This window comes from Cribrihabitans neustonicus (assembly GCF_048820895.1).
GTDB classification, from domain to species: domain Bacteria; phylum Pseudomonadota; class Alphaproteobacteria; order Rhodobacterales; family Rhodobacteraceae; genus Cribrihabitans_A; species Cribrihabitans_A neustonicus.
Genome location: NZ_JBMERQ010000006.1, coordinates 112,194 through 169,864, shown reverse-complemented (window position 1 = coordinate 169,864; position 57,671 = coordinate 112,194). Strand labels below are relative to the sequence as shown.

Genomic DNA, 57,671 nt, shown 5'->3' with positions numbered 1-57,671 from the left:
AGCTGTCGCGCTGGACACGCTGATGCTGCGCACCCAGGCGCTGCAGGTGGCGGGCAGCGCCGCACTGGACGCTGCGGGGGCGCTGGAAACCGCACGCCTCTCGACCCAGATCACTCCGCCCGAGGGCGAGGACAAAGTTGCGCTGCCGGCCGGCGGCGGGGAGACCACCATCACCGGGGCCGATCTGGAGCTGGTTAAAAGTGCCGGGGGCAGCTGGCGGCTCGATGGCCTGCTGAGCGGGCTGAGCAATCCGGAGGCGCAGGTGGCGGAGGCCGAAATCACCGGCCGCGGCACCCTGGACCAAAGCGAAGGCCTGGCACTGGAAGGCCGTCTGACGGCCTCCCTCACAGGGTTCGAACCGCGCGATTCGGCGCTGGCGGCCGCCACCGGCAACGAAATCCGCTTTGACGGGCTGGTCTCCACCACCGGCGCCGAGGCGGTAAGGATCAGCGGCATGCAACTCAGCGGCACCGGCTACCGGGCGGGCGGCGATATCGCGCTGGAGGGGCTTGAGGAAGGGCTGCGGCTCTCGGGCGCCTTGACTGCGAGTCTCAGCGACCTCGCGCGGTTCTCGCAGCTGGCCGGGCGGCCGCTCGGCGGCACCGCGGAGGCCGAGGTGAAAGGCTTCTTCACGCCGCTCTCCGGTGCCTTCGACGCAGAGCTTGCGATGCAGGCGGAGGACCTCTCGGCGGGGATCGCGCAGGCGGACGAATTGCTGAAGGGCACCACCACGCTTTCCTTGAGCGCCGCCCGCGGGGAGACCGGCCTGATCATCCGCCGCTTTCAGCTGGACGGCGAGGCCCTGGAGGCTGCGGCCACTGGCACGCTCAGCAGCACGGATGGCGACATCACCGCCAGCGCTGCACTCAAGCGGCTGGAGGTGTTCCTGCCGCAGGCGCCGGGGCGGCTGGCGCTGGAGACCAGTCTGACCCGCAAGGGCGACCAGTTCAGCGGCGATGCGGTGCTGACCGGGCCGCATTCCTCGCGCGCCGAGCTGGACGGCATGGTAACGCTGGCCGGCGATGCGGATTTCACCTTTGAAGCCGCGTTTGAGGAGCTGGAGCGCTTCGTGCCGCAGCTTGCGGGACGGCTGACCGCCGAAGGCACCGCCGCGCGCCGGGCGGGCGAGTGGCAGTTCACCGCCGCCACCGAAGGCCCGGCCGGCCTGGACGCCGAAGCCGAAGGCAATTTCTCCGAAGCCGACGGCAGTGTCGCGCTGTCCTTTGACGCGGAGATCGCCCGGCTGCAGCAGCTGATGCCGGACTTGCCCGGCCGCTTAAGCGGCAAGGGCACGGCCAGCCGCGCGGACGGGATCTGGCGGTTCAATGCAGATGCCACGGGGCCTGCCGGGATCGACGCCCGGCTGGCCGGCTCCTGGAATGAGGCCGAGGCGGTTGCCGATGCCACCGCCAAGGGGCAGCTGCGGCTGGAGGGGATCAATCCGTTCATCTCCCCCAACCTGCTGGCAGGGCCTGCGAATTTCGACCTCGCGCTGAAAGGCCCGCCCGCGCTGGGCTCGCTGAGCGGCACGCTTTCCACCCGGAACGCAAGCCTCGCCATACCAGCCGCGGCGCAGCGGCTGGAGGATATTGACGCCACGGTATCGCTCGGGGGCAGCGCCGCGCAGGTGCAGCTTGCGGCGCGGTCGCGGGCGGGCGGCGCCATCCGCATCAGCGGCCCGGTGGCCCTGCAACCGCCGTTCGACGGCAATCTCGCGATTGCGATCGACAATGTGGTGCTGACTGACAACCTCTCCTACGAATCGCTTCTGAACGGGCGGCTAACGCTTTCCGGCGCACTGGCGAACAACCGCAGCCTGTCGGGCCGGATCGACGTGGGCGAGACCAACATCAACCTCAACACCGCGGGCGGCTCGGTCTCGGCCGCGCCGATTCCGCCGATCCGCCACGTGGGCGCGCCGGCCGAAGTGCGCCGCACGCTGGCCCGGGCCGGGCTGAGCGGCAATGGCGCCGGCGCGGGCGGCACCTCCCGCACCGCGCTCGACGTGACGATCAGCGCGCCGCGGCGGATCTTTGCCCGCGGCCGTGGCCTGCGCGCCGAGCTCGGCGGCGAGATCCGCCTGCGCGGCACCGCGGCCAACCCGGCGCCCGCGGGCCAGATCGAGCTGATCCGCGGCACCTTCGACATCCTCGGCAAGCGGCTGGAGCTGGACGAGGGGCGGCTGACGCTGCTTGGCGATCTGCGGCCCTACATCGCTTTCCGCTCCACCGCCGCCACCGAAGAGGGCACGGCAACGCTGGAGATCTCCGGCCGCGTCGACTCACCAGAAATCAAAGTGACTGCCGAGCCGCCCCGGCCCAGCGAGGAGGCGCTGGCGCTTCTGCTGTTCGGGGATGACCTGGAGAACATCTCGCCCCTCGCCCTGGCGCGGATCGCCGGCACCGCCTATACGCTCAGCGGCCGTGGCGGCGGCACCCAGGCGCAGGTGCGCGATGCCACCGGCGCCGATGCGGTGGACATCGGGGTGGACAACCTCGGCGCCGGGCAGCTGGGGCTGGGCGGATACGTGGCGGAGAACGCCTATACCGATTTCAACGTCAACACCCGCGGCGACAGCGAGTTGAGCATCAACCTCGACGTGACCGGAAACGTGACGGTGAAGGGTACGGTCGACAGCGAAGGGGAAACCGGTATCGGCCTGTTCTTCAAACGCGACTACTGAGGGGACGGCGCGGGGTCATCCGGTCCCGCGCCCTGTACGCCGTCAGTCCGCGTGACGCGTCTCCGCCGCGGCCAGCGCCACCCTGGCAGCGCCGCTCACACCCGCGGCGTCATCGGTGATAAGCCACAGCGGGATGTCGGCACACAGCCCTGCGAGCGGCTCGCCCGGTGCGGAATAGCCTGCAAGAAAGGCCTCCCGCGCGGGCGTGTTCAGCACCCCGCGCGCCACGCTGCCCGCAAAGAACAGCCCCTGCCCCGGCATGTAGGCGGCGGTCAGCTCGCGGGCCAGCAAGCCGAACATATGCGCCCATTCAGTCATCGTGCGGGCAGCGGGTGCCTTCGGGTCGGCCAGGTACTCCGCGCCGATTCCCGCCGCGCTGCTGGCGGCCGCACCGGTCAGCGCCTGGTGGAACCGCACCAGCCCGCGGCCGGAAAACAGCATCTCAATGCTTTGGAACTCCTCCGGCGCGCGCTCCAGCAACGTGGCCAGCCGGTCCCGCACCGAGGAAGGCAGGCTCGCGTGCCCAATCTCCGCCGCCGCGGTGGTGCCCGCGAGCGAAAGCGCGGCGTTGAAACCGGTGGCGGCACCCGCCACCAGCGCCTGGCGGCCGCGTTCTCTCCCCGGGCGCAGGCAGGAAAGCTGCCCCGGCATCAGAACCGGCACCGCGTGGCCAAGCGCCGCGAGGTCGTTAATGATCCGGGCATGCCCCGCGTCCGGCAGCCCCAGCGCCGCGGCGACACTCTCGCAGCTGCCCTGCCAGTTGCGGTTGGTGAGCCGGAAGGCGCCGTCCTGCACCGGCCCCGCCACCGCGAGGCAGACACCGGCGAGCGGCGGCAGGCCCGGCTGGGCGCAATAGGCTTGCAGCACGTCCTCCAGGCTGTTGAAACTGTCGTTTGAGAAGCTTTGCAGCGCAGTCACGCCGATGCCGGGTGCGGCCAGCGCCAGCCGGGTGCGGCTGCCGCCTACGTCTCCGGCCAGAACGGTCAGCTCAGCCGTCATCCGCCGCGGTCCTTTCCGAAATCCGAATTTGAAAAAACAGTGCAGCATCTCCGCTGCAATTGCAATTGAGCCGGCGGGCCCCGCTTGCGGCGGCGCGCGGCAGGCGGCACTGTGGCGGCAGGATGAGGCGCAAGGCCGGGGCGGAGAATTTGGAGCAGGCAGCACTTGGGCGGCGGCTGGCCGCCGGGATCACACGCAGGGTGCATGGCGCCGCGCGCGCTGCCCGGCTGCGCGCGGCACTGAGGCATCTGCAGGGGCCGGCCCGGTGCTTTGCGGCCCCGCAAGAGATAGTGCTGATCGCGCTGGTGCGGGACGGGGCCTATTACCTCGACGTGTTCCTGGAGCATTACCGTCGGCTTGGCGTCTCGGGCTTTGTCTTTGTCGACAACGGCTCGTCCGATGGCACCCTGGCGCGCCTCCGGCAGGAGCCGGACGTGGCGGTCTGGCAGGCAAAGCTGCCGTGGCTCGCCTATGAGAACGATCTGCGCGCCTTTGCCGCCGGCCGCTACGGCGCCGGTCGCTGGTGCCTCTTTGCCGATCTGGATGAACTTTTCGAATTTGACGGTGCCAAGGACCTTCCTTCCCTCATCCGGCAGCTGGAGGCGGAGGGCCACACCGCCATGATGGCGCAGATGCTGGAGATGTTTCCGCGCGGGCCGCTCGCCGAGGCAAGCGGGCTGAGCTACCGCGACGCCGTTGCTGCCTTCCGCTATGCGGACATCAGCGCGGTGCGGCGGCTGCCGTATACATCCGAAGCCAGCGGCTTTGCCTATTTTCTGCGCCAGAACCAGCTGCCGCCGGCAGCCCCGGACCTCCTGTTCGGCGGCGTCCGCGGCAAGGTCTTTGGCGAAAACTGCTGCCTCAGCAAGCACCCCCTGGTGTTCAACGCCCCGGACGTGCAGGCGGCGGTGCATCCGCATGCCTCGGCCGGGGTGCAGGTCTCGGACCGGGTGGCGCTGATCCGGCACTACAAGTTTGCGGGCGAAAGCCTCGCGCGGGATCTGCGGACCCGGGCCGAGGCGGTTTCCGAGCATGGTGAGGACCGGGTGCGGATTGCGGCGATGCAGACGCAGCCGGAGTTGAGCCTGTGGTCGGAAGCGGCGCTGGAGAATGCGGATATCGCGGAGCTGCAGCGGCGCGGCTTCCTGCAGGGGCCGGGCGCGGCAGCTGCGGCATCCCTTGCAGGGAGGGCACTGAGTTGAGCGGCAGGGGACTGAACGGGACTGGGCTCACCGCCAGCGCCCTGCCCGCCGGGGCTGGTCCGGCTGATGATACCGCGCCTGCGGATCTCGGCGCGGTGGTGATTGGACGCAACGAGGGCGAGCGGCTTGCCCGCTGCCTGGCTTCGCTGCAGGGCCAGGTGGCGCAGCTCGTTTATGTGGACAGCGGCTCTACCGACGGCTCGGTGGAGATGGCGCGGCAGATGGGGGCCGGGGTGGTGGAGCTGGACATGGCCCGCCCCTTCACCGCCGCCCGCGCCCGCAACGCAGGCCTCGCGGCGCTGCGCGGGGACCTGGACCTGGTGCAATTCGTCGATGGCGACTGCGAGGTGGACGCTGCCTGGCTGCCCGCCGCGACCCGGTTTCTCGCCGCGAACCCCGGGGTTGCCGCGGTTTGCGGGCGGCGGCGCGAGCGGTTCCCCGAGGCCTCGGTGTACAACCGGCTGTGCGACGCGGAATGGGACACGCCTGCGGGCGAGACGGCGTCCTGCGGCGGCGATGTGCTGATGCGGGCCGGGGCGCTGCGGGCCGCAGGCGGCTATCGCGAGGGCCTGATTGCGGGTGAAGAGCCGGAGCTGTGCCTGCGGCTGCGCCGGGCGGGCTGGCGGATCTGGCGGCTGGAGGCGGAGATGACGCGGCATGACGCGGCGATGCGGCGCTTTGGGCAGTGGTGGCAGCGCAGCCGCCGCGCGGGCCACGCCTTTGCCGAGGGCGCGGCGCTGCACGGCAAGGCTCCCGAGCGCCACTGGGTAACCGAGACACGCCGCGCGCTGCTGTGGGGGGCGGTTCTGCCGGGCGTGCTGCTGCTGGCGGCGCTGCTGTTCGGGCCGTGGGCGCTGGCGGGGCTGCTGATTTACCCGGCACAGGTTCTGAGGCTGCTGCCGCGCCTGGGAGCAGAGCGCGCTGTGTTCCTGGTGCTTGGCAAATTCGCCGAAGCCGCCGGGGTGGTGGAATTCCACTGGCACCGCTTCCGCGGTGCCTCCAGCGGTCTGATGGAGTACAAGTAGCGCTGCCGGGGCGCGATCGGGCTTCCGGCAGTGAAGCTCCGGGGAAGCGTCAGCCGGGAAATCCCTCTCAGCGGCTGCGCAGCCGCCAGGCCCGGCGGATCTGGGCGGGGAGGATGGCCAGGCATTTGGCATAGCGCGGCATCAGCCGGGACGGGCTGGAGAGAGCGCGCCACAGCCATTCCATCGCCACCGCCCGCACCCAGGCGGGCGCGCGCTTCTGGTGGCCGCCAAGGAAGTCGAGACCTGCGCCCACCGACACAAACCCCGTCTGCGGCGCCAGCTTGCGGCCGCGCTGTGCCAGCATTTCCTGTTTCGGGGCGCCCAGTGCCAGGAAGCACAGGCCGATGCCGCGCTTATCGAGGTCTCGCAGGATGGCCTCCGCCTCAGCGCCCCAAGGGTCAAAGCGGCCCGGGGGCGCGTGGCACCAGGCCACGTCCAGCCCCGGCACCTCGGCGCATAGCACGCCGCGGGCGTCCGACAGAGCCGTTTCCGTGCTGCCCACGAGAGCCACCGGCACCCCGGCCTCGGCGGCCCAGCGGCAGAGCGGCAGCACCAGGTCCGAGCCCGGCATCAGCTCCACCGGACGGCGCGCGAGGCGCGAGAGCCACACGATGGGGCGGCCGTCCGCCACCACCAGGTCCTGCGCCTGGTAGGCCGAGAGGAAGGCATCCGACTGGCCGAGCTTTACCAGGTGGTCGAGGTTCACCGTCGCCAGCGCAAAGCCGCGGCGGGCGGCGAAGCGGGCCTGAACCTCTGCCTTCAGCGCTTTCCGCGTGGGGATGTTCACGCCGACACGGCGGCCGCCGAACTCGAAAAACATCTCTTCCGCCTCCCCTGCGCTGCAGGCATTCCCATAACGCGGTACCAGCGCCGCGGCCAGCCGTGCCAGCGCCCGGCCCTTCCCCCGCCCGGCCGGCGTGGCAAACTTGCCGGCTGTTTACCGGCTTATGCGATTGCGCGCGACAGTGCTGCCTGCGAAAGATAAACTTTGCTTTAACACCGCAAGTCACGGGGGACAGACGGGATTGCCCAACGCTTTGGCGTATCTGATGCTGCTGGCCTGGCCGCTGGTGAGCCTGGTGCTGTTCCGGCGCCTCTCCCTGGAGCGCGCGCTCCTGTGGACGATCATCGCGGGCTACCTGCTCCTGCCGCCGCTCGCGGAGTTCGACCTGCCGCTGGTGCCGGACATGGACAAGTTCGCCATTCCTTCGGTGATGGCCTTCTTGCTCTGTATCTTCATGGTGAGAAAGCCGGTGCCGCTCTGGCCGCGGCACCCGGCGGTTCGCGTGCTGATGCTGCTCTTCATCTTTGGCGTGGTGCCAACGGTGCTCACCAATGGCGAACCGATCCTGTTCCGGGTCGTCGCCAATTCCGATCCGATCCTCTTCCTCACCGATCAGCTGCCGGGGCTGAGGTGGCGCGACCTCGGTTCGGTCATCATCAACCAGATGATCGTGCTGATGCCCTTCCTGCTGGCGCGGCGTTATCTCTCAACCCCCGAGGCCCAGCGCGAGCTCCTGCTGGCGCTGATGATCGCGGGGCTCGCCTATACGCTGCCGTCGCTCCTGGAGATCCGGCTGAGCCCGCAGATGAACGTCTGGGTCTACGGCTTTTTCCAGCACGATTTCAGCCAGATGATGCGCCAGGGCGGCTTCCGGCCCATCGTGTTCCTGCCGCATGCGCTGTGGCTGGCGTTTTTCATGGTGTCCTCGCTCCTGGCGGCCACGGCGCTGGCGCGGGCGGCAGCGGGGCGCGCGCGGCTGCGGCTGGGCCTGGCCGCATTTTATCTCTTTGCCGTGCTGGTCTTGTGCAAGAGCCTGGCGTCGCTCGCATATGCGCTGGCTTTCACGCCGGTCGTGGCGCTCGCGCCGCTCAGGTGGCAGCTGCGCGCGGCGCTGCTTTTGGCGGTGATCGCGGTGGTCTATCCGATGCTGCGCAACACCGGGCTGGTGCCGACCGAGGCGCTGGTGGCGCAGGCCGAGACAATCAGTGCCGAGCGCGCGCATTCGCTGAACTACCGCTTCGAGAACGAGGCGCAACTTCTGGCGCGGGCGGCGGAGAAACCGTGGTTCGGCTGGGGCGGCTGGGGGCGCAACCTGGTGCGCCACGCGGAGACCGGGCAGATCCTGTCGGTTCCGGACGGGCGCTGGATCATCGTCTTCGGCACCTTCGGCTGGCTGGGCTACATTGCCGAGATGGGGCTTCTGGCAGCGCCGCTGGTGCTGCTGGCATGGGCCGCACGCCGGGTGCCGCGGGCGGAGTTCTCTCCTTTCGCCGCGCCAATTGCGCTGATCCTGGCGGCGACGCTGGTCGATATGCTTCTGAACGCGACGCTGATCCCGATTACTTGGTTATGCGCCGGCTCGGCTCTGGGCTATGCGGAGCGGCTGCTTTATCCCGGCCTGTTCGAGCCCCGGCCCGCCCTGTTCGGAGGCCGCCAGGCGCTGGCGCCCGCAAAGCCGGAGCGGGCGGTAAGGAGCCTTTTGTGATGTGCCGTAATGTTACCTACTTTGCGGCCAAATTCGGCACATTGCATCCACAGGACGGCCGCATATCTTGCCGAAAGTGCAACGCGGACGCGCGAAGAGTGATTGGTGAACGGCCGCTGGGGGTTTGATGAGCGAGCAGAGTGAAGATCCGGCCCGCCGGGGCCGCCGCGGCGCGGCTAGAGGCGCTGGAGACATTGCAATTGTCGGTCTCGCGGCCGATGTGCCGGGCGCAAGCTCGGCCGGGGCGTTTTGGAGCAACCTGCGCGGCGGCATCGAATCGATCGAGCATCTGGACCGCGACGCGCTGCTGGCCGCGGGCGAACGGCCCGATGTGCTGAGCGACCCGAACTACGTGCCTGCCACTGCACGCATGCAGGGGTTTGCCGACTTCGATGCCGAGTTCTTCGGCTTCAGCCCCAAGGAAGCCGCCATCCTCGACCCGCAGCACCGCAAGTTCCTGGAGGCCGCCTGGCGTGCGATGGAGAACGCGGGCCACCCGCCCGAGAGCATTAAGGGCCCCATCGGCGTCTATGCGGGCTGCGGCATGGGCAGCTATTTCTATTTCAACATCTGCTCCAACCCGGCCCTGGTCGACGACGTGGGCATGTTCCTGCTGCGCCATACCGGCAACGACAAGGACTTCCTTTCGACCCGGGTGAGCCATGTCTTCGGTCTCACCGGGCCGTCGGTCAGCATCCAGACCGCCTGCTCCACCTCACTTGTCGCGGTGCATTATGCCTGCAAGGCCCTGCGCGAAGGCGAATGCGATATGGCGCTCGCGGGCGGCGTCACCATCGAACTGCCGCAGGGGCGCGGCTATCTCTACAAGGAAAACGAGATCCTCTCGCCCGACGGCCACTGCCACGCCTTCGACCACCGGGCGCAAGGGACTGTATTCGGCTCCGGCGCCGGCGCGGTGGCGCTGAGGCGGCTGGAGGATGCGGTGGCCGATGGCGACCATATCTGGGCGGTCATCAAGGGCTCCGCAGTGAACAACGATGGCAGCGACAAGGCAGGCTACCTCGCGCCCTCGGTCAGCGGCCAGTCGAAAGCGGTGCAGCAGGCTCTGGAGGCCGCAGGCACCCCGGCGGAGAGCATCGGATATGTCGAATGCCACGGCACCGGCACCTATTTGGGCGACCCAATCGAGGTGACCGCGCTTACAGACGCCTACCGCGCCACGACGCAGGCCGCGGGCTTCTGCCGCATCGGCTCGGTCAAGACCAACATCGGGCATCTGGATACCGCCGCCGGGGTGGCGGGGCTGGTGAAGACCGCGCTGGCGCTGCACCACAGGGAAATCCCGCCCTCGCTCGGCTATGAGGCGCCGAACCCGGCGATTGATTTCGAGACTTCGCCGTTCCGGGTGAACGCCACGCTCACGCCTTGGGATGCGGGCACGGCCCCGCGCCGCGCGGGCGTCAACGCGCTTGGTGTCGGCGGCACCAATGCGCATGTGATCCTTGAGGAAGCGCCCGCGCGGCTGCCCTCGCAGGAAAGCGACTTCCCGTTCCAGATCCTGTGCCTGTCAGGCCACAGCAGGGCGGCGCTCGACGGCAACACAAAGGCGCTCGCCGAGTGGCTGCGCGCAAATCCCGAGGCGGACCTGGCCGATGTGGCCTTCACCCTCAAGGAAGGCCGCCGCAGCTTTGCCAAGCGCCGGGTGCTGGTGGCGGAAACTCCTGAACAGGCTGCGCAGATACTGGAAGAAGGCGATCCGCGGCAGGTCTTCACCCATGAGGTGCTGGGCGATGCGCCGGAGGTGGTCTTCATGTTCCCCGGCGGCGGCGCGCAATACGCGGGCATGGCGCGCGATCTCTACGAGACCGAGCCGGTATTCGCCGAGTGGATGGACCGCGGGCTGGAGCATCTGCAAAAGAGCCTCGACTATGACATCCGCGCTGTCTGGCTGCCGGAACCGGGCGGGGAAGCGGCGGCAGAGGCGCGGCTCAAGCAGCCCTCGGTCCAGCTGCCGCTGATCATGATCGTGGAATTTGCGCTGGCGCAGCTGTGGATGAGCTGGGGCGTGAAGCCCGCCGCGCTGGTGGGCCATTCCATGGGGGAGAACACCGCCGCCTGCCTCGCGGGTGTGATGGCCTTCGAGGACTGCATCGACCTGGTGCTCCTGCGCGGGCGGCTGTTTGACAGCGTGCCTGCTGGCGGCATGCTCTCGGTGGCGCTGCCTGCCGCTGAGGTGGAGACGCTGCTGGGCGATGACCTCGACATTGCCAGTGTCAACGCGCCGGAGCTGACGGCTCTGTCCGGTCCCCAGGAGGCGCTGGAACGGCTGGCGGCGGAGCTCGCCGCGCGCGGGGTGGAGCATCAGCGCATCGCCATCGACATCGCCGCGCATTCACGGATGCTGGACGGCATCCTGGACGACTACCGCGCCTTTCTTGCCGGGCTTGAGCTGCGGGCGCCGGGGCTGCCGGTGATTTCCAACCGCTCCGGCGCGCCCCTGACGGCAGAAGAGGCGGCAAGCCCGGATTACTGGACCGCGCAGCTCCGTCACCGGGTGCTGTTCGGGTCCTGTATCGAAACACTTGCAGAAGTCCCCGGCCGGGTGTTCCTGGAGGTCGGCCCCGGCAAGGCGCTGAGTGCGCTGGCGCAGATGGCGCCCGCTGTGCAGCCCGGCCAGGTGCTGAGCTCGCTGCGGCATCCGGACCACCAGATGATGGACGATGTGCATTTCTTCGGCGTGATCGGGCGGCTCTGGGCCTGCGGGGTCACTGCCGACTGGGATCAGGTCTGGGGCGGCGCGCGGCGGCACCGGCTGGTGCTGCCGGGCTATGCCTTCCAGCGCAGCCGCTATTATATCGAGCCGGGCAAGGCAGCGGCGGAGACCTCCCCTGCTCCCGTCCGGCAAGAGCGGCTGGAGGACTGGGGCTACCGCCCGGTTTGGCGGCCACGGCTGGCGGACTGCCCGCCCGATGCGGCGGCGGAGCTGGGCGCGGCGCCGCTCACCTGGCTGATCTTTGAGGATGACGCAGGCCACGCCGGCCGCGCCTCGGACCGGCTGGAGGCAGCGGGACACCGGGTGGCCCGGGTGCGCCCGGGCGATACCTACGCACGGATATCACCCGGCTCCTACGTGCTGCCGCCGGAGCAGGGCCGGCCCGCCTATGCGGCGCTCCTGGCCGATCTGGCGGAGGACGGGATGCTGCCGGACCGGATCGGGCATTTCTGGCTGGTGACCGAAGACGAGCGCTTCCGCCCCGGCAGCTCCTTCTTCGACCGGAACCTGGAGTTGGGCTATCACGCGCTTCTGGCGCTGGCGCAGGAGATTGGCAGCGCCGGGTTGCCCGGGCCGGTGCATGTCACCCTGTTCACCTCCGGCGCGGCGCAGGTCCGGGACGAGCCGCTGCCCTATCCGGAAAAGGCGATGGCTGCGGTGCTGTCGCAGGTGATTCCCCGCGAGCTGCCGGATCTCACCTGCGCCGCAGTGGATATCGAGCTGCCGCAGGCGGAGTCGGGGCTTTTACCCTTTTTAAGAAAATCGCAACCAGAAGACATCACTACCCGGCTGCTGGAAGAACTGCTCGCTGAACCTGCCTGCACTGCCGCCGCCTGGCGCGGCGGCAAGCGGTTCGAGCTGGACTGGCGCAAGCGGGAATTAATTGCGCCTAAAGGCGATGCGCTGCCGTTCCGCGCGGGCGGCCACTACCTGATTACCGGCGGCTATGGCGGCATCGGGCTGACCATCGCGGAGCACCTGATGCGGGCGCATGGCGCGAAGGTCACGCTCATCGCGCGCGGCGGTCTGCCGCCGCGAGAAGAATGGGAGCGCGTCCTTCAGAACCACGCCCCCGCCAGCCGCAAAGCCCGGCGCATCCGGGCGGTTCAGGCGCTGGAATCCTCGGGCCGCGGCGCGGTACTGCCGCTGGCGGCGGACGTCTGCAACAGCGGCGATCTGGCCGCCGCGAAGCGGGCGGCAGAGGCGCAATTCGGCCCCGTCACCGGCGTGATCCACGCCGCGGGCGTGATTGCCGACGGGCCTTTGCTGGCGAAGACCGAAGCCGAGGTGGCGCAGGTTTTTGCGCCCAAAGTCAGCGGCTTGCGAGCCCTGGAGAAGGTCTTCCCGGACGGCAGCCTGGAATTAATGGTGCTGTTTTCCTCGACATCCGCGGTGACTTGCCCTGCGGGACAGGCGGACTATGCCGCGGCCAATGAATTCCTCAACGCCTATGCCAAGCACCGGACCGGCGGGCGCACCCGGGTGGTTGCGGTGGACTGGGGCGTCTGGGCCGATACCGGCATGGCGGCGGAGGCCGCCGGGGGCCGCGGGAGCGCCGCTTCCCTGCCCGCACCGGAGCCATGCGCGCAGCCGCTTTTGCGCCAGCGTGGTTTCGATCTGGCGGGCAACCGGATCTACACGCCGCGCTTCGATCCGCGCGCGGACTGGCTGCTGGACGAGCACCGCACGCAGCACGGCACCGCCGTGATGCCGGGCACCGGATACGTCGAACTCGCCGCCGAGGCGCTGGCCGATTTGGGGGTGGAAGCGCCGTTTGAAATCCGCGACCTCTACTTCCTGAAACCTATGGTTGCGGAAGGCGGCGCGCCGCTGGAGACGGTGCTTAGGCTGGAAGCTGTCGAAAATGATTATGAACTTTCCGTTTACAGCAAATTACCGGATGGTTACGCTTTCAACTGTCAGGCTATGCTGGCCACCGCGGCGGTGGCAGAATGCCCCGCTGCACTAAACCTAAGCGAAATCAACTCTCGCTGCACGAATGTGGCAGCACCCGAGGCTGGCCGCCTGCGTTCTCCTCAAGAAGATCACCTGAGCTTCGGGCCGCGCTGGCATGTGCTGCAGCGCTGCGCGCTGGGGGATGGCGAGGGGCTGGCGGCGCTCTCTCTGCCGCCAGCCGCCGCTGGGGACGGTGCGGTTCTGCATCCCGGGCTGCTGGATCTGGCCACCGGCTGGGCGATGGAGCTGATCCCGGATTATGACCGCAGCGCCCTGTGGGTGCCGGTTTCCTACGATGGCATCCGCGTTTTTGCACCGCTGGGCGAGGATATCCGCAGCCACGTGCGGCTGGCGGAGGCCACGGAAGGTGCAGCCCGGTTTGATGTCACCCTGACAGCGCCCGACGGTACGGTTCTGGTTGAGATCACCGGCTTTGCCATGCAGCGGCTGGCGGGTGGTTTCAAAGGCGGCCAGGGTACGCGCACCGCGGATGCCAGCGCCGCTGATCTGCGGCTGGAGCCAGCCGGTCAATCCAAGCCGCTCTCGCCCGGGGAGCGTCGTTTGCAGGCTAATATCGCAAACGGCATCCGCGCGGCAGAGGGCGGCGCGGCTCTGGAGCGCGCTCTGGCGGCAGGGCTCCCGCAGGTTGTGGTCTCTTCGCTGGATCTGCCGGCGCTGATCTCCCAGGCGGCAGAGCGCAGCGAAGAAGAGACTGGTGCGCAGACCTTCGAACGCCCGCAGCTCGACACCACCTATGTCGCGCCGCGCAATGCGGTGGAGGAAGAGCTGACGCAGCTCTTTGCCTCGCTCCTGGGAGTGGACCAGGCGGGGGTGGAGGACAGTTTCTTTGACCTCGGCGGCCATTCGCTGATCGCGGTGCGGCTGTTTGCCCAGATCAAGCGCAGCTTCGGGGTGGATTTCCCGCTGTCGCTGCTGTTCGAGGCACCGAGCGCCGCCGCCCTGGCCGAGCGGATTATCGCACGAACCGGTCGCGGTGCTGCGGCGGATGAAGCGGTGGCCGCGGCTGCTCAGGAGGCGCCGCAGTACACGCATCTTGTGCAGCTGCACCCGGGCGGCGGCACCGGGCGGCGGCCGTTCTTCCTGGTGGCGGGGATGTTCGGCAACGTGCTGAACCTGCGCCACCTGGCGCTGCTGGTGGGCAGGGACCGCCCCGTCTATGGCCTGCAAGCGAAAGGGCTGACTGGCGGCGACGCACCGCATGACCGCATCGACAACGCGGCGCAAAGCTGCCTGGAGGAGATCCGCCAGGTACAGCCCGAAGGCCCCTATCTGCTGGGCGGCTTCTCCGGCGGCGGCATCACCGCCTATGAGATGGCGCAGCAGCTCAAGGCCGCCGGTCAGGAGACCGCGGCGCTGATCCTGCTCGACACCCCGATGCCCGTCCGTCCGGAACTCTCCCGGCGCGACAAGGCACTCATCAAGCTGGCCGAACTGCGCCGCAAGGGCGTGGGCTATCTCGGGGAATGGGCGCAAGACCGCATCGCCTGGGAGATTGCCAAGCGCCGGACGGACCCGGCCGGCACCGGCGCCCCTGCAAGCTTCAACAACCGCGGGGTGGAACTCGCTTTCCGCGCGGCAGTGGAGGCCTATCAGCTCAAGCCCTGGAACGGCCCGGTGACCCTGTTCCGCCCTCCGCTGGACCGGCACTGGCAGGTTTCGAACGGGCAATGGGTGAACCGCGCGCGGGAGTATGTCTGTGACGACAACGGCTGGCGCCGCTGGGCGCCCGAGGTGGAAGTGGCCGAGGTCCCGGGCGATCACGACAGCATGGTCCTGGTGCCGAACGTGAGCGTGCTGGCCGCGGGGGTGAAGGCGCGGCTGGACGCGGCCGATGCGGCGCTGCGGGCGAAGCGGCCCGGCATGGTGCGGGCGGCGGAGTGAGCAGCATGACGGCGGAGCGCATCCTCACCATCATCCTTAACTTCCGCACACCGGAGATGACCCTGCAAGCGGCCGAAGCCGCTCTGCGGGAGATGGCGGAACTGCCGGGCGAGGTGCTGGTGATCGACAACGGCTCGGGCGACGGGTCGATGGAGACCTTGCGCGCCGGGGCGGAGGCGCGCGGCTGGCTCGGCACCGGCCGGTTCCGGCTGATGCAGGCGGCACATAATGGCGGCTTTGGCGCGGGCATGAACCTCGGGATGCGGGCGGGGCTGTCGGACGGAACACAGCCCGGGTTCTACTACCTTTTGAACTCCGATGCCTTCGTGCAGCCGGGCGCGATCCGCATCCTGCGCGACTTCCTGCGCGACCGGCCCGGCGCGGGGCTTGCGGGGTCTTTCGTGCGCGGCACCGACGGGGTGCCGCACCGCACCGCCTTCCGCTTCCCCTCCATCGCGGGCGAGTTCGAAGCCAGCGCCCGCACCGGGATCTTCACCCGGCTCCTCGCCCACAGGGTGGTGGCGATGGAGATGCCGCAGGCAGAGCTGCAGGTGGACTGGACCGCAGGCGCCAGCCTGATGATCCGCCGCGAGGTGATCGAGGCTGTGGGCGGCTTCGACGAATCCTTCTTCCTCTATTTCGAGGAAACCGACCTCTGCCGCCGCGCCGCCCGCGCGGGCTGGCGCACCCATTACGTTCCGGAAAGCGAGGTTGCGCATGTGGGCTCGGCCTCCACCGGCATGAAGGGCTGGGCGCGCACGCCCGGCTACTGGTTCGACTCGCGGCTGCATTACTTCGTGAAGACCCACGGCCGCGCTTACGCCGCAGCGGCAACGCTGGCGCAGATTGCCGGCGGGCTGATCTACCGGCTGCGGCGGCTGGTGGAGAAGAAGCCGCAGGCCGATCCGCCGCACTTCCTGCGCGACCTCTGCCTGCACAGTTTGCGGGCGGTGTTTGCCCACCGCAAGCGGGAGACGCTCACTGACTTCCCCATAGCAAAGGAGCAGAAATGACCCGGTTTTCCTCTGTCCTCATCGGCAATGAATCCCTGCTGATCGCATGCGCAGAAGCACTGTTGGCGCGCGGTCACGGGGTCCGCGCCGTTGTCTCGCAGGATGCGGCGATCCGGGATTGGGCGGCAGCAAAGGATCTTGCGCTGCTGGCGCAGGCGGCGGAAATCCCTGCGGGCTTTGACTGGCTGTTGTCCATCGCCAACCTCGCGGTACTGCCCGACGAGGTGCTGGCGCGCGCAGGCAGGGGCGCGGTCAACTTCCACGACGGGCCGCTGCCGCGCTATGCCGGGCTCAACACGCCGAACTGGGCTCTGATCGAGGGCGCGCGGGAGTATGGCATCACCTGGCATCTGATCGAAGGCGGCGTCGATGAAGGCGGCATCCTGGCCAGCCGCCAGTTCGAGGTGGCGGAAGACGAGACCGCGCTCAGCCTGAACTCGAAATGCTACGCGGCGGCAGCGGAGAGTTTCGGCGCGGTTCTGGATCAGCTGGAAAGCGGCGCGCTGGAGCGGCAGCCGCAGGACCTGAGCAAACGGCGCTGTTACCGCAAGACGCTGCGGCCCGCGGCGGGGGGAATGCTGGACTTCTCCCGCCCGGCGGCGGAGCTTGCCCGGCTCGTGCGGGCGCTGGATTTCGGCGGTTACTGGAATCCGCTCTGCGCTGCAAAGCTGCGGATCGGCGGTGACGTTGTGCTTACGGGCACCGCCCGCGCGGTGGAGGGCCACGGCGCGCCGGGGACTATACTGGCCGTGGAGCGCGATACGCTCACCGTCGCGGCGGCGGATGGCGCGCTGTCTCTGTCGCGGCTGACCACACCGGCCGGTCTGCCGGTGGTGGCGGAGGCCCTCTGCAAGGCCGGCGATAGGGTTCCCGTTCTGGAACAGGCAGAAGCTGAGGAGATCACCGCAAGGCTTGCTGCTGCCCAGCGCGGCGAGGGGTATTGGCGCAAGGCGCTCGCCGCAATGCAGCCCGCGCAGGTGCCGCTTTCTGCGGCAACCGGGGAAACCGGCTTTGCCAGCCGGACTATCGTTCTGCCCGCGGGGCTCGGCCCTGCGCACACAATAGCCGGGGTGCTGGCCTGGGCTCTGCTCGGCAGCGGCGCGGAGGCGGCGGATGTGGCGCTGGCAGCGGAGGGCATGGAGGCGCTGCCGGGGCTGGTTTCGGGCTGGGTGCCTCTGCAAGCGCGCCGCGGCGACGGCGTGGCGGGGCTGGTTGCGCGCGCAGCGGAAGGGCTGGAAAAGGCCCGCGCCTATGGCGGCTTTGCCGAGGATCTGGTGGCCCGCGCGCCGGAGATCACAGCACTGAAGATGCCGGAGATTGGTTTGCGGCTTGAGCAGAACACGCCGCTTGCGGGCTGCGCGGCAACGCTGTGCCTTACGGGGGAGGCGCTGACGCTGGTCACCGACAAGGCCCGGCTCTCCGAATTCGCCGCGGGATTGCTGGCGCACCGGCTGGAATTGCTGCTGGCCGCCCTCGCGGACAACCCGGACCAGCCGGTGGCCGCCCTGCCCCTTCTGCCGGAGGGGGAGCGGCACCTGCTGCTGGAGACGTGGAACGACACCGCCACGGAGTATGCGGAGGACCTGACCATCCACGCGGCCTTCGAGGCGCGCGCGCGGGAGGCACCGGATGCAGTGGCGCTGGTATTCGAGGACCGGAGCTTTACCTGCGCCGAGGTCGACGCCCGCGCCAACGCTGTGGCGCAGCGGCTGCAGGAGATGGGCATCGGACGCGGCACCCGCGTGGGGCTTTGCCTGCGGCGCTCCCCCGAGATGGTCTTTGCCGCGCTTGGCATCCTCAAGGCAGGCGGCGCCTATGTGCCGATGGATCCGGCCTACCCGGCGCAGCGGCTGGCGCATTTCCTCGGCGACAGCGGCGCGCAGGTGGTCGTCACCAGCGCAGCACTCGCGGCGGGCCTGCCGCCCTCGGACGCGGCGGTGCTGGAGGTGGAGAGCCTCGCCTTCGATGCGCCGGCTCAGCCGGAAGACAGCGGCGCGGGCGGGCAGGATCTGGCCTATGTGATCTACACCTCCGGCTCCACCGGCCAGCCCAAGGGGGTGATGGTGCGCCATGCCAATGTGGCGAATTTCTTTGCCGGCATGGATGCGCGCATCCCCCACGGCGAAGGCGATGCCTGGCTGGCCGTGACCAGCCTCAGCTTCGACATCTCGGTGCTGGAGCTGTTCTGGACCCTTACCCGCGGCCTCAGACTGGTCCTGTCGAGCGACGAAAGCCGGCTGGAACTCTCCAACGGGCCGATCGCGCTGAGCGGCCGGGGGATGGACTTCAACCTGTTCTACTGGGGCAATGATGACGGGCCCGGGCCGCAGAAATACCATCTGCTGCTGGAGGGCGCGAAGTTTGCCGACGCAAACGGCTTCAACGCGGTCTGGACGCCGGAACGGCACTTTCACGCCTTCGGCGGCCCCTACCCCAACCCGGCGGTAACCGGCGCCGCTGTCGCCGCGGTGACACAAAACATCGGCGTGCGCGCGGGCTCCTGCGTGGCGCCCCTGCACCACGCCGCCCGCATCGCCGAAGAATGGGCGGTGATCGACAATCTGACGGCCGGGCGGGCGGGGATCGGATTTGCCTCGGGCTGGCAGCCGGACGACTTCATCCTGCGCCCGGAGAATACGCCGCCCGCCAACAAGCCCGCACTGTTCGAGGCGGTCGAGACCGTGCGCAGGCTGTGGCGCGGCGAGGAAGTGGCCTTCCCGCGGCAGGACGGCAGCACCCATGCGGTGATCACCCAGCCGCGGCCGGTTTCAAAAGAGCTGCCGGTCTGGGTCACCACCGCGGGCAACCCGGAAACCTGGCGCGAAGCTGGGGCAATCGGGGCCAATGTGCTGACGCACCTGCTGGGCCAGAGCATAGAAGAGGTGGCGGGCAAGATCCGCATCTACCACGGCGCCCTGTGCGAGGCAGGCCATGATCCGGCGGACTTCAAGGTGACGCTGATGCTGCATAGCTTCCTCGCCGAAACCCGCGAGGAGGCCCGCCGCATCGCGCGGGAGCCGATGAAGGACTATCTGCGCGCCGCTGCCGGGCTCATCAAGCAATACGCATGGGCCTTCCCCGCCTTCAAGAAGCCTATAGGGGTGAAGAACGCCTTCGAGATGGATCTGGGGATGCTTTCCGCGGATGAGCTGGAAGCGATTCTCGACTTCGCCTTTGAGCGGTACTTCGAGGATTCCGGCCTGTTCGGCACAGTCGGGGACGCGCTGTTGCGGGTGGAGGAGCTGAAGCGCATTGGTGTTGATGAGATCGCCTGCCTGATCGACTACGGTATTGCGCCCGATGTGGTGCTGGAGGGGCTGAAGCCGCTGGCCGAGGTGGTGCGCCAGTCGAATGCGCCGCAGGCTCTGGCGGCAGAAGACTTCTCGCTCGCGGCGCAGATCGTCCGGCACGGGGTGACGCATCTGCAATGCACGCCCTCGATGGCGCGGATGATCGCAGCAGACCGGGACGCGGCGGCGTGCCTCGGGCGGCTTTCTCACCTGCTTCTGGGCGGGGAGGCGCTGCCGGGCGATCTGGCTGAAGCCCTGAAAAAGGCGTCCGGCGCCGCAATCCACAACATGTACGGGCCGACCGAGACTACGATCTGGTCCACGGTGGAGACTTTGGCGGCCACGCCCGCAGGGACAGCGCCAATTGGCCGCCCCGTCGCGAATACCTTCGCCTACGTGCTGGATGACGCAGGCAACCTCCTGCCCGCTGGCGCCGCCGGGGAGCTGTGCATCGGCGGCGCCGGGGTGACGGCGGGCTATTGGCAGCGCCCGGAGCTCACGGCGGAGCGTTTCCCCGATGACCCCTTCCGCGGCGGGCGCATGTACCGCACCGGCGACCTGGCGCGCTGGGACGCGGACGGGCGGTTGCACTACCTGGGCCGCAGCGATCACCAGGTGAAGATCCGCGGCCAGCGCATCGAACTAGGCGAGATCGAGGCCGCTCTGGCGGCCTGCCCCGGCATTACCGGTGCCGTGGTGGTGCCGCGCAAGGTGAGCGGAAATGAGCGGCTTGCGGCCTACGTGACCGCGGATGCGCCGGTCAGCGAGGCGGACTTGCGGCAGGCGCTGGCGGCACAGCTCCCGGAGGCGATGGTGCCGTCCCATGTCGTAACGCTCGAGCGTTTCCCGCTGACCCCGAACAAGAAGATCGACCGCAAAGCGCTGCCCGATCCGCAGCCCGTTCCTGCGGCGGCATCCGGGCCCGCCGCCCGCCCGACAGGCGGCGCCCAGGCGCGGATCGCCACGGTCTGGAGCCGAATCCTCGGCGTCAGCGGCATCGGCGCGCAGGACAACTTTTTTGCCCTCGGCGGCCATTCGCTCCTGGCGGTTCAAGCCCACCGGGAGCTGCGCGCGGAACTGGGTGCAGCGCATTTGTCGATTACCGACATCTTCCGCTTCCCCACACTCGCCGGACTGGCGGCGCATATCGAAGGGCTTGCAGGTGCCCCGGCAAATGCGGAACAACGGCCCACGGCGGCGGCAGAGGCGGCTTCAGAACCTGACCGCGCCGGAGTAATGTCGAAACGGCGGGCGATGCGGGCCAGCCGCAGGACGCGGACGGCGTGAGCGGACCGGATAACAGGGACGGAATGACGGGAACGGAATGACGGGGAGCGATCTTCTGACACGGCGGCTGGAGCTGGTGCGGCCGCTCCTGGGCCCGGGCGTGGCACTGGCGGGCGCCGATCCGCTGGCCGATCCGCCGCCCCCCTTTGCCGAGGAGGCCGCCGGCCTCTCTCCCCGGGCGGTGGAGAAACGGCGGAACGAGTTTGCCGCCGGCCGCGCGGCCGCGCATCGGGCGATGCGCGCGCTTGGCCGTTCCCCTGCGCCGGTGCTGGTGGGCGAAGACCGCGCGCCGGTCTGGCCCAAGGGGCTCGCCGGGTCGATCAGCCACACCCGCAGCTGCGCGATGGCGGTGCTGGCGGAGGCGGGCACGGTGCAGGGCCTTGGCCTTGATGTGGAAGAAGATCTGCCCCTGAAGAACGATCTTCTGCCCGCGATCTGCTCGGCCCGCGAACAAGCCTGGCTGCGGCGGCAGGCAGAGCCGGGGCGCATGGCCAAGCTGATCTTCTCGGCGAAGGAGGCGGCCTACAAATGCCAGTACGCGTTGAGCTGCGCCTATTACGGGTTTGACGGCATGGAGCTGGAAATCGACCCCGCTGCAAGCGCCTACCGGGCGATTTTCACCGCACCCCGTCCGCCGTTCGCACAGGGCGAGGCGATCGACGGGCGCTTTGTCATCGGAGAGGGGCTGATCGTCGCTACCGCGGACCTCAGGGGGCGGCGATGATGGGACGGCGGGGTTTTCTGGCGCTGGCCGCGATGCTGCCCCTTGCAAGCGCCGTGGGGGCGGCGGATGTGCCGGTGCCCCCGCTTGCACCGCCGGAGGGGCCGCTCAAGGTCTTTCACCTCGGCCACTCGCTGGTGGGGCCGGACATGCCGCACATGCTGGCGCAGCTCGCCCCCGAAGGCCACAGCTACAACAGCCAGCTCGGCTCGGGCACGCCGCTCCGGGCGCATTGGGAGCCGGAGGAGGAGATCCTGCATTTCGAAAGCGCCAACCGTCCCCCCGCCTACCGCGACGCGCGCGAAGCGGTTGGCTCGGGCGGCTATGATGCGGTGGTGCTGACGGAAATGGTCGAGCTGCGGGATGCCCTCCGCTATTTCAGCGGCGCAAAGTACTTCCGCAAATGGGCCGGACTGGCGCGGCAGGCGTCTCCGGATACCCGAATCTACCTCTACGAAACCTGGCATAGGCTGGATGACCCGGCGGGCTGGGAGGCGCGCATTGCGGACGATCTGGAGCCCCTGTGGCTGGGCCGCCTCGCAGGCTCGGACAGCCGCCGCAACCCGCGCCGCCCGGCCTATCTGATCCCCGGCGGGCAGGTGCTGGCTGCGGTGGCCCGCGCCGCGGAGGCGGGCCGGATCGGCGGGCTGGACAGCCGGGAAGACTTGTTTGCCCGCACGCCAGAAGGCGCGCCGGACACGATCCATATCAATGATCTTGGCGCCTATGTGGTGGCGCTGACGCATTACGCGGTGTTGTATCAGCGGTCTCCGGTTGGGTTGCCGCACAGGCTTACCCGCGCCGACGGCAGCCCGGCCGAGGCCTTCTCTGCCGCCGCGGCGGCCGCGGTGCAGCGCATCGTCTGGGACACGGTCCGGGCCCTGCCCCGCACCGGCATCGCCCGACCGGAGGCTGCGGGATGAGCCTGGGCGCGCTGCTCACGTCGGTGGTGATGGTTGGCCATTCGCTGATCGGGCCGGATAACCCGCAGATGCTGGAGCAGTTCCTGGACAGCCGCGGCGAAGCCACTGTGGAGGCGCAGATCATCAATGGCGCGCCGCTCAGCTACAACTGGGAGCACTCTGCCAGTGCCGAGGGGGTCGATGCCCGCGAACGGCTGACGCGCCCCGCCGACGTGGTGATTCTGACCGAGGCGGTGCCGCTCGCCAACCATCTCCGTTGGAGCGATACCGAAGGCGCGCTGACCCGCTTCTACGAGCGCGCCCGCAGCGCCAACCCCGAGGTTCGGGTCTACTTCCAGGAGACCTGGCACAGCCTCGACAGCGGCACCGGGGCGGAGGTGCCCTACGATGATGGCGCAGGCACCCCCTGGCGGCAGCGGCTGGCCGAAGACCACGCACGCTGGAAAGGCGTGGTGGACAGCGTCAACGCCACGACCGGCGGCAATATCCGCCTTCTGCCCGCAGGCCAGGCCATGGCGCGGCTGGCGGATGCAATCGGGGACGGCACGGTGCCGGAGCTGGACAGTATCCGCGATGTCTTCGCCGATGACATCCATCCCAATGCACTTGGCTTCTATTTCCTGTCTCTGGTTCAATATGCGGTGCTGACAGGCGAGAACCCGGCGGGGCTGCCGCATCAGCTCAGCAACCGCTGGGGCAAACGCTATCCCGCGCCCTCCCCGGCGCTCGCAGCACGTCTTCAGGAGATCGCCGGAGCCTCGGCCAAAGCAGAACCCCGCCCGGTTCATGCCGAAACCCCGGCCGCCCGCACAGCGCAGGCGGGCGCTCTGCCGCCCGACCCGCCGTCCCTGCCGCGGGAGCCGGGACTTGCCCCGCTCGACGCCGACCTCCTGCCCGAGGCCCCCCCGGCTCCGGAGGCACCGCCGCGCCAGCCGGTGGCGATCAACCTCGCGGCCATTGCCGACTGGAGCACCCAGGCCCCTTTCCTCAACCATTTCAAGACCGCCCGCCCCTGGATCGGCCACCTTCCCCGCCGCTGGGGCGGCACCGGCCACGCGGAACTCGCCGAGGCCGGCTATCTCGACGCGGACGGCTGGCCCACCGCGATCCCGCCCGAGCTGGGCTCGATCGGCACGGTAATCCTGACCGACCTGCCGGAGGCGGCGGTCACGCTGGCGGGGCGTTACGTGCTGCGGTTTGAGGGCGGCGGCATCGTCGAGGTCTCCGGCCGCGCGCAGAACATCCGCTATGGCGAAAACGAGGTCCGGTTCGACTTCACCCCCGGCCCGGGCCCGGTCGAAATCCGCATTCAGCGCACCGGGGGCACGGGCGGCGGGGGCACGGGCGGCGGGGGGTATGTCCGCAACATCACCGTGGTGAAAGAGGAGCACCTCGCGGCATTTGAGCGGGGCGCACTGTTCAACCCGCTGTGGCTGGAGCGGCTGGAGGGCTTCGCAGCGCTGCGTTTCATGGACTGGATGGCAACCAACAACTCGGACCAGACCGGATGGGAAGACCGGCCGCGGGTCTCTGACTACACCTGGGCGCGGAAGGGCGTGCCGGCCGAGGTTATGGTGGCGCTGGCGAATGAGCTGCAGGCGGATGCCTGGTTCAATATGCCCCACATGGCCGACGACACCTATGTGCGCAGGTTCGCGGAGCTGGCAGCGGAAGGGCTCGAAGCCGGGCGGCGGTCTTACGTGGAATATTCCAACGAAGTCTGGAACTGGCAGTTCCAGCAGGCCGCCTGGGCCGATGCGCAGGCCCGCGCCCGCTGGGGCGGCGGTGACGGGCTGTGGATGCAGTTCTACGGCGGCCGCGCCGCCGAGGTGGCGCAGATCTGGGCCAGCGTGTTTGAGGCGGGCAGCGGGCGGCTGGTGCGGGTGATCTCCTCTCAGACCGGCTGGCCCGGCCTGGAGGAACAGGTGCTGGAGGCGCCGCTCTGGGTCGCTGAAGAGGCCGGGCGCAAGCCGCCTGCGGAGTTCTTCGACGCTTATGCGGTGACCGGCTACTTCGGCGGCATCCTCGGCACAGAGGAAAACGCCCCCCTGACCCGCGCCTGGATTGCGGAAAGCCGCGCGCAGGCGGAAGCGGTCGCCGCCGGTCAGGGCCTGCGCGGCACGGCGCTGGAGCAGTTCGTCAATGCGCATCAATATGATGCCGCCGTGGCGATGGCCGCCAGCGAGCTGCGCGACGGACTGGCGACGGGCGCGGAAGGCGGCACTTTGCAGGATTTGCTCCGCCGGTTGCTTCCCTACCACGCTGAGGTGGCAAAACAGCATGGCCTCGACCTCATCATGTATGAGGGCGGCAGCCATATCGTGGGCATCGGGCCCATGGTGGAGGATGAGGTGCTCACCGGGTTCTTCACCCACCTCAACTACACTCAGGAGATGGGGGCGCTCTACCGCGCGCTGCTGGCGGGCTGGGCGGAGCTGGGCGGGCAGCTGTTCACTGCCTATGCCGATGTGGGCGCGCCGGGCAAATGGGGCAGCTGGGGCGGCCTGCGGACGCTTTCCGACCAGAACCCGCGCTGGGACGCGCTGGAGGCGGTAAAATGAGCCCGGACGCTACAGCGGCGGAGGCCCCTCCCGCGGTCTCGGTGCTGATCCCGGCCTGCAACGAGGAAGCCTGCATCAATGGCTGCCTTGATGCGCTGTTTGCTTCCGATCCGCTTCCCGGCGGCGCCACGGGCGAGGTGCTGGTGCTGGCAAATGGCTGCACGGACGCGACCGCCGACGTCTCCCGCGCCGTGAAGCCGCCCGCGGGCTGGCGGCTGCGGGTGCTGGAGCAGGCAGACAGCGGCAAGCCCAATGCGCTGAATGCCGGCGACCAGGCGGCGCGCGGCAGGGTGCTTGTCTACCTGGACGCGGATGTGCGGGTGGAACCGGCGCTAATCCCTCTGATTGCCGCGGCGCTGGCCGGGACAGCTCCGCGCTATGCCAGCGGCAGGCCCGTGGTGGCGCCTGCACAAAGCGCGCTGACCCGGGCCTACGCGCGGGCCTGGCGCCGTCTGCCCTTCTTCGCCCAGCCGGCGCCGGGATTCGGCCTCTTCGCTATGAACCGCAGCGGCCGCGCCCGCTGGGGGGAATGGCCGGACATCATCTCGGACGACACGTTCGCGCGGCTGCAATTCCGCGCAGACGAGCGCCTGGAGGTGCCCGCCCGCTATGCCTGGCCGATGGTAGAGGGCTTCCGCAACCAGGTACGGGTGCGGCGGCGGCAGGACAAAGGTGTGGCGGAGATTGCGGCACTGTATCCGGAACTTCTTGCCAACGACAGCAAGGCACGCGCCAGTCCTGCGGAACTGTTCAGGCGACTGGCGGCGGACCCGGCCGCCAGCCTGGTCTACCTGCTGGTTGCGCTGGCGGTGAAATCGCCGCTCTTTGCGTCACGTGACATCTGGACCCGCGGCCGCTGACGCACACACGGCAAAAGCGCCGCCCCTTGCCGCACGCAAAGGGAGCGCTCCCGCGCCCGCAGGCCGCGCCGGCTGAGCCGGCCCATCCTTGGCAGGCTTGGGCGTGGCCCGGCGCAAGGCGCCGGGCCACGCCCCACGGGAGCGGTGCATCCCGGGGGGATGCGCCAGCGACGGGCGGGAGGGCATGGTATCCGGTCGGCGCATCCGCCTGCGCCAGAGCGCCGGCCCCTTCAGCCGGCAGCGGCGCGGAAAAGGGCGGCGAGCTTGGCGGCTTCGATGCTGATGTTGTGGCGCTCGAGCACGCGGGCGCGGCCAGCGCGGGCCATAGCTTCCAGCGTCTCTGCAGGCGTCTGGGACAGGTCCCGCATTGCCTCCGCCAGCGCCTCCGCGTCGCCTGCCGGGACCAGCCAGCCGGTCCTGCCGGGCTGCACCAGCTCGGGCGCGCCGGCGATATAGGTTGCAATCACCGGGCGCGCGGCAGCCATGGCCTCCATCACCGCAACCGGCAGGCCTTCGGCGAATGAGGGCATCACCAGCGCATGGGCCCGGGCGAGTTCCGCCCGCACCTCCGCCTCCGGCAGCCAGCCGGTGAGGGTGACATGGGCCTGCAGCCCTTCTTCGGCAATCGCTGCCTCCAGCTCGCCGCGCATCGGCCCGTCACCGATCAGCGCAAGATGCGCCTGAGGCACGCCACGCACAAGCTCTGCCATTGCGCGGATCAGCACCATCTGGCCCTTCTGCTCCACGAAACGCCCGACCGAGGCCAGCCGCAGCGGTCCCTCCGGCAGCGGCGCAGGCGCGGCAAAACGCGCCGGTTCGATGCCGCAGTGCACGACCTTCAGACGCTCCCAATCGGCAAAAGCCGCCCAGCGGCAAAGCTGGCTGCGGCCGAAGCTGCTCACGGCCACGGTGAAGGCGGCGCGGCGGACTTTCCCGCTGAGCGAGAGCGCCCGGGGGGCGTCGAATTCCTCCGGCCCGTGCACGGTAAAACTGTAGGAAGGCCCGCCCAGTGCCGCAGCCAGCATCGCCACCGCGGCGGCGTTGGTGCCGAAATGGGCGTGCATGTGCTGCACGCTTTCGCGGGTGCAGCGCTTCTGGACATGGGCGGCCTCCGCGAGGTAGACGAGATGGCGCAGGACCCCGCGTTCCGACGCGCGTGCAAGCCGCAGAGCCAGCTGCAAAGCGCCCGCAAAGCGGCGCGGCGCGGCTAGTGCGGAACAGGCAAGCGCAGCGAGCAGGCGCATGGGCCCGACTTCCAGCACGTATTCGGTGCGCGCGGCCTCCTCCCGGTCGCCGGGATCGCTGAGCGCCCCCCCGGCAGGGCGCATCGCAAGGCGCAGAATGTCGCATCCGTCCGCCTCCAGCGCCCGAATCTCGCGGCGGATGAAGCTGTGCGAGGGCTGAGGGTAGGTATTGAGGACATAGGCTATTTTCAAGACACGGGAATCCATCGGGAAAAGCGCAATGGCGGCAGGTTAGCGGGCGCCGGGCCGCTTGCCCAGACAGCCCAAGCCAACGCCCTGAATGCGTGGACAATATTGGCCAAAGAGCCGCATTGTGGCCCCCGAGTGCCTCTCGGGGCGCAGCGCCGGTGTGGCAATTGACGCCCCTGTCCCGCCGCCCTAGCCTCGCCCGGGTAGTTGGGCAGAGGCAGGGCCATGCAGCGGGCAGCGCGGGTTTTTGGCGGCGAGGGGCTGATGGCGCGGGTGCTGCGCTCCGCCTCCTGGCTGATGATCGGATATGGCGGCAGCCAAGCGCTGCGGCTGGCCTCCAACCTGATCCTCACCCGCATCCTGTTCCCCGAGGCCTTTGGCCTGATGGCACTGGTCACGGTGGTGACGGTGGGGCTGTCGCTGTTCTCGGACGTGGGGATCGGGCCGTCGATTGCCCAGAACCGGCGCGGGGACGATCCGGATTTCCTGAACACCGCCTGGACCCTGCAGGTGATCCGGGGTTTCTGCCTCTGGGCGCTGACGGGGCTGCTGGCCTGGCCTGCCGCACAGTTCTACGGCGCGCCGGAGCTGATGGTCTACCTGCCCATCGCAGGCGCAGGGCTGGCGATCGCGGGCTTCAACCCGACGCGGATCGAAACCGCGCACCGGCATCTGCTGGCCGGGCGGGTCACGGTGCTGGAGCTTGCGGCGCAGGCGATCGGGCTGGCGGCGATGGTAGCGCTGGCGCTGGCCACGCGCTCGGTCATGGCGCTGGTGCTGGGCGGAGTGATCCAGGCGGCGGTGAAGCTCGCGCTCTGCCACTACGGGCTGCCAGGGGTGCGCAACCGCCTGCGCTGGGAGAAGGCGGCGGCCCGGGAGCTGGTGCAGTTCGGCAAGTGGATCTTCCTGTCGACCGCCTTCTGGTTCCTGACATCGCAAGGCGACCGGGCGATCCTGGGGAAGTTCGTCGCGCTGGAGGTGCTGGGGATCTACAACATCGGTTATTTCCTCGCCAGCTTTCCGATGCTGCTGGGCCATGCGGTGAACCAGCGGCTGATGATCCCGGTCTACCGGGACCGGCCCGCGGCCGAGGCACCCGGGAACCTGCGGCGGCAGCGGCAGCTCAGGGCGGGGCTCACCGGCGGCATCCTGGCGCTCTTGCTGGCGATGGCCTGGGGCGGGCCGTGGCTGGTGGAGCTGCTATATGACGACCGCTACCGCGAGGCCGGGCCGATGATCGTGCTGATCGCACTGGCGCTGTCTCCGGCCGTGATCACCATGACCTATGACCAGGCGGCGCTGGCGGCGGGAGACAGCCGTGGCTTCTTTGTCTTCTCCGCCGCGCGTGCGGTGCTGCAGACGGGGATGTTTCTCGCAGGGGTGGCTTGGTTCGGGCTGGCGGGCGGCATCGTGGCGCTGGGGCTTGCGATGCTTGCCGCCTATCCGGTGCTGGTGCGGCTGGCGCGGCGGCATCAGGTGTGGGACGGGGTGCATGATGCAGGCTACACGCTGCTGTCCATCGCAGCTGGCGGCGCGGCCTTGAGCTGGCACTGGGCCGAAGTTGCCGCAATGGCCACGGCGCTGGGGGCGCCCTGACCGCCAGTAAAAGCAGGAAGGCTTTGATCTAGGAAGGGCAGTGACGGTCCGCGGGGTGGCGCAATCGCGCCGCCTAATGGGGCGGGCCGGCGCGGCCCGGCGGTGCCTCCGGGCGGAAGCACCCTGGCCTGGGCCGGGTGCCGCCGTACGAGCGCTAGCCCCTGCGCCCGAAAATCCCCCGCCGCGGCGGGCGGGTATCCATCACCGGGATCGAAACCACCGGCGCGAGGCCCGTTTCGCGCTCCATCTGCGCCGCGGTGCGCAGAACCGGGCGCCGGAGATCCAGCAGGAACGCCACAAGCAGCGCCAGCATCAGGCTCGCCGCTGCCCCCAGCAGCGCCTTTTTCTTGCGTGCAGTGGTCACCGGGTAATCCGGCAGCGGCGCCGGCTCGATCACGGTGAGACGCTCGGACTGGCGCGCGGTTTCCAGCCGGAAGCCGACCTCGGCCTCATTGCGCCGCGCGGTCATCTCGGCCAGTTCGTCCTGCAGCTGCGCCAGCCGCCGGTCGTAGGCGCCAAGCTGGCGCTCCACCTCGGGCGTGGTTTCCAGCGAGGCTTCGAGCCCGGCTTTGCGCTGCATCAGGAGTGCTTCCTGGGCCGCAAGGGTCTCCAGCTGCTGGCCGTATTCTGCCTGCATCCGCCGTGCGGTAGCCGGGCGTTCCTTCGCCTGCGCCTGCTCGGCCGCACGCTGGATCTCGATGCGCTCGCGGGCAATCTCAAGGAGGCTTTCGTTCATGGAGGCGATCTCCGCGCGGCGGAATTCGATGGTGCCCGGCAAAGCCACGTCGTTCTGGTTGCGATAGGCGGCGATCTCGTCCTCAAGCGCGGCGAGCTCCTGGGCGAGCGCAGCTTCCTTCTCGGCAAAAAAACTGAGGGTTTCCCGCGCCTGGCTGATCCGCGACTGCACGCTGAGCTCGATCGTGCGGCGGCCGAATTCGCTGGCAACCTGCTGCGCGGCCTTTGCCGAAGGCAGGCGGGCGGTGATGGTCAGCACCGAGATGGTGCCATCGTCGGCAAAACCCTCGCGCGCGGCCGCGACGCCGGTGATGGTGACGGATTCGCGCAGGCGGGCCACTTTCTGCGAGGGCGTCAGGGCTTCCTGATCGGCGAAGAGGTTAAATTTTTCGATGATTTCCAGAACCGTGCCGCGCGCCATCAGGCGCTGCTCGATCAGTTGCATGCGGCGGGCGGAGGAGCCTTCGACGGTGGATTTCGCCAGCCCGTCGGCGATCTGCGGCTGGGTGATCTGCAAGACCTCGGAGGTCTCGTAATAATGCGGCTGGATGGCCGCCAGCCAAAGCGAGATCAGGCAGCCGGCAAAAAACACCGCAAAGACGGTGAAGGCGCGGCGGCGCAGCATGTCGAGAAAATCGCCCAGTGAGTAAATCGGCCCCATTGTCTTGGTCTCTGTTCCGCTATGCTGCCGCCCCTGCCCCGGGGCGCTGTGACTGGTTCCTGCCCGTATCCCCGGCGCCGGCCGGGTTGTCCGGTTCAGCCCTTCCATATCATGCGGGCAAAACTATGACAGCCGTACGGCTGGGGATGTCAGCCCATCGGCCCCGCGGCCCGGCGGGCCCGGTTCAGCGCGACCCCCAGAAGCTGGGTGTGGCCTGCCAGCATCTTCTCGCAGGCCGCAAGCTCGGCCGCGGTGGTGCCGGTGCCGTCGGAGATCAAGAGCACCGCGTCCACCTGCGGCAGGAAGGCTGCAACGTCGTCGTGTTCCAGCACCGGGGGCAAGTCGAACAAAGCAACATCGGCGCGGCTGCGCTCGATCAGCCGGTCAAGCGTGGCAGCACACGCGCTGTCGTGCAGAATCTCAGCCGCGTCGAGCCCGGGGTGGCTGTTGAGCCCTACGGCCAGTCCAGGCAGCGGGCGGCGCAGGTGGGCCTCGGCGGCGGTGCGGCCGGCCAGGAAGGCGGCCTGGTTCCAGCCCTGCGCCACCGTTCCCTCTGGCGCGATACCCAGCGCAGCGGCGAGGCCCGGACGGCGGAAGTTCATGTCCATCAGCAGCGTGCGGCTGCCCGGCACCCGTGCGAGGCTGAGCGCGAGGTTCACCGCCGAGAAGGTGGTGCCGCAGCTTGAGGCGGGAGCCGTCACGGCCACCCGCTTCCAGCCGCGCGCCTTCAGCGTGTGCAGCAGACGGGTGCGCAGCAGGTCGAAGGCCTTAACGGCTGGGTCCTGGCGGAACCGGCTGACCAATGGCAGGCGCACCGCGTTCTGCGCTCCGCTCGCAGACGTCACGGCCGAAGCGGCAAGGGGAATGCGTTCCCAGAGTTCCGGCAGGTGTGCGGGCAGCTGCGGTTCCGCCGCAAACGCGGCGGCAGGAGCAACCTCCGAAGGCTCCGGGCATGACTGGCCGGCCGGGAGCTCGGCGCCATCGCGTTCGTTGCCGGGCCTCGCATCCGGCGCGGGCCGGCCGCGGCGGTGGAAGGCTTTGAAGCCATGGTCTTTCATGCGCCCTCCTCCTGCGGTTTGCGCGGTGCGGCCCTGCGCGCGGCGCGGCGCTGGCGCGGTACATGCCGGCTGCGGCATCATGGACAGTCTCCTTCTGCTATCACAACCGGCTGCCGCGCTCCAGCGGGGACAGCCACGCTCGTCTGTCCCGGTTAATACCCCGTGCCCTTCAGCACCACGCCGAAGGTGCGCCAGATCAGCGCCAGATCGCTTCCAAGCGACAGGCGGCGGCGGTATTCCGCATCGGCCCAGGCGCGGCTGGCAAAGCTGCTTTCGTTGCGGGCGGAAACCTGCCACAGACCGGTGATCCCCGGCTGCAGCGCGAGATAGGCGCGCGCGTCGCCGTAGAGCGGCAACTGGCAAGGCATCATCGGGCGCGGGCCAACCAGACTCATCTCGCCAATGAAGACGTTCCACAGCTGCGGCAGCTCGTCGAGCGAAGTTACCCGCAGCATGCGGCCGACCGGGGTGATGCGCGGATCGTTCTTCAGCTTCTGGGTGGTTTCCCATTCCGCCCGCAGCGCCGGGTCGCGGTCAAGCCATGCCTGCAGCTGCGCATCGGCGTCGCGCACCATCGTGCGCAGCTTCAGGATACGGAAGACGCGGCCGCCGCGGCCCAAGCGCTTCTGGGTGTAAAAGGGCCGCCCGCCCTCCAGCCAGAGCGCCGCGGCACAGGCCACGATCAGCGGCAGGGTCAGCGGCAGGGTCAGCAGCACCAGAAGAAGGTCGAGCATCCGCTTGCCGCCTGCTCCGTAACCGCCTGCGGCAGGCAAAGGGCGCTCCCCGGCCCCGGACGGCAGCGCCACTGGCGCCCGGCCGTCCGACGCTGAAGCCGAAACCGCCACCGGCCGCATCACTGCATTCCTGCGCGGCTGTGCCGCTCTGCCGGACAACTCCAGCCGCGCCGCCGCGCGCGCCATCGCCAGCCCCGGCTCTCCGGGAACCATCTGTTTCATTACACTACCCCCGCTCCCGGCCCCCACGGCCAGGTTTCCGCCTCCCGGGGCGGATGCCTCAATCTCACGTCACTGGTCCCGGTCCAGCAGCGGCCGGGTCCACCCGAACAGGTTGTCAGGTTCAAGACAGGCCGCACCCCCATGCGGCCCGCCTGCGTCTTCACCATGCCGCGGCGCAAACCCGCGACGGCACCTTATGGCGCTTCTCTCAATTTAGGATAAATTTAAGGAAAATGGAGCTAAAACCTGAAGAACAGGCCGAAAAAACGCCCAAATCAGATGTCTCGCGCCGATTCCCGGAAACACTGCTGCGTCTGGTCAGCATATTGTTTCCGGCTGGCCTCCGGCAAGGCAAAAGAATCAGCCCGGCGCGGCGGTCTACGCTGCCCGGCCGCTTCCGGTGCCGCCCCCGGAAGCGGTCCCCGGACCGCCCCCCGAGCCGCCGCCGCCCGCTCCTGTCCCCGGCTTCAGCGCCGCACGGTACTGGCCCGGGCTGCGGCCGGTCCAGCGCTTAAAGGCATCGTTGAAGCTGCTGAGTCCGGCATAGCCGAGCAAGAAGGCAATTTCTGCCAGCCCGAGACTGCTATCCTTCAGATAGCGGACGGCCAGCGCCTTGCGCAGGTCCTCGGCGATGCTGAAATAGCTTGTGCCCAGGAGGGCCAGCTTGCGCGAGAGGCTGCGCGGGCTCATTCCCAGGTCGGCGGCCACTCCAGCCAGCGTGACCGGCCCGGCCGGGAGCCGCGCCGCGACGACGCGCTCCACCTGGCTGCGCAAACCCGGAGCTGACGGAAAGCGGCTGCTCAGGGCCTGGTCGCCATATGTGCGCAGCAGCTGCTCGAGCATCGTGTCCGCAGTCGCCAGCGGCCGGGCCAAATCGTCAGGGTCAAAAACCATTCGGCTCGAGCCTGCGCCAAAGCGGACAGGGGCCCCGAACCAGGCCGAGATCTCACTGGCGCCGCGCACCCGATGATGGCTGAAGTGGACCGCGCGCGGGGCGATCTCCACCTGCGCCGCGCCGCGCAGCCCGGCGAGCAAGGCTGCGGCCAGGCACTCGGCATACTGCCGCCCGCCCCGCCCGGAGGCAGCGTTGCAGCGCCAGGCAAAGACGCCGTCCTGCCACAGCTGGGCGGTCCCGGGTTCCAGCGCGTCGCTCAGCACCCCTGCGTAGCGGCCGATGGACTCCAGGAAAGCGCCGGCCGTCGGGGCGCTGCGTGCGATATAACCCAGAAGCCCTGTGCGGCGAAGGTCGATCCCGCAGCCCAGGTGGAAGCCGAACAAACGGTCGCCGCTGAGCTCGGCCGCGTGCTCGAAGAAAGCGGCAATGGTGGCAAAACCAGCGGCGGGCGCCTCCTGCGCGGCCAGCGCGGGGCCAAAGCCGGTGCCCTCGAAGACCGCGGCGGGCGCATAGCCTTCCGACAGCAGCTTGCGGGCCGCCTGCTGAGCAAAAATCGCGTTGCTGGGAGCTGGAATGCCGGGCATGTCTTCGGGTCCTTCTGCCGCCGCTTTGGGGCGGGCCTCACCGGGGCGCGGCTGCGGGCGCTGGCGCGCGCAGGGCGCGGGAGCCTGCCGCCGCGCGGACGGACCGGCGGCACTGCCTCGCCATGCTATTCCCTTGGCGCGGAGGGCCGCCCCGGGGAGAGGCGCGCTGTCCATCACGCGCGCTCCATCATACTGCGGAATGCGCCGGAAAGCAGGCGGCGGGTTTTCAATTCCGGACATATTTACGGCATAGCCAGGCCCCAGGCGCCCGGATTCAGCAAAACAGCTGTTCTTTTTTTCACCCTTGGGCATGACTCGCCGGGCCTCAAGGGCGCTCCGCTTGCCGGCGGCGGCATTCAGCGCCATAACGGCGCAGCCGGCCAAGAAAGCGCCCGCCGCGCCATCACTGGAGGAGACATGCAAGCAGACCGCCCCCGTCCCGACTGGATCGCCGCAAGCGTCGACGGCGAGGCCCTCACCCTCTGGCCAATGCAAGGCGGCCGCGCGGGCGTACCTCTGCGACGCGGGCTGGCCGGAACCGGCCCCTCGGCACTGGCAGCAGGATTGCAGGCGGCCCTGGCGGATCTTCCGGGCGCCGCGGCGGTGCCGCTTCTCCTCAGCGGCGGCGGTCTGGCGTCCCCTCGCAGCGTGCCCGCTGCCCCCGGCACGCTGGTGCCCGAGGCCTGCGAACTGGAGGGTCTGCACCTGCTTGCGCTCCCCGGTCTCAGCCAGAGCGCACCAGGCGGTCTGATGCAGGGTGCGGAAACCTGCCTGGCCGGCTTCTTTGCCCTGAACCCGGACTGGGACGGCGCAGTCTGCCTGCCCGGGATGGTGAGCCACTGGGTCCAGGCCAGCGCGCGCGAGGCAGTGAGTTTCCAGAGCGCCCTGACGCCGGTGCTGGCGCGGGCAGCGCTGGTACAGGCCGGGCTGGCGGAGGATACCGCCTGGGACAGCGCGGCGCTGAAGGACGCGGCGGCCGATGGCATCGCGAAGCCCGAGATGCTGGCCGCACGGCTGGCAGCGGCGCAGGCGGATCTGGCGCTTGGGCGGCTGCCAGGAGCAGAGGCGGCGGGGCGGATGTGGGGCCTGCTGCTGGGCGCTGAGCTGGCGGCGGCAAAGCCCTATTGGCTGGGCCAGAACGCGGCGCTGATCGCGGCGGGGCGGCTGCAGCCGCTCTACGCCGCGGCGCTGGAGGCGCAGGGCCTGCCCTTCACCGTGGCGGAACCCGAACGCCTGGCGCTCGCGGGGCTGACCCAAGCTTGGGCACGGCTTCAGGACAAGAGCGGTGAGGAAGCGCCTGCCGCGGGCAGGCTGCACTGAGCGCTGCCGCGCCGAATTTCTGGTTCAGGAGCGCCCGAGCCATCGGCGCCCCAGCGCCGTACTCCTGCCGCCCGCTGCTGCGGCATCCGGCACGAAAGCCGAAGCCCGGCGGGAGCCCTCTGCCCTAATGCTTGCACCCGCCGGAGGAGAGAGCGCCTTCCGCAGGCAGCCGCCACACCTGCCACTGTGACCCGGGCTCAGCTGCGGCGTACCCTGTGCCGTTGACCCTGTGCGGGCGGGGTTTCGGGCGGGCCCGCAAAACACTGGGCGATTTGCATCCAGGCCTCCGCAGTGGCGCCACGCACCTCCAGCCCGGTATCTGCAAAGCTGCGCACCTGCGTCACAACCTGGGCGAACTCAACCGCCTGGCCGCGCACGCAGTTACCGGGCTGCTCGCCATTCCACCGCCAGACCTCGCCTTCCGGGCCGGTGAGCTCCACGAACGGCGCAGGCTCCGGCGCGGCGAGGCCGCGGTTCCGGAAGCTCCAGCCGTAGGTCGAGACACCCAGATGCGCAATGTTGCGGATGCGCGGGTGCACAGCGCGCTCCAGCCCGAGCAGGTCGAAGACCTCCTGCCCATGCGCCCAGGTCTCCATCTGGCGCGCGGTGATCGAACTCAGCGCGCTCATCTCCGGGCCGACCCATTTCACCCGCGTCTTGGGATCGGCAGCGGCATAGGCGTCGGCGCAACGTTCGGCGCCCTCCCTCCAGGCGTCATAGAGGGCCCGCCCGCTCAACCCACCGAGCCAGGGGAACTGGCATTCGAGGAGGGATTTGCCCGCCTGCATGTCCCGCAGCACCGGCGCGATGAAGGCATCAAAGGTTTCGGGTCCTGCCAGCGCCGCCTCAGCAGCGGCGTTGAACAGGTGCAGATGGCCCAGCACATGGTCAATGGTCCAGCCCTTGAACTGGGTCTCGCGGTGAAACTCAGCCTCCGGCAGGTCCGCCAGCACGGCGGCCAGATCGCGGCTCTCGGCCCGGAAGTCCTCGGCTTGCAACATGGCGCTCTCCTCTTCCCCGCGTGCCTGCCCGCACGATAGGCCGTGCCAATAGGCGGCAAAAGGCGGACGGGGCGTCACGGCGCGAGCTCCGGGCTATCAGCACTCAGCTACGGCTTGGAAAGCCCGGCCCGCGGCCTCGGAATTGCGGGGCGGGCGGCGCTGGGTCAGAGGGGGGCAGGGAGACGCCTGCGAGCCGACCCGACGCGGGGCCGGTTTAACAGGCAAGGCATGCGGCGTCTCCGGCCTCCCCTGCCGGTGCACGCCGATCAGTAAGAGCATGTTCCGGCGGCAAAGAACAGCCGCGCGCCGGCGGCATGCGCGGGCTCAACCCTCGATATAGATTACCACGGTTTCAGGGCGGACGCCGTCGTACTTCATCGCCTCGGCACCGGCGTCGCTTTGCAGCACCTTTTCGAATGCGGCCATGTCATCAACCTGCATCGACAGCGCGACGCGGTGCGGGTCGTCCGGGTGCACGAAGGTCCTGATGTCGCGGGCGATGCCGGCAAAGACCTCGGCGCGTTTGGGGGAGGCGAGCCAGTGGGACTGATCCTCGACCTCGTGGGTGGCGATTATTCTGGGCATGGGGTGTCCTCCTCTGGCAGGGCAGACAGAGGGAGAGGTAGCGCCGCCGCAGGCCTCAGCAATGGCGGCAGCGCCGGATCAAGGCTCAGGGCAGCGGATCGGTCTTGAACAGGCGGATCTTCAGACCGCCATGCGCCACCGGCGCACCCAGCGCCAGGAACGGCAGGCCGGTGGCCCGCGCAAGGCCCGTGTCGGAGGTGACGATGCCGACGCGCCAGCCGGAAAACCGCTCCTTCAGCACCGCGCCGAGGCTGCCGTAGAGAGCAAACAGCAATTTCTTGTTGCCGATCCGCGCGCCATAGGGCGGATTCACGATGACCAGGCCGGGCGGGCCGTCGGGCGGGGTCAGGTCGCTGACCGCGCGCTGCAGGAAACGGGTCTCGCCTGCGACGCCCGCGCGCTCGGCATTGGCCGCGGCCATCTCCACCGCGCCGGCGTTGCGGTCGGAGCCGTGGAACAGCAGGTCCGTCGCCCGCGCAGCACTTTCGCTGCGCATCTGCTGCCAAGCCTCCGCGTCGAAGGCTGCAAGCTGCTCGAAGGCGAAGGCGCGGCTGCGGCCGGGGCACAGGCCCCGGGCGATCTCCGCTGCCTCGATCACGAAGGTGCCGGAGCCGCACATCGGGTCCACCACCGGCTCCGTGCCATCGAAACCGCATTCGCGCAGGAACAGCGCCGCCAGAGTCTCCCGCATCGGCGCCTTGCCGACTGCGGACTTGTGGCCGCGCTTGTGCAGCCCCTCGCCCGAGCTGTCGACACTGAACACGCACAGGTTGTCCTCGATGCGCAGCTTCACGGTGAGCTCCGCGTCCTTGGAGACGGGCGCGCCGAGGGTTTCGGCGATCGCTTTCTCCACCCGCTGCTGGGCGGCGCCGGCGTGGTAGATCTTGGACTTCTTGTTGGTCGTGACCTCGACCTTCACCGGCACGTCCGGGCGCAGCACGTCACCCCATGGGAACTTGCGCGCGCGCTTGTCGAGCTGGGCGAGGTGGAAGGCGCGGAATTCGCCGATCCGCGCCAGCACCCGCGCCGCACCGCGCAAGCAGAGGTTCGCGCGCCAGACCTCGGGCCAGCCGCCCTGCACCGCCACGCCGCCGGGCACCGCGCGTGCGCCGGAAAACCCCTGCTCCTGTGCTTCCGCCAAGAGGGCCTGCTCCAGCCCCAGCGCCACGGTCAGGAAAATCTCGAAATCATTCTGGTCATTCATGCCGCTTCCCATAGCGGCAAAGCCCGCCCCCGGCGACCGTTTTCTGCGGCAGCACACCGCAGGCAACCGGCGGAAAGCTGCCGCAGGGTTACCCGGAAATGCTGCGCCGCGGCGTCAAACCGCGCCTTCCCCTGACGTCTCGGCACGAAAATTTAGCTATTAGAAACAGCGCATTACAAGATACTAAAAAATTAGTTTGACAACATAAACGGCAATATGGAACCTCTATAACGGTCAGATGTGCCAACGCGCATTTGGCCTTACAGACTTTTAGGGAGGAAAAGATGCGTAAGTATCTTTTGTCCGCAGCCGCCGTTAGCGCCGTGGTTGCGGGTTCTATGGCTTTTGCCGATGAAGAGGCAGCCAAGAAGTGGATTGATAACGAATTTCAGCCGTCCGCGCTGAGCAAGGATGAACAGCTGTCGGAGATGCAGTGGTTCATCAAGGCGGCGGAACCTTACAGCGGCATGGAGATCAACGTGCTGTCCGAGGGGATCCCCACGCACAGCTATGAATCCGAAGTGCTGACCAAGGCATTTGAGGAAATCACCGGCATCAAGGTGAACCACCAGATCCTGGGCGAAGGCGAGGTCGTTCAGGCCGTGCAGACCCAGATGCAGACCAAGCGGAACCTGTATGACGCCTACGTCAACGACTCCGACCTGATCGGCACCCACTCGCGCCTGCAGCTCGCCTACAACCTGAGCGACATGATGGAAGGCGACTTCAAGGACGTGACCAACCCCGGTCTCGACCTCGACGACTTCATGGGCACCCAGTTCACCACCGGCCCGGATGGCGACCTGTACCAGCTGCCCGACCAGCAGTTCGCGAACCTCTACTGGTTCCGCAAGGACTGGTTCGACCGCGAAGACCTGCAGGCGGCCTTCAAGGAGAAGTACGGCTACGACCTGGGCGTTCCGGTCAACTGGTCCGCTTATGAGGACATCGCCGAGTTCTTCTCCGAAGACGTGAAGGAAATCGATGGCACCGCGATCTATGGCCACATGGATTACGGCAAGCGCGCGCCGGACCTCGGCTGGCGCATGACCGATGCCTGGCTGTCGATGGCCGGCGCCGGCTCCAAGGGTGAGCCGAACGGTGTGCCGATCGACGAATGGGGCATCCGGATGGAGGAAGGCTCCTGCAACCCGGCAGGCGCCAGCGTCACCCGCGGCGGTGCCGCCAACGGCCCGGCTGCGGTCTACGCGATCCGCAAGTGGGACGAATGGCTGCGCAAGTATGCCCCTCCGGGCGCGGCGTCCTATGACTTCTACCAGTCGCTGCCGGCACTGGCACAGGGCAACGTGGCACAGCAGATCTTCTGGTACACCGCCTTCACCGCCGACATGGTGAAGCCGCAGTCCGAAGGCAACAACACCGTCGACGCCGAGGGCAACCCGCTGTGGCGGATGGCGCCCAGCCCGCACGGCCCCTACTGGGAAGAAGGCCAGAAGGTTGGCTACCAGGACGTGGGTTCCTGGACCTTCCTCAAGTCCACCCCGCTGGACCGTGCCCAGGCAGCCTGGCTCTACGCCCAGTTCGTGGTCTCCAAGACCGTGGACGTGAAGAAGTCCCACGTGGGCCTGACCTTCATCCGCGACTCGTCGGTCAACCACGAGAGCTTCACCGAGCGCGCACCCAAGCTGGGCGGCCTGGTCGAGTTCTACCGCTCGCCCGACCGCGTCGCATGGTCGCCGACCGGCATCAACGTGCCTGACTATCCGAAGCTGGCCCAGATCTGGTGGCAGCAGATCGGTGACGTGAACTCCGGCGCCTTCACGCCGCAGGAAGCGATGGACCGTCTGGCCGAGGAAATGGACATCACCATGGCCCGTATGCAGCGTGCAGACGAGCAGGCGAATGTCTACGGCGGCTGCGGCCCGCGCCTGAACGAAGAGAAGGATGCGGAGTGGTGGTTCGCCAATGGCGGCGCCAAGCCGAAGCTGGAGAACGAGAAGCCGGCCGGCCAGACCGTCAACTACGACGAACTGGTTGCCCGCTGGGCCACCAACTAAGCCCCTCCTCCCGGTCCGGCCGCCCAGGCTGACTGCGCGGCCCGGCCTCTTTCAGGCCCCGGAGACCCACCATGATCTCCGGGGCCTTTTTCCACCCAAGCCAGCGCGCCCGCCGCTCCGGGCGCAAAACAGGCCTCCTGCCAGAAAGTCAAAGCAAGATGGCACTCGAACTCAAGGGTGTGACCAAGCGCGTCGGCGCCATTCAGCACATCAAGGAAACCTCCCTGGTGCTGGAGCCCGGTCACTTCAACGTCCTTCTCGGCGCTACCGGCTCCGGAAAGACCTCTCTCATCAAGCTGATGGCAGGGCTCGACCCGATGGCCAGCGGCCAGGTGATCCTGGATGGCCAGGACGTCAGCCGCCTCAGCACCCAGAAGCGCAAGATCAGCCTGGTGCATCAGTTCTTCATCAACTACCCGCACATGACGGTCTACGACAACATCGCCTCGCCTCTGAAGGTGGCGGGCATGGCGAAGTCCGAGATCGAGGGCCGGGTCGAGGAAGCCGCCGCGATCCTGCAGCTCAAGCCGATGCTGCACCGCCGCCCGCACGAGCTGTCCGGCGGCCAGCAGCAGCGCTGCGCGCTGGCCCGCGCGATTGCCAAGGAAAGCCGCGCGGTGTTCCTGGACGAGCCGCTCGCCAACCTCGACTACAAGCTGCGCGAGGAGCTGCGCGACCAGCTGCCCGAGCTGTTTGCGGGCCGCGGCGCGGTGGTGGTCTATGCCACCTCGGAACCGGAAGAGGCGCTGCTGCTGGGCGGCAGGACCGCGCTGATGCGCGACGGCCGGGTCACCCAGTTCGGCCCCACCGCCGAGATCTACCGCAACCCCGGCAATGTCGACGCGGCGCGGGTGTTCTCCGATCCGCCGATCAATACCGCCGAGATCACCAAGCAGGGCAGCACCGCCCGCATGGGCGCAGGCGTCACCTTCGAGCTGCCCGCCGCGGCCGCCGGGCTTTCCGATGGCACCTACACCATCGCGATCCGCCCGCACCATGTGCTGCCGATGCAGCACAACGGCGCGCAAGTGCAGCTTTCGGGCCAGGTCCAGGTGACCGAGCTCTCCGGCTCGGAAAGCTCGGCGCATTTCGACATCGGCACCGGCAGCTGGGTCTCGCTCGCCCCTGGCGTGCACCCCTACCGCGTCGGCGAGCTGCACGACTTCTACATGGACCCCGCGCAGGCCTACTTCTTCGCCCCTGACGGCAGCCGCGCGGCGTGAGGCAATAATGGCTAAAATCACTCTCTCAAAGCTGCGTCACAGCTATCTTTCCACGCCCAAGTCCGACTCGGACTATGCGCTGAAGGAAATCGACCTCGACTGGACCGACGGTGGCGCCTACGCGCTGCTCGGCCCCTCGGGCTGCGGCAAATCCACCCTGCTCAACATCATCTCGGGCCTCCTGGTGCCTTCGGAGGGCCAGATCCTGTTCGACGGCAAAGACGTCACCGCCCTGCCCCCGGACCAGCGCAACATCGCCCAAGTGTTCCAGTTCCCGGTGATCTACGACACGATGACCGTTTACGACAATCTCGCCTTCCCGCTGCGGAACCGCGGCCGCGATGAAGCGACCGTGCACCAGCGGGTGACCGCGATTGCCGAGATGCTGGAAGTCGAGGACCTGCTCGACACCCGCGCGGCGGGGCTCTCGCCCGACAACAAGCAGAAGATCTCCATGGGCCGCGGCCTCGTGCGCGAGGACGTGAACGTGGTGATGTTCGACGAGCCGCTCACCGTGATCGACCCGCACCTGAAATGGAAGCTCCGCTCCAAGCTGAAGGAGCTGCACCAGCGGGTGAAGGCGACGATGATCTACGTCACTCACGACCAGACCGAAGCGCTGACCTTTGCCGACCAGGTGGTGGTGATGCAGCTGGGCGAGGTTGTGCAGATCGGCACCCCGGTGGAGCTGTTCGAACGGCCTGCGCATACGTTCGTGGGCCACTTCATCGGCTCGCCGGGCATGAACATCCTGCCCTGCGAACTGCAAGGCGGCACCGCCTATTTCGGCGGCCAGCCGGTGGCGCTGGAAGGTCCCGTTCAAGGCGCGGCAGAAGGCAAAACCGAGATCGGAATCCGCCCGGAGTTCGTCTCGCTTGCCGGCAGCGGGTTGCCCGCGGTGGTCACCAAGGTCTCCGACATCGGCCGCCACACGGTGGTGGAATGCGAAGCCGCGGGCCAGCGCATCAACGCGGTGACCGAAGGCGCGGCTCCCGCGAAAGGCAGTGCCGTGCACCTCGCCTTCCGCCAGGACATGACCCGGCTCTACGTGGACGGCTGGCTTGCCACCGTGCCCGCAGCCGGCACCCCCGCCGCAATTGAAGGAGTGGCCTAATGAAAACCGAAAACCAGAAAGCCTGGTTCTTTGTGCTGCCGGTGCTGGCGCTGGTCGCCTTCAACGCGCTGATCCCGATGATGACGGTGGTCAACTACTCGGTGCAGGAGACCTTCGGCGACAACGTGTTCTTCTGGCAGGGATTGGACTGGTTCCAGCAGATCCTGCGCTCCGACCGCTTCCACGCGGCCCTTGGCCGCCAGTTCCTGTTCACCTTCCTGATCCTGATCATCGAGGTGCCGCTGGGCATTGCCATCGCACTCTCTATGCCGCGCAAGGGCTTCTGGGTGCCGGTCTGCCTGGTGCTGATGGCGCTGCCGATGCTGATCCCGTGGAACGTGGTGGGCGCGATGTGGAACATCTTCACCCTGCCCGACATCGGCCTGCTGGGCTATTTCCTGAACCACGTCCTGGGCATCTCCTATGACATGACGCAGGATCCGGTCGCGGCCTGGGTGACCATTGTCACCATGGACGTCTGGCACTGGACCTCGCTGGTGGTGCTCCTGGCCTACGCGGGCCTCGTGTCGATCCCCGACGCCTACTACCAGGCGGCCAAGATCGACGGTGCCTCCAACTGGGCGGTGTTCCGCTTCATCCAGCTGCCGAAGATGAAGACGGTGCTGACCATTGCGATCCTGCTGCGCTTCATGGACAGCTTCAACATCTACACCGAGCCCTTCGTGCTCACCGGCGGCGGCCCCGGCAACTCGACCACGCTCCTGTCTATCGACCTAGTGAAGATCGCGCTCGGCCAGTTCGACCTTGGGCCCGCAGCCGCCATGTCGCTCATCTATTTCGCAATCACGCTTCTGGTCAGCTGGCTGTTCTACACGCTGATGACCAAAGACGACCTGAACTGAGGGAGGGAGACCGATGCAGAAACGATCCATCGTCCCCATCGTCTACATCCTGTTTCTCATGCTGCCGATCTATTGGCTGGTGGCGATGAGCTTCAAGACGACAAATGAAATCCTGTCGGGCTTCTCGCTGTTCCCGCAGACCTTCACGCTGGAGAACTACGCAACCATCTTCACCGATCCCAGCTGGTACTGGGGCTACATAAACTCGATCGCCTACGTGACGATCAACACGGTGATCTCGGTGGCGGTGGCGCTGCCGGCAGCCTATGCCTTCAGCCGCTATCGGTTCCTCGGCGACAAGCAGCTGTTCTTCTGGCTGCTGACCAACCGGATGGCGCCCGCCGCGGTCTTCGCGCTGCCGTTCTTCCAGCTCTACTCCGCGGTGGAGCTGTTCGACACCCACCTTGCGGTGGCGCTGGCGCACTGCCTGTTCAACATCCCGCTCGCGGTCTGGATCCTCGAAGGTTTCATGGGCGGTGTGCCCAAGGAGCTCGATGAGACCGCCTTTGTCGACGGCTACTCCTTCCCGCGCTTCTTCGCGACAATCTTCGTGCCGTCGATCAAGGCAGGCGTCGGCGTGGCAGCCTTCTTCTGCTTCATGTTCTCCTGGGTGGAACTGCTGCTCGCGAAAACCCTGACCGCGGTAGCCGCAAAGCCGATCGCCGCCACCATGACCAAGACCGCGTCTTCCGCGGGCTATGAACTGGGCCTGCTGGCGGCAGCGGGTACTCTGACAATCATTCCGGGCGCCATCGTGATCTGGTTCGTCCGCAACTACATCGCGAAGGGCTTCGCGATGGGGAGGGTGTGATGCTTTCATGGATGGCCTGGACCTGGCCCACTGCGCTGCTGTTCGTCGGCATTTTCACTGCCATCGGCGTCTTGATCGTGGCGGAGATCCGTCACCCCGGCGGCGATGCCCGCAAGGGCGTGCTCGGCCTCACCACCACCCGCGGCGACCGGCTGTTCATCAGCCTGCTCGGCACCTCCTACATCTTCCTGGCCTGGCTCGGCCTGGTGGGAATGCCGCTCTGGTGGCCGCTGGGCCTGTCGGTTGCCTGGGCCATCTTCTGCTTCTGGAAGGTCTGACGCCCGCGAACCGGGCCGCATAGGTGCTGACCCTGCGGGTCAAGGGGGCCGCAGGCCCCGCCGAAGGCGGCTTGCCCTTGACGCGCGCAGCCTCGACAAAATCGGAAAAGGTCCTGAGGGCAAACCTGCCCCTCAGGGCCTTCTCAGCAAAAAACACCTCCAAGGCCCGCGCCGCAGCCCAAACCCCGGGTCCGGCTCGCCGCCTCTCTCCCTGCTGCAAAAATGCGCGCGGAAGCGCACAATTTGGCAACAGAAAATTGCGGCCCGCCTGCGCGCGGCGCATCTTCTAAAAAAATAGTTCCCATACCGCCCTCCCTCCCCTAGCATGGCAGGAAACCCAATGGACCGGACCGCTGCCGCAATGCGCAAGAAACAGGACAATTCCCTTCTGACCGAGGTCGAACTGGAGTTCATGACCGTAATCTGGGAGACCGGAGGCGGCACCGTGCGCGAGATTCTGGCCGAGGCCAACAAGACCCAGGAGCGCGCCTATACCTCGGTGGCCACCGTGCTCAAGATCATGGAGCAGAAGGGCTTCCTCACCAGCGAACGAGCCGACCGCTCGCTGGTCTACCGCCCCGCCGTTCCCAAGGCAGAATACCAGAAGAAGTCCCTCAAGAACCTTTCGAGCAAGCTCTTCAACGGCGCGCCCGCGGCTCTCGTCGCACGGCTGGTCGATGACGAGGATGTGACCCAAGACATGCTCGAGGAGATGCGGGCGCTGTTGGATGAAAGGCTGGGGGACAATGACCTCTGATGTTCTGCTGAATGCCTATATCGACCTGAACATTCTGCTGCTCGCAGGCACGCTTCTGTGGCTTGGCGCGCGCAAGATACTGGCGCGCGGGCGGCTGGGGCGAGCTTACCGGCCGCAGCTCAAGCTCCTGAACCGGATGACCGTTTTCCTGGCAGCGGCGCCTGCGCTGATGCTGGCGCTGACCACCTTCTTCGGGGCGCCTGGACCGAATTTCTCCGACCTGATGGTGGCGCAGTACCTGCAAGGCAACGTGCGGATGAGCGCGGGCGAGTTCGAAAGCCTGCTGCGGCTGCGCGAAGAAACGGTTCGCGGGCTTCTCAGCCTGCAGCCTGCATGGGCGCAAGGAGTGGTGGCAGCGCTGGCCGCAGGCGCGCTGATCTGCCTCGGACAGGGCGCACTGTCGGCATTCCGGCTCGGCCGCAGCCTGCGCGGCGCCTACACCTGGAAGCGTATCGGCCGGGTCCGGCTGATGTTCTCCGACACCACCGCGGTGGCCTATTCGACCCGCGGTCTGCGCCTGCGCTACGTGGTGCTGCCCTCGGCTCTGGCGGGCGATGCGCGGGATCTCCGGCTTACGGTGGCGCATGAACTGCAGCACTTCCGTCAGCACGACATCGAATGCGAGGTCCTGCTGGAGGCGCTGCGCCCGCTGCTGTTCTGGAATCCGGCATACCACCTCTGGCGGCGCGAAGTCCGTCTGCTGCGCGAGTTTGCCTGCGATCAGGCGCTGATGGCGCGGCCGCAGGTCGATGTGCGTGCCTATTGCGAATGCCTGATCCGGGCCTGCGCCCTTGCCGCTGGCGAACGCCCGCTGTTTGCCCGCCGCAGCCCGGCGGTGGCGCTGGTGGAGCGCCGCGAGACCCGGCGCGGCGCGGCGCTGCAACAGCGCATCATTGCGGTCACCGCCCGCCAGCCGCAGGTGCAGGGCACCGCGGGCTGGGCGCTGGTCTCCGTGGCCATGGCGTCACTGGTGCTGGGAACCGCGATGCTGCTGCAGAAGCCCGGCGACTGGAGCCACGACCGCATCATGCTGTCGACTATCGTGAACCTCGAGCGCATGGCCAGCCGCCCATCCAACCCGGAGCTGGCGATCAGCGCGCTCAACGGGGGCTTTGCCGTCCCCCGCCCCTGAGGTTCCGCATTGCCGGGGGCCGCAAATTGAAGCCATTCAACCGGCTGCGGTATTAACGCCCGACAAGCTGCCGGCTATTAACGGCCTTCGGTCAAGCAGGCACCCGATCCTTTGCAAACTGGGCAGCCTCGCATCGCGCGCCCGTGGAGCCCGCGCCCCTTCAGAAAGAGGATGCTGGATACCGCTTTACGCCGGCTGGTTTCAGCTTGGAGTTCGCAGGCCCACCTTCCGGGAGACCCGCGGGGCATCCGATCATCGGGGAATAGTGCGCTTAGGCGCTTCGCTGGCGGCCCTGCGGCTGGCAGGCTGGCGCGCTCCAAGCGGCATCCGCGTCGGCGTGGTCCGGTGTGCCTAGGCTAAACCGGCTGACAATCCCTGACAGGCTGTGCGCCTCCTGCTGCAGCAGCTGGCTGGCGGCGGCAGCCTCCTCTGCCATGGCCGCGTTCTGCTGGGTCATGTTGTCGAGCCGGTGCATGGCGCCGTCGATCTTCTCCAGACCCTGCGACTGCACCCGCACGCCATCGGCGATCTCCGTGACCAGGCCGGAGACCGCCGAGACCTGCTCGATGATACGCGTGAGCGCCTCGCCGGCGCGGCCCACCATCGAGACACCGTTGGCGACATGCTGTTCGCTGGTGCCGGTCAGCGCCTGAATCTGCCCGGCAGCGCTGGCGGCGCGCTGCGCCAGGGCCCGCACTTCGGAGGCAACGACGGCAAAGCCGGCCCCCGCAGGGCCTGCCCGCGCCGCCTCGACACCTGCGTTCAGCGCGAGCAGGTTGGTCTGGAAGGCGATATCGTTGATCAGGCCGATGATTTTTGAGATTTCGGATGTGGTCTCCTGAATCTGGTCCATTGCCGTCACCGCGGAGGTCACCACTTCGGTGGTCTGCTCGGCTTCGCGCCGCGCGCCGCGCATGGTTTCATCCATGCGCCCGGCCTGGTCGGCAGTCGAGCGGATGCCGCCGGTAAGGTCGCGGATCGCGCCCGCTGTCTCCTCCAGGGTGGCCGCCTGGGTTTCGGTGCGCTGCGCCATCTCGGCGGCGGCGCCGCGCTGCTCTTCCGAGAAGCGGCCGACGTTCTGCGCTGCGCCCACGACCTCGCCCATCGAGCCGCGGAGGTTCTCCAGGCCGCGGTTGAAGTTCTCCCGCAGGGTTTCGTATTCGCCGTTGAAGGGCGCGCGGATGTCGCAAGCGAGGTTGCCGCGCTGCAGGCCCGCCAGCGCTGCACTCATGCCGTCGACCACCGCGGCAGTGTGGCGCGCGGCTTCGACCTCGCGGGCGGCAGCGGCATCGGCTTCCTTCAGCTTGCCGCGGAAACTGTCGAGGCTGCGGGCCAGTTCCCCGAGCTCGTCGCCGCGGCTGCGCCCGGTAATGTCCACGTCGTAATCGTTGGCCGCCAGCGCGTTGGTGGCCTCGCAGAGCGCGTGGATCGGCCGCGTGACGCTGCGGGCAGCAAACCAGGAGACTGCGATGGCCGCGAGCACGGCAGCACCGATCAGCCCGGCGGCGGTGAGCCGGATGCGCTCGACCGTGGCAAAAGCAGTGTGCTCGTCGGTCTCCAGCACCAGCGACCAGTCAAAACCCGGGAAATCCAGCGGCATCGACAGGGCGATGGCGCTTTCGCCCATGGTAGAGGCGACGCCCTCGAACTGGCCGGCCTCGCCCGCGGCGGCAGCGGCGATATGGGGGGCCTTCGGCAGCTCTGCCAGAACTCCGAACAGCCCCGCGGCGGAAGACGGGCTGCGGGCGCGGCCGTCGCGGCTCACCACGAAGATGTTCTGGTGGCTGCCGCCCGAGAGGTTGCTGGTCAGCGCCTGCACCACACGCTCACTCCCGAGCCGTACCGCGATCACCCCGGCGATATCGCCGCTCTTGGTGAACACCGGCGCCGCCATAAAGGCGGCAACCCCCGATGCGCTGTGCGGGTAGGCAGCGAAATCTGCCGCCACAACACTTCCCGCCTCGGCTTCAAGCGCGGCTGCGAACACCTGGCCCAGACCAGTCTCCGCGCCCTCCCCTTCAGCGAAGGTGGCGAAGAAGTCCCCCTGTTTGCGGACCGAATAGACCACCTGACCCTTGGTGTTCAACAGGTAGAGATCCTTGTAGCCGTTGAGCCGAAGGCTTTGCAAGAAAGTGGGATGGTAGGTGGCGTGCGACTGGCTGTAGTAGGAGCCGTCGCCCGCGTCCGCAAGCTCCTCGCGCAATTCTGCGGGATGCGGGTTCTCCGCGACGTAGGTGCGCTGGAGATAGGCGATGGGGTCGTCTTCCTCGACCATGCCGATCACCCGGTCAAAATTGCTGATCGCGCGGAACACCGCGGGCTGAGCCGCAAGACTGGAGACATCAGAGCGCGCCGCAGCCAGCGAGTAAGAGAGTGCCTGGGCGCCGGACTTGGCCTCGATCATCTGGGCGGCGTAGGCGTTTTCGCGGATCGCGCGTTCCGCCATCGAGTACACCAGCAGGGCGACTGTGACCAGAAAGGCTGCCGTCAGCGCCACCATGATCAGCGGCAGTTTCAGTTTTAGCGGCAAGCTCAATCTGCGGGACATCGGCGTCGTACTCCTCTCCAAGCGGCAGGCCACCGGCGGGCCTGGGCATTTGGATGAGGCTAAACAGCAAATCCCTGCAAAAAGGTTGATCCGTGAAAGTCCCGCAAATGAAAGAGGCCGGCTCCGGCCCTTCCGCGATGGCGGAAAGCGGGTCGGCCGCGGCAGGTTCTCGTGCGGGTGCCGCTGGGAAAGCAGCGGTCTGACAAGAGCTTGCTGCAAACCGCACGCGGGATAGTCGGAATGGCGGGCACGCGCGGATGCTGCTTCCAGCGGCCACGAAACGGCTCCCGCGCCAGAACCCCGCAAAACAATGTGAAAAGTAGCAGTATTTCTTGCTACTCTGGGTCAAGCCCGGGACTCAGGCCGGCCTGCGAGGTCAATGCGGCCACGGCCAAAGCGTATCGGCAACGCGACGGAAAACATGTTACGGGTGCGTACTCAAAATCATGTTCTTGCATAAATTGTCACCGGTAATACTCTCGCTCCAGGCACTTCGGCCTCCGCCGACGCATCCGCGCCCGCAGGCCCCATAAACAAGGAAATACGGCAGACCAGGCAGAGACGCAGGCAGGACTATAAAAAGGGAGACTGCGATGAATTTGCGACCAGATCCGACCTTCCACGCCAACCCCAAACTGGCGATGGAAGCCCCGGCCGAAACCCTGGCCTTTACCCTGCTGCTGAGCCCCGACGGCTCTCAGCCCGACGGGCTCGCGGTGATCGGTGCCGATCCGAACTCGGAGAATTACGGCAAGATCCTGCACAGTCTGTTCATGCCGAACAAGGGGGATGAGTTTCACCACTTTGGCTGGAACGCCTGCTCCTCGGCCCTGTCGCCGCTGACCGGCCACGCATTTCTGGAACGGCGCTACCTGATCATCCCCGGCATCCGCTCCAGCCGCATCTATGTGATCGACGTGAAAGAGCCGCTGGAGGCCAAGATTCACAAGATCATCGAGCCCGAGGAGGTTTTTGCCAAGACCGGCTACTCACGCCCGCATACCATCCACTGCGGCCCGGAGGGCATCTATGTCTCCACTCTGGGCGGCGGCGGCGAGGATGGCACCGACGGCCCGCCGGGCATCTTCATCATGGATTGCGAAACCTTCGACATCCTCGGCCGCTACGAGATGGACCGCGGCGTGCAGGACAAGCAGTATGACTTCTGGTGGAACCTGCCGCGCGACTACATGGTGAGCTCGGAATGGGGACTGCCGCCGCAGTTTGAGAACGGCATCGTCCCGGAAGACCTCCTGAGCAACAAGTACGGCCACAGCCTGCACTTCTGGAACCTGCGCGAGCGCAAGAACATCCAGACCATCGACCTCGGCGAGAACCACCAGATGGCGCTGGAGATCCGCCCGGCGCATGATCCGGCCAAGCAGCACGGCTTCTGCGGCGTGGTGGTGGACACCACCAACCTGCAGGGCGCGATCTTCACCTGGTGGCGCAACGACGACGGCACCTTCGAGGCCAAGAAGACCATCACCATCGACCCGCAGCCGGCCGATCCGGACGACCTTCCGGAGCTTTTGAAAGGCTTCAGCGCGGTGCCGCCGCTGGTCACCGACATCGACCTCAGCATGGACGACCGGTTCCTCTACGTGGCGTGCTGGGGCACCGGCGAAATGCACCAGTACGATGTCTCCGACCCGATGAACCCCAAGCTGGCGGGCAAGGTGGAGCTCGGCGGGATCGTCAAGCAGACCGCGCATCCCAACGGCAAGCCCTTCGGCTATGGCCCGCAGATGGTGGAGATCAGCCGCGATGGCAAACGCGTCTACTGGACCAATTCGCTCTACTCGACCTGGGACGACCAGTTCTACCCGGGCGAGCGCGGCGCCGCGATGGTGATGGCCAATGCCGGCGCCGATGGCGGTCTCACGCTGGACGAGCGCTTCTGGGTCGACTTCCCCGAGGGCTACCGCGCCCATCAGATCCGGCTTGAGGGTGGAGACTGCTCTACCGACAGTTTCTGCTACCCTTCGGTCTAAGGAATGGAGACGGCCTGGGATACAGCGGGCCTGTTGTGGTTCGCGGTTTTTGCCTCGGGGCTGTACCACGGGGTGAACCCGGGCATGGGCTGGCCGCTTGCGGTTTCGGCGGCGCTGTTCGAGCAGCGCCGCCAGGCACTCTGGCCCGCGCTAGGGGCGCTTGGCACTGGGCATTTCCTGGCCATGCTGGCGATCCTGATGCCGTTTTCGATGCTAACCCTTCTGGTGCAGTACGAGCGTGAGCTGCGGCTCGGCGCGGCTCTGCTGGTCACCGGCATGGGGCTTTATCTGCTGGCCACCCGCCGCCACCCGCGGTTCCTGTCGCGGATTCCGCCCGCGCGCCAGGCGCTGTGGTCCTTCCTGGTGGCGCTGGCCCATGGCGCGGCGCTGATGCTGGTGCCGGTGTATCTCGGGCTCTGCGCCGCGGACGAACTGGAGGGCGGCCATGCGGCCGCGAGCTTCCTGATGACCAATACAGTGCTGGCGGCGGCGGTGGCAGTGCTGCACACGGCGGCGATGGTGCTTTCGGGCGGCGCAATGGCCTTTGCGGTGCACCGCTGGCTGGGCCTGCGGTTCCTGAACCGCGGCTGGTTCGATCTTGAGCTGCTTTGGGCCGGCTCGCTGCTGGCGGCAGGACTGCTGACTTTCTGGGCGGCGCTGGGACCGGCGGGATAGGGCCGCCCTCTCCACGGCTGGAAGGTTCCCGCCGATAGCCAGGCGGGAGGCCGGGCGGCACAAACCCGCGTGAACGCGCAGCCTCTCTCAGCGGGAAAAGGACCAGCCTGCTGGCAGGGCGGCCAACCGCCGCCGCAAGCCGGACGATCCGGCAGTTAAACGCCCGAAATCCCTCAACAATGCCTTGACCCTGGCGGCACCCGCGGCGGCTGCCTAGCTATGCCCCACGGAACGCGGAATACCCGCGGACCGCAGCAGTCGAAACAATGGAAAGAATGGAGTGTCTTACATGAAACCCTTCGCACTGACCGCCGCTGCAGTTGCCACCCTCGCCGCCGCCCCTCTTGCGGCCAAGGATGCCATGCTGGAGGCGGACGCCGACGGCAACGGCACCTATTCGCTGGAAGAGCTGCAGGCCGCCTATCCCGAGCTGACCGCCGAGACCTTTGCCACCATCGACGCCGATGCCGATGGCGAAGCCGATCAGGCGGAAGTGAACGCGGCGGCAAAAGCGGGCCTGCTCGCAGAGGCCGGCTGATCGCCGCAGGCAGGGCGGCTCCCCCACCCGCGGGGCCGCCTCGCCGCTTTCCAGTCCCGGATTGCGGCGCTTGCGCCGCAGCGCCTTGCAGTTCCCCTGCTGCGGGCGGACCCGGCACCGCTCTCCCCGCGGTGCCGGGCATTCTGTTTTCCGGCAGCGGGTCCTGCGCCGCTCCGCTCCCGCTTCATTTCCGGCAACAATTTTCTTGACCCGTTCTGCGCGCGCGGCTACGGCCTTCGTGCCGGTTCCCGCAAGGGAATAATAGGGAATCCGCCGCAGGCCCGCGCCTGCGAACCGGAACTGCCCCCGCAACTGTAGGCGCCGAGCCTCGCCCCATCCGCCACTGGGCCTCTGCCCGGGAAGGCCGGGCGAGGCTGTGACGCGCCAGTCAGGAGACCTGCCGGCCAAACACACGCAATCCGGACGGGGTGTCCGGGGGAGGAACGCGCATGACCACAGCCAAAACCGGCCCAGGCCGGACTCCAGCGCCGGGCTGCATTTTCCAGCCGGCGCACCCGATCCCTCAATTTTCAGATCGGAGCACCATATGAATGCCCTCACCCACAACTTAGCGGCCGCAGCCGCACTCCTTGGCCTTGCCGTTTCTGCCGCCGCAGCAGACACCGGTGCGGCACCCTACCCGCTGACCCTGGACAACTGCGGCCGGACCCTCACCTTCGAGGCGGCACCCGCCAGCAGCGTCACAGTGGGCCAGGCCGCGACCGAAATGCTCTATGCCCTGGGGCTGGCGAAGCAGGTCAAGGGCACCTCAGTGTGGTTCACCGCTTTGCCCGAGGCCTATGCGGAGATGGATGCAGGCGTCGAGCGGCTCTCGGACAATGACCCGAGCTTCGAGGCTGTGGTGCAAAAGCGCCCGGAGCTGGTCGCCGCGCAGTACGAATGGCACGTCGGCCCCGAGGGCGTCGTCGCCACCCGCGAGCAGTTCCACGAACTGGGCATCCAGACCTACATCCTGCCTTCGGACTGTGTGGGCAAGGACAATACCCAAGGCTCCGATGGCACCCGGATCAAGGCCTTCACCACCGAAGTGATCCACCAGGGTGTGCGCGAACTGGCTGCGATCTTCGGCGTGCAGGCGCGGGGCGACGAGCTGGTCGAAGCCCTGAAGCGGCGCGAAGCGGCGGCGGCACAGCTGGCGCAGGGGCTTGTATCTGAGGACGTCTCGGCGGTGTTCTGGTTCTCCAGCGCGGAGATGGCGGCCGACCCCTATGTTGCGGGCCGCAAGGGCGCGCCCGGCTACATGATGGAAACTCTCGGCATCCGCAACGTGGTGCAGTCGGACGAGGAATGGCCGCTCGTGGGCTGGGAGACCATCGCCCGCGCCAATCCCACCGTCATCGTGCTGGCCGAGATGAGCCGCCGCCGCTTCCCGGCCGATGACATCGAGGCCAAGCTGGCGTTCCTGCGCAGCGATCCGGTGGCGCGCGAGATGGAGGCGGTGAAGCGTAACCGGATCGTGGTGATGGACGCCCATGCGATGGACGCCACCCTGCGCAGCGTTGAGGGCCTGGAATCCCTGGCCGGGGCGCTGGACGGCTTCGGTCTTGCCAAGTGAGCCCGCAGGCTGAACCGCTGAGCGGGCAAGCGGAGTGACCGGATGAGCGCCGGCGCCCTGGCATGGGCCGTCCGTGCCCGTGCGCCGCGCTGGGTGCTGGCAGCAGTGCTGCTGGCGGCGGCGGTGCTAATGGGCGCGAGCATTGGCGAGACACCGATCCCGCCCGCGACGGTGCTGCAGGTGCTGGCCAACCGGATGTTCGGGGCGGGCTACGTGCTCGACCCGATCGACGCGGGCATCGTCTGGAACTACCGGCTGAGCCGCGCGGTGCTGGCGGCCTGCTGCGGTGCCAGCCTTGCGGTGTCGGGTGTGGTGCTGCAGGCGCTTCTGCGCAATGCGCTGGCCGATCCCTATATCATGGGGATTTCGGCCGGCGCCTCCACCGGGGCGGTAGCGGTTACGATTGCAGGAGTCGGTGCCGGTGCGGTGTCGCTCTCGGCCGGGGCCCTCGCCGGAGCGCTTACCGCCTTTGCGCTGGTGGCACTGCTGGCGCGCGCGGCCGGAGCTCAGGCCAGCGCGGCCCGGGGCGGCGCGGCGCAAATCGTGCTGGCGGGCGTGGCGGGCTCGCAGCTCTTCCATGCGCTCACCAGCCTCATTATCACCAAATCGGCCAATGCCGATCAGGCCCGCGGCATCCTGTTCTGGCTCCTGGGCAACCTGGGCGGCGCGCGCTGGGAAGACACGCTCCTGGCGCTGCCGGTGGCGCTGGCGGGCACATTGCTGATCGCGGCCCATGCGCGGGCGCTGGATGCCTTCACCTTCGGCGCCGGTTCCGCCGCTGCGCTTGGCATTGCGGTGCGCCGGGTGCAGGCGCTGCTGATCGCCGTCGCCGCCTTGCTGACCGCGGTGATGGTGAGCATAGCGGGCTCCATCGGCTTTGTCGGCCTGGTGATCCCGCATGCAGCGCGGCTGCTGGTGGGGGTGCGCCATGCCCGTCTGATACCGGCGGCGGCGCTGTCCGGAGCTGTGTTCCTGGTCGCGGCCGACATCCTGTCGCGGACCCTGATCCCGGGCCAGGTGCTGCCAATCGGGGTAGTGACCGCCTTGGCGGGCGCGCCTGCCTTTGCGCTGATCCTGGTCCGGGGGCCGCGGCAGCGATGAGGCTGGAAGCACAATCCCTCGGCTGGTCCGCGCGGCGCGCACGAATCGTCGGGGACGTGAGCCTGACGGTCGAGCCGGGGACAGTGCTGGGCCTGGTCGGGCCGAATGGTTCGGGCAAGTCCACCTTGCTGCGGCTCTTGGCGGGGTTGTTGAAACCCGCGGCGGGCCGGGTTCTGCTGGACGGCGCCCCGCTCACCGCCCTGCCGCGCCGCGAGATTGCCCGCCGCGTCGCGCTGGTGGAGCAGCAGGCGGAGACCGCCGAGCGCATCACCGTGCGCGACGCGGTGGAGCTGGGCCGCACGCCGTGGCTGTCGCTCACCCGCCCCTGGGGCCCTGAGGACGAGGCCATAACCGCGCGCGCCCTGGCGGATGTGGAGATGGCGCACCTGGCGGATCGGCCCTGGGCCACCCTGTCGGGCGGCGAGCGGCAGCGGGTGCATATCGCCCGCGCCCTGGCGCAGCAGCCCGGTCTGCTGCTGCTGGATGAGCCCACCAACCATCTCGACGTGCATCACCAGCTGTCGATCCTGTCACTGGTGGCGCGGCTCACCGTCACCACCGTGATTGCGATCCATGATCTGAACCAGGCGATGGAGTGCCACAAGCTTGGCGTGATGGACCGCGGGCGGCTGGTGGCACTGGGAACGCCGGAAGAGGTGCTCGACGCACGGCGCCTGCGCGAGACATTCGGGGTTGGCGTCACCCATCTGACCGACCCTTCGGATGGCCGCCGGATCATGCGCTTTCGCAGCTGAGCGCCAGGACCCCGCCTATGCTTCGCTTGGCATAGAAACCACAGCCCGCCGCCTGCAATCAGAGGCAGAGCTCCACAAGGGTGGTCTCCGTATTCGAATTATTTACAGATTGGCGGGAATAGTCGTTTTCCATCCGCCTCTGGCAGTTTGAATATTTGGAGATTTGCAATGTTCCGGCGTTTCCGCCCGGTCTCTGCCCTGCCGGCAGCCACCGGGCAAGCCCCGCGCCGCTCCGGTGCCCGGCACGGAAGCTGTGCCGGGTGCACGGCGGCAGTCTCCGCCGCTGCCCCTGCTGCGCCCCATGCTGCGGCCCGCGGGGCGCGTCCGGCCCGATGACCCTCAAGCGTGCCATAGTTCTGCCGGTGCTGATCAGCGCGGCCGCCTCGCTGGCGGCGGCGCTGGCGATCTGCGGCATGGCGCTCTACGCTTCGGACCGCAAGGACGCGATCCTGAGCGCTGCGCTGGAAGTGACGCGACGTGCCGACCGGGTCGGGGCGGGGATATCGGATGCCGAAGCCTACGTCCAGAAAGTGACCACAGCGCCGCTGTTGATGCCGCAGTCGGATGTGGCTCCGCGGCTGCGGCACCGTCTCGCGGCAATCAACCGGGATCTCACCGCGCTTCTGAAACTGCCGCTGCCCGCTGCGCTGCGCCGTGAGATCATGCTGCTGTCTGAAACGCATGATGAATGGTGCACGATGGCGGTGGTGCTGATCGGCATCCTGCCTGCCGAGGAACCGGCGACGCTGGAGGCGGTGAGCCTGCGCGGCCAAGCGGTTCTGGCACAGGTGCATGTGGTCAAATCGCTTGCGGCGGGCCATGCGGGCACCGCCATCGACACCGCCAACCAGAGCCTCTACCAACAGTTCGCCCTGGGGCTTGCCGGCATCTTCCTGCTGTTTGCCATCATGGTGGTCTTTGCCGCCCGCAAGGCGCACGCGATTTCGGCTGCGATGCAGACCGTGACCAGCCGCCTGCAGGCGCTGGCCAGCCAGGAGACAGTCTCCGGCCGCCGCCCGGGCGACGACCTGCCGGCGGTCTTTGCCGCGCTCGACACGCTCAGCTTAAGCCTCCGGGAGAAGAAGCGCATCGCCGAGCGGCTGCAAGAAGAAAAGGCCCGTGCCGAAGCCGCGACCGAGACCAAATCCCGCTTCCTCGCCACCATGAGCCACGAGATCCGCACCCCGATCAACGGTGTGCTTGGCATGGCCGAGGTGCTTCACGAGTCCGGCCTCACCGCCGAGCAGCGCGCGTGCACCAGCACCATCCTTGCCTCCTCAGAGGCGCTGTTGCGGATCGTAAACGACATCCTGGACTTTTCCCGGCTGGAAGCGGGAAAGACCCAGATGCTGGAGCAGCGCTTCCACCTGCGCGAGGTGATCTATGATGTTGCCACGCTGATGTCGCCCGCCGCCACCGCCAAGGGGGTGGAGATCTGCCTCGACATCTCGGGCAGCGGCCCGGGGCATTTCACCGGCGACAGCGGGCGGGTGCGGCAGATTCTGATGAACCTTGTGGGAAATGCGGTGAAGTTCACCCTCGAAGGCTATGTCGCCATAACTCTCACCTATGACGGCAGCCAGCAGTTGCCCCTGCGGGTCCGGGTCGAGGATAGCGGTGTCGGCATTCCGCACGACCGGATCGGGCAGATCTTCCGCGCCTTCGAACAGGTCGAAAGCACCACGGCGCGGCGCTTTGACGGCTCCGGGCTGGGGCTCGCGATCTCGTCGCGGCTCGCGCGGGCGATGGGCGGGCGGATCGAGGCGCAGTCGGAGCTCGGCAAGGGGTCCTGCTTCACGCTGTGCCTGCCGCTGCCGGTGGCGGAGGGAGGCGCCCCGGAGGCGGCAGCCGTGGAAGCAAAGCCACTTCTGGGCCAGCGGACGGTGGTGGCAGCGGATCTCGCCTTCACGCGCGGGGTACGCCAGCGCCAGATGCAGGACTGGGGGGCCGAAACCACCGTGCTGCCCAGCCTTGAAGCGCTGGAGCTGCATCTGCGGGCCACCGCGGCAGAGGCGCAGGCGCCGGACCTTCTGCTGGTGGAGATCAGCCTCACAGCCGAAGCGGCGGCGGCGCTTTGCGCCCGGATTTGGGCGCTGCCCGGCTGCGCAGAGCTTCCGGTGGTAATCTGCGCAAGCAGCCAGACGGTGGCCGCCTACCAGAAGCTGAAGGCGCAGGGACCGGTTCAGGTCTTGATGAAACCCGCGCGCACCAGCGCCTTGCGCGCGGCTTTGACCGAGGCGGGCCGCTGTGTCCCGTGCCTGCTGGAGCAGCCCGAAGACGCCGCGCCGCACCCCGCCGATTTCAGCGGCCTGCGCCTCCTCGTGGCCGAGGACAACCGGACCAACCAACTGGTTCTCAGCAAGATGCTGGCGCCGACCGGCATTCGGATCACCTTCTGCGCCGATGGCCAGGAGGCGGTTGGCACCTTCAAGGCAGCGCGGTTCGATCTGGTCTTCATGGATATGTCGATGCCGTCCATGGATGGTCTGCAGGCCACCAGGCTGATCCGGGACTTCGAGCGCGACGAGGATCGCCCGCCCTGTCCTATCGTCGCACTCACCGCCAATGTGCTCAGCACCGACGATGCCGCCTGCCGCGCCGCGGGAATGGTGGAT

General features: G+C 68.1%; 39 protein-coding genes and 1 riboswitch (2 of these 40 cut by a window edge). Of the genes, 28 read left to right on the top strand and 11 right to left on the bottom strand.

All coding sequences use genetic code 11. From position 1 onward, the window contains the following. Positions 1–2,683 carry the 3' portion of a translocation/assembly module TamB domain-containing protein gene (locus ACOHWE_RS14280; protein WP_420667321.1) on the top strand. It extends 971 nt beyond the left edge of the window, so 2,683 of the gene's 3,654 nt are visible here — the last part of the coding sequence; its start codon lies beyond the left edge, outside the window; it ends in the stop codon at positions 2,681–2,683. Between the two features lie 42 nt (positions 2,684–2,725). Here ACOHWE_RS14280 and ACOHWE_RS14275 read toward each other — a convergent pair whose 3' ends face one another. Then, on the bottom strand, positions 2,726–3,682 hold the full coding sequence (locus tag ACOHWE_RS14275) for a glucokinase (RefSeq protein ID WP_420667320.1): 957 nt from the start codon (positions 3,680–3,682) through the stop codon (positions 2,726–2,728). Between the two features lie 290 nt (positions 3,683–3,972). On the opposite strand from ACOHWE_RS14275, the gene ACOHWE_RS14270 reads away from it, so the two are divergent. Beyond that, positions 3,973–4,884, top strand: a complete 912-nt coding sequence (locus ACOHWE_RS14270) for a glycosyltransferase family 2 protein (protein WP_420667318.1) — start codon at positions 3,973–3,975, stop codon at positions 4,882–4,884. 41 nt (positions 4,885–4,925) lie between these two features. After that, the gene (locus ACOHWE_RS14265; RefSeq protein ID WP_420667380.1) at positions 4,926–5,909 is read left to right on the top strand and encodes a glycosyltransferase family 2 protein; all 984 of its coding nucleotides are present in this window, start codon (positions 4,926–4,928) and stop codon (positions 5,907–5,909) included. Between the two features lie 67 nt (positions 5,910–5,976). Here the strand turns inward: ACOHWE_RS14265 and ACOHWE_RS14260 are convergent, their stop codons facing one another. Then, complete coding sequence (locus tag ACOHWE_RS14260; protein WP_420667317.1) at positions 5,977–6,729, bottom strand: WecB/TagA/CpsF family glycosyltransferase; 753 nt, start codon at positions 6,727–6,729, stop codon at positions 5,977–5,979. 205 nt (positions 6,730–6,934) lie between these two features. Between ACOHWE_RS14260 and ACOHWE_RS14255 the strand changes: the two genes are divergently transcribed. The 8 genes from ACOHWE_RS14255 to ACOHWE_RS14220 all read left to right on the top strand — a co-directional run bounded on the left by ACOHWE_RS14255 (position 6,935) and on the right by ACOHWE_RS14220 (position 25,645). Beyond that, the gene (locus ACOHWE_RS14255; RefSeq protein WP_420667315.1) at positions 6,935–8,398 is read left to right on the top strand and encodes a hypothetical protein; all 1,464 of its coding nucleotides are present in this window, start codon (positions 6,935–6,937) and stop codon (positions 8,396–8,398) included. A gap of 127 nt (positions 8,399–8,525) precedes the next feature. Further along, the gene (locus tag ACOHWE_RS14250; RefSeq protein ID WP_420667314.1) at positions 8,526–14,990 is read left to right on the top strand and encodes a type I polyketide synthase; all 6,465 of its coding nucleotides are present in this window, start codon (positions 8,526–8,528) and stop codon (positions 14,988–14,990) included. A gap of 5 nt (positions 14,991–14,995) precedes the next feature. Beyond that, positions 14,996–16,003, top strand: a complete 1,008-nt coding sequence (locus ACOHWE_RS14245) for a glycosyltransferase family 2 protein (protein ID WP_420667312.1) — start codon at positions 14,996–14,998, stop codon at positions 16,001–16,003. Next, positions 16,000–20,580: a MupA/Atu3671 family FMN-dependent luciferase-like monooxygenase gene (locus tag ACOHWE_RS14240; protein ID WP_420667310.1), complete on the top strand. Its 4,581-nt coding sequence runs from the start codon at positions 16,000–16,002 to the stop codon at positions 20,578–20,580. The genes ACOHWE_RS14245 and ACOHWE_RS14240 overlap by 4 nt, the downstream gene beginning before the upstream one ends. A gap of 37 nt (positions 20,581–20,617) precedes the next feature. Then, entirely contained in the window at positions 20,618–21,304 is a 687-nt protein-coding gene (locus tag ACOHWE_RS14235; protein WP_420667308.1) for a 4'-phosphopantetheinyl transferase family protein, read from the top strand. Then, positions 21,301–22,224: a hypothetical protein gene (locus ACOHWE_RS14230; protein ID WP_420667306.1), complete on the top strand. Its 924-nt coding sequence runs from the start codon at positions 21,301–21,303 to the stop codon at positions 22,222–22,224. The genes ACOHWE_RS14235 and ACOHWE_RS14230 overlap by 4 nt, the downstream gene beginning before the upstream one ends. Beyond that, complete coding sequence (locus ACOHWE_RS14225; RefSeq protein WP_420667305.1) at positions 22,221–24,785, top strand: hypothetical protein; 2,565 nt, start codon at positions 22,221–22,223, stop codon at positions 24,783–24,785. Before ACOHWE_RS14230 ends, ACOHWE_RS14225 begins: the two co-directional genes overlap by 4 nt. Continuing rightward, a complete protein-coding gene (locus ACOHWE_RS14220) occupies positions 24,782–25,645 on the top strand; it encodes a glycosyltransferase family 2 protein (protein ID WP_420667303.1) in 864 nt (287 codons plus the stop codon). The genes ACOHWE_RS14225 and ACOHWE_RS14220 overlap by 4 nt, the downstream gene beginning before the upstream one ends. Positions 25,646–25,875: 230 nt before the next feature. Here ACOHWE_RS14220 and ACOHWE_RS14215 read toward each other — a convergent pair whose 3' ends face one another. Further along, entirely contained in the window at positions 25,876–27,081 is a 1,206-nt protein-coding gene (locus ACOHWE_RS14215) for a glycosyltransferase (protein WP_420667379.1), read from the bottom strand. A gap of 222 nt (positions 27,082–27,303) precedes the next feature. Between ACOHWE_RS14215 and ACOHWE_RS14210 the strand changes: the two genes are divergently transcribed. Then, positions 27,304–28,674 carry an oligosaccharide flippase family protein gene (locus ACOHWE_RS14210; protein ID WP_420667302.1) on the top strand — a complete coding sequence of 457 codons (1,371 nt, stop codon included), beginning with the start codon at positions 27,304–27,306 and terminating at the stop codon, positions 28,672–28,674. 154 nt (positions 28,675–28,828) lie between these two features. On the opposite strand, the gene ACOHWE_RS14205 is transcribed toward ACOHWE_RS14210, so the two are convergent. The 4 genes from ACOHWE_RS14205 to ACOHWE_RS14190 all read right to left on the bottom strand — a co-directional run bounded on the left by ACOHWE_RS14205 (position 28,829) and on the right by ACOHWE_RS14190 (position 33,563). Then, positions 28,829–30,070 carry a GumC domain-containing protein gene (locus tag ACOHWE_RS14205; protein ID WP_420667300.1) on the bottom strand — a complete coding sequence of 414 codons (1,242 nt, stop codon included), beginning with the start codon at positions 30,068–30,070 and terminating at the stop codon, positions 28,829–28,831. Positions 30,071–30,219: 149 nt separating this feature from the next. Beyond that, entirely contained in the window at positions 30,220–31,128 is a 909-nt protein-coding gene (locus ACOHWE_RS14200; RefSeq protein ID WP_420667298.1) for a P-loop NTPase family protein, read from the bottom strand. 152 nt (positions 31,129–31,280) lie between these two features. After that, complete coding sequence (locus ACOHWE_RS14195; protein WP_420667296.1) at positions 31,281–32,084, bottom strand: sugar transferase; 804 nt, start codon at positions 32,082–32,084, stop codon at positions 31,281–31,283. A 378-nt stretch (positions 32,085–32,462) separates the two neighbouring features. Next, entirely contained in the window at positions 32,463–33,563 is a 1,101-nt protein-coding gene (locus ACOHWE_RS14190; protein ID WP_420667294.1) for an AraC family transcriptional regulator, read from the bottom strand. 417 nt (positions 33,564–33,980) lie between these two features. Here ACOHWE_RS14190 and ACOHWE_RS14185 point away from each other — a divergent pair, with 417 nt between their 5' ends. Then, positions 33,981–34,883: a 2-dehydro-3-deoxygalactonokinase gene (locus tag ACOHWE_RS14185; RefSeq protein WP_420667292.1), complete on the top strand. Its 903-nt coding sequence runs from the start codon at positions 33,981–33,983 to the stop codon at positions 34,881–34,883. A gap of 197 nt (positions 34,884–35,080) precedes the next feature. Here ACOHWE_RS14185 and ACOHWE_RS14180 read toward each other — a convergent pair whose 3' ends face one another. The 3 genes from ACOHWE_RS14180 to ACOHWE_RS14170 all read right to left on the bottom strand — a co-directional run bounded on the left by ACOHWE_RS14180 (position 35,081) and on the right by ACOHWE_RS14170 (position 37,673). Beyond that, positions 35,081–35,884, bottom strand: a complete 804-nt coding sequence (locus tag ACOHWE_RS14180; protein ID WP_420667290.1) for a TIGR03084 family metal-binding protein — start codon at positions 35,882–35,884, stop codon at positions 35,081–35,083. Positions 35,885–36,208: 324 nt separating this feature from the next. Further along, complete coding sequence (locus ACOHWE_RS14175; protein ID WP_420667288.1) at positions 36,209–36,469, bottom strand: hypothetical protein; 261 nt, start codon at positions 36,467–36,469, stop codon at positions 36,209–36,211. A gap of 85 nt (positions 36,470–36,554) precedes the next feature. Then, entirely contained in the window at positions 36,555–37,673 is a 1,119-nt protein-coding gene (locus ACOHWE_RS14170) for a THUMP domain-containing class I SAM-dependent RNA methyltransferase (protein ID WP_420667286.1), read from the bottom strand. 284 nt (positions 37,674–37,957) lie between these two features. Here ACOHWE_RS14170 and ACOHWE_RS14165 point away from each other — a divergent pair, with 284 nt between their 5' ends. The 8 genes from ACOHWE_RS14165 to ACOHWE_RS14130 all read left to right on the top strand — a co-directional run bounded on the left by ACOHWE_RS14165 (position 37,958) and on the right by ACOHWE_RS14130 (position 45,869). Continuing rightward, positions 37,958–39,691 (top strand): ABC transporter substrate-binding protein, encoded by a 1,734-nt coding sequence (locus ACOHWE_RS14165; protein ID WP_420667284.1) that lies wholly within the window; start codon positions 37,958–37,960, stop codon positions 39,689–39,691. A 158-nt stretch (positions 39,692–39,849) separates the two neighbouring features. Further along, positions 39,850–40,914 carry an ABC transporter ATP-binding protein gene (locus ACOHWE_RS14160; protein ID WP_420667282.1) on the top strand — a complete coding sequence of 355 codons (1,065 nt, stop codon included), beginning with the start codon at positions 39,850–39,852 and terminating at the stop codon, positions 40,912–40,914. Positions 40,915–40,921: 7 nt separating this feature from the next. Then, complete coding sequence (locus tag ACOHWE_RS14155) at positions 40,922–42,028, top strand: ABC transporter ATP-binding protein (RefSeq protein ID WP_420667280.1); 1,107 nt, start codon at positions 40,922–40,924, stop codon at positions 42,026–42,028. Continuing rightward, a complete protein-coding gene (locus ACOHWE_RS14150) occupies positions 42,028–42,891 on the top strand; it encodes a carbohydrate ABC transporter permease (protein WP_420667278.1) in 864 nt (287 codons plus the stop codon). Before ACOHWE_RS14155 ends, ACOHWE_RS14150 begins: the two co-directional genes overlap by 1 nt. A 13-nt stretch (positions 42,892–42,904) precedes the next feature. Then, positions 42,905–43,702 (top strand): carbohydrate ABC transporter permease, encoded by a 798-nt coding sequence (locus ACOHWE_RS14145; protein ID WP_420667276.1) that lies wholly within the window; start codon positions 42,905–42,907, stop codon positions 43,700–43,702. Next, on the top strand, positions 43,702–43,980 hold the full coding sequence (locus ACOHWE_RS14140) for a DUF2160 domain-containing protein (protein ID WP_420667274.1): 279 nt from the start codon (positions 43,702–43,704) through the stop codon (positions 43,978–43,980). The genes ACOHWE_RS14145 and ACOHWE_RS14140 overlap by 1 nt, the downstream gene beginning before the upstream one ends. A gap of 340 nt (positions 43,981–44,320) precedes the next feature. Further along, positions 44,321–44,737: a BlaI/MecI/CopY family transcriptional regulator gene (locus ACOHWE_RS14135; RefSeq protein ID WP_420667272.1), complete on the top strand. Its 417-nt coding sequence runs from the start codon at positions 44,321–44,323 to the stop codon at positions 44,735–44,737. Further along, complete coding sequence (locus tag ACOHWE_RS14130; protein ID WP_420667270.1) at positions 44,727–45,869, top strand: M56 family metallopeptidase; 1,143 nt, start codon at positions 44,727–44,729, stop codon at positions 45,867–45,869. Before ACOHWE_RS14135 ends, ACOHWE_RS14130 begins: the two co-directional genes overlap by 11 nt. A 271-nt stretch (positions 45,870–46,140) precedes the next feature. Here the strand turns inward: ACOHWE_RS14130 and ACOHWE_RS14125 are convergent, their stop codons facing one another. Next, positions 46,141–48,417, bottom strand: a complete 2,277-nt coding sequence (locus ACOHWE_RS14125) for a methyl-accepting chemotaxis protein (protein ID WP_420667268.1) — start codon at positions 48,415–48,417, stop codon at positions 46,141–46,143. A gap of 593 nt (positions 48,418–49,010) precedes the next feature. Here ACOHWE_RS14125 and ACOHWE_RS14120 point away from each other — a divergent pair. The 7 genes from ACOHWE_RS14120 to ACOHWE_RS14090 form a co-directional block, all read left to right on the top strand. Continuing rightward, positions 49,011–50,411, top strand: a complete 1,401-nt coding sequence (locus tag ACOHWE_RS14120; RefSeq protein ID WP_420667266.1) for a selenium-binding protein SBP56-related protein — start codon at positions 49,011–49,013, stop codon at positions 50,409–50,411. Positions 50,412–50,414: 3 nt separating this feature from the next. Further along, a complete protein-coding gene (locus tag ACOHWE_RS14115) occupies positions 50,415–51,086 on the top strand; it encodes a hypothetical protein (RefSeq protein ID WP_420667264.1) in 672 nt (223 codons plus the stop codon). Positions 51,087–51,375: 289 nt separating this feature from the next. Continuing rightward, a complete protein-coding gene (locus ACOHWE_RS14110; protein WP_420667263.1) occupies positions 51,376–51,624 on the top strand; it encodes an EF-hand domain-containing protein in 249 nt (82 codons plus the stop codon). Positions 51,625–51,849: 225 nt separating this feature from the next. Further along, a riboswitch (cobalamin riboswitch) is annotated at positions 51,850–52,043 on the top strand. Between the two features lie 128 nt (positions 52,044–52,171). Next, positions 52,172–53,200, top strand: coding sequence for an ABC transporter substrate-binding protein (locus tag ACOHWE_RS14105; protein ID WP_420667261.1), 1,029 nt, complete (start codon positions 52,172–52,174; stop codon positions 53,198–53,200). Between the two features lie 42 nt (positions 53,201–53,242). Continuing rightward, positions 53,243–54,301, top strand: a complete 1,059-nt coding sequence (locus tag ACOHWE_RS14100) for a FecCD family ABC transporter permease (protein WP_420667259.1) — start codon at positions 53,243–53,245, stop codon at positions 54,299–54,301. Continuing rightward, positions 54,298–55,056, top strand: coding sequence for an ABC transporter ATP-binding protein (locus ACOHWE_RS14095; RefSeq protein ID WP_420667258.1), 759 nt, complete (start codon positions 54,298–54,300; stop codon positions 55,054–55,056). The genes ACOHWE_RS14100 and ACOHWE_RS14095 overlap by 4 nt, the downstream gene beginning before the upstream one ends. A gap of 332 nt (positions 55,057–55,388) precedes the next feature. Continuing rightward, positions 55,389–57,671, top strand: the 5' portion of a protein-coding gene (locus ACOHWE_RS14090) for a response regulator (protein WP_420667256.1). The gene runs 123 nt beyond the window's last position; only the first 2,283 of its 2,406 coding nucleotides appear in the window; it begins with the start codon at positions 55,389–55,391; its stop codon lies beyond the right edge, outside the window.

Excerpts from the sequence above, each read along its gene's own strand:
- ACOHWE_RS14275 (WP_420667320.1), bottom strand. The coding sequence starts at position 3,682 with ATGACGGCTGAGCTGACCGTTCTGGCCGGAGACGTAGGCGGCAGCCGC.
- ACOHWE_RS14260 (WP_420667317.1), bottom strand. The coding sequence starts at position 6,729 with ATGTTTTTCGAGTTCGGCGGCCGCCGTGTCGGCGTGAACATCCCCACG.
- ACOHWE_RS14250 (WP_420667314.1), top strand. The coding sequence starts at position 8,526 with ATGAGCGAGCAGAGTGAAGATCCGGCCCGCCGGGGCCGCCGCGGCGCG.
- ACOHWE_RS14245 (WP_420667312.1), top strand. The coding sequence starts at position 14,996 with ATGACGGCGGAGCGCATCCTCACCATCATCCTTAACTTCCGCACACCG.
- ACOHWE_RS14240 (WP_420667310.1), top strand. The coding sequence starts at position 16,000 with ATGACCCGGTTTTCCTCTGTCCTCATCGGCAATGAATCCCTGCTGATC.
- ACOHWE_RS14235 (WP_420667308.1), top strand. The coding sequence starts at position 20,618 with ATGACGGGGAGCGATCTTCTGACACGGCGGCTGGAGCTGGTGCGGCCG.
- ACOHWE_RS14230 (WP_420667306.1), top strand. The coding sequence starts at position 21,301 with ATGATGGGACGGCGGGGTTTTCTGGCGCTGGCCGCGATGCTGCCCCTT.
- ACOHWE_RS14225 (WP_420667305.1), top strand. The coding sequence starts at position 22,221 with ATGAGCCTGGGCGCGCTGCTCACGTCGGTGGTGATGGTTGGCCATTCG.
- ACOHWE_RS14220 (WP_420667303.1), top strand. The coding sequence starts at position 24,782 with ATGAGCCCGGACGCTACAGCGGCGGAGGCCCCTCCCGCGGTCTCGGTG.
- ACOHWE_RS14210 (WP_420667302.1), top strand. The coding sequence starts at position 27,304 with ATGCAGCGGGCAGCGCGGGTTTTTGGCGGCGAGGGGCTGATGGCGCGG.
- ACOHWE_RS14205 (WP_420667300.1), bottom strand. The coding sequence starts at position 30,070 with ATGGGGCCGATTTACTCACTGGGCGATTTTCTCGACATGCTGCGCCGC.
- ACOHWE_RS14200 (WP_420667298.1), bottom strand. The coding sequence starts at position 31,128 with ATGAAAGACCATGGCTTCAAAGCCTTCCACCGCCGCGGCCGGCCCGCG.
- ACOHWE_RS14195 (WP_420667296.1), bottom strand. The coding sequence starts at position 32,084 with ATGAAACAGATGGTTCCCGGAGAGCCGGGGCTGGCGATGGCGCGCGCG.
- ACOHWE_RS14190 (WP_420667294.1), bottom strand. The coding sequence starts at position 33,563 with ATGCCCGGCATTCCAGCTCCCAGCAACGCGATTTTTGCTCAGCAGGCG.
- ACOHWE_RS14185 (WP_420667292.1), top strand. The coding sequence starts at position 33,981 with ATGCAAGCAGACCGCCCCCGTCCCGACTGGATCGCCGCAAGCGTCGAC.
- ACOHWE_RS14180 (WP_420667290.1), bottom strand. The coding sequence starts at position 35,884 with ATGTTGCAAGCCGAGGACTTCCGGGCCGAGAGCCGCGATCTGGCCGCC.
- ACOHWE_RS14175 (WP_420667288.1), bottom strand. The coding sequence starts at position 36,469 with ATGCCCAGAATAATCGCCACCCACGAGGTCGAGGATCAGTCCCACTGG.
- ACOHWE_RS14170 (WP_420667286.1), bottom strand. The coding sequence starts at position 37,673 with ATGAATGACCAGAATGATTTCGAGATTTTCCTGACCGTGGCGCTGGGG.
- ACOHWE_RS14165 (WP_420667284.1), top strand. The coding sequence starts at position 37,958 with ATGCGTAAGTATCTTTTGTCCGCAGCCGCCGTTAGCGCCGTGGTTGCG.
- ACOHWE_RS14160 (WP_420667282.1), top strand. The coding sequence starts at position 39,850 with ATGGCACTCGAACTCAAGGGTGTGACCAAGCGCGTCGGCGCCATTCAG.
- ACOHWE_RS14155 (WP_420667280.1), top strand. The coding sequence starts at position 40,922 with ATGGCTAAAATCACTCTCTCAAAGCTGCGTCACAGCTATCTTTCCACG.
- ACOHWE_RS14150 (WP_420667278.1), top strand. The coding sequence starts at position 42,028 with ATGAAAACCGAAAACCAGAAAGCCTGGTTCTTTGTGCTGCCGGTGCTG.
- ACOHWE_RS14145 (WP_420667276.1), top strand. The coding sequence starts at position 42,905 with ATGCAGAAACGATCCATCGTCCCCATCGTCTACATCCTGTTTCTCATG.
- ACOHWE_RS14140 (WP_420667274.1), top strand. The coding sequence starts at position 43,702 with ATGCTTTCATGGATGGCCTGGACCTGGCCCACTGCGCTGCTGTTCGTC.
- ACOHWE_RS14135 (WP_420667272.1), top strand. The coding sequence starts at position 44,321 with ATGGACCGGACCGCTGCCGCAATGCGCAAGAAACAGGACAATTCCCTT.
- ACOHWE_RS14130 (WP_420667270.1), top strand. The coding sequence starts at position 44,727 with ATGACCTCTGATGTTCTGCTGAATGCCTATATCGACCTGAACATTCTG.
- ACOHWE_RS14125 (WP_420667268.1), bottom strand. The coding sequence starts at position 48,417 with ATGTCCCGCAGATTGAGCTTGCCGCTAAAACTGAAACTGCCGCTGATC.
- ACOHWE_RS14120 (WP_420667266.1), top strand. The coding sequence starts at position 49,011 with ATGAATTTGCGACCAGATCCGACCTTCCACGCCAACCCCAAACTGGCG.
- ACOHWE_RS14115 (WP_420667264.1), top strand. The coding sequence starts at position 50,415 with ATGGAGACGGCCTGGGATACAGCGGGCCTGTTGTGGTTCGCGGTTTTT.
- ACOHWE_RS14110 (WP_420667263.1), top strand. The coding sequence starts at position 51,376 with ATGAAACCCTTCGCACTGACCGCCGCTGCAGTTGCCACCCTCGCCGCC.
- ACOHWE_RS14105 (WP_420667261.1), top strand. The coding sequence starts at position 52,172 with ATGAATGCCCTCACCCACAACTTAGCGGCCGCAGCCGCACTCCTTGGC.
- ACOHWE_RS14100 (WP_420667259.1), top strand. The coding sequence starts at position 53,243 with ATGAGCGCCGGCGCCCTGGCATGGGCCGTCCGTGCCCGTGCGCCGCGC.
- ACOHWE_RS14095 (WP_420667258.1), top strand. The coding sequence starts at position 54,298 with ATGAGGCTGGAAGCACAATCCCTCGGCTGGTCCGCGCGGCGCGCACGA.